Consider the following 57671-nt stretch of genomic DNA (forward strand, 5'->3'; position numbering starts at 1 on the left):
ACATGAACTTCATTTCTGAATTTCACATCTTTTTTCATTCATGAGCGTTTAAAGTCTTGCGACTAGTTCCAAAAGAACTTGGCAATCACTTTCAAACGCCCACGCTTATCGGCTGTAAATTTTTAATGATCAGAAATCTTTTCAGATTTCTTAGCCCGCTGCAATCAGCGAAGCCTTCAATTATGACACACTTTTAAGTGCATCAGTACACTCGAGAGCATATTCTTGCTTTTTTTAGCACTGCGAGCACAAGGTGCTCTTTCAAGAGAGTGCGTTAGATGCGGTAGCGATCACCGGAGCTCTTCAATCGAGTGAGCACTGCCTCAGCCATATCCATCAGGGGCAAAACCTCATCAGCAGCACCCGCTTGGATCGCTTCGCGAGGCATCCCGAACACTACACAAGAAGCTTCATCTTGCACAAAATTATAGCTGCCAGCATCTTTCATGGTCTTCATGGCCTTTGCGCCATCACCCCCCATGCCAGTGAGCATCAAACCAATCGCGTTCCGACCAGCAGCCTTAGCTACCGAGAGAAAAAGTACTTCGACCGAGGGTTTATGCCTGTTAACAGGCTCTCCTTCTTCAACAACGCACACGTAATTAGCCCCGCTGCGATCAACCCGAAACTGCTTGCCTCCGGGAGCGATATAGGCGTGTCCGGGCAATATTCGCTGACCGTTTATGGCCTCTTGCACCACAATTTGGCAAAGACTATTTAAACGGGCCGCGAAGCTAGCGGTAAATCCAGGCGGCATGTGCTGTGTAATGACTATGCCGGGGGCGTTAGATGGCAACCGCATGAGAACCTCTTTGATCGCCTCCGTACCTCCAGTGGAAGCACCTATGCACACAAGCTTTTCAGTTGAGACATGACCAACTAGACCAACAGACACGCTTGGTATAGGTGCTGAGTTATGAACGGACTGGCCACCTCCAATCGGTCTTTCGGGATGTCGGCGAATCTTCGCTTTGGAGGCAATACGAACCTTTTCGACAATACTCGCAGAAAGCTCACGAATACCGTCAACCAGCCCAATACGAGGTTTAGCCACAAAATCGATGGCCCCAAGTTCAAGCGCCCGCATAGTCACCTCGGCACCTCGCTCAGTAAGCGTTGAAATCATGACAACAGGCATCGGACGTAGACGCATCAGCCTCGACAAAAATTCGAGCCCGTCCATTTTTGGCATCTCCACATCCAAAGTGATCACGTCAGGATCCAGCTCACGAATCATTTCACGAGCAATCAAAGGATCATTGGCCGCACCAACGCACTCAATATCAGCCTGCTTGTTCAAAATCTCGGTCAACAAGCTGCGCACCAAAGCGGAGTCATCGACAACCAAAACACGAATTTTCTTCATTACCGATTAAAAAAGGTCTACGGATCCGCCAGCGTTAGATTTAGCCACAGTGGCGGCATTACCTTTGCGCTCCTCGACGACGAGTGTCTCAGGATGAGAGTGTGCTAACCGCTTCACCAAGGCCTTACCACTGGTTGGAAAAAAACAAACTTTCCTTGGGTGGATGTCCAAAACGTCTTGTGAAACCACAGGAATCCGCTCCGTCGACAGATAGTCAATCACAAACTTGGTATTCCGCTCGCCAACGTTCATAGTGGTGAACCCGGCCATCACTTGAGCGCCCCCAAAGATTTTGGCTTGCATTGTTTCTCGGCGGGCACCCAGCTTCAACATTTCGTTGATTAAAAGCTCCATTGCGAAGGAGCCATAGCGCCCAGAGCCATCGCCGCCTTCGCCATCTGGCAACATAAAGTGGTTCATGCCCCCTACTCTTGCCTTCCCGTCCCACAAACAAGCTGCAATACAAGAACCCAACACTGTCATGATGACAATTTCTTCATTCGATACAAAGTACTCTCCGGGGAGCACTTTCACAGCGTCGTACTGGAAATGATGATCGGCGTAGAAAAAAGAAGCCTCCCCCGGCTTCCGGGGTTGCGCCTTTAGATGATCGACGCGCGAGACCCGACCACTGGCCAAAAGCTTGGAACCACCAAGCCCGCCGCCCAAGGGCTTAGGTTGCTGGGAACCGGTAGAGAAGGTGATCATAGACATGGATAGGCTTTTTCAATCTAGGCTGCTACACCCGCTCGTAAACGGTCTTACCCTTGAGGGCAAACAAGTCCCTGGAGTCACTGAAGTTCTCCGCATGTCCGACAAATAGCAACGCACCGGGCTTCATCACTTTGTGAATCCGCTCTAGAACTTGTCTCTGCGTTGCCGCATCAAAATAGATCATTACATTGCGACAGAACACTACGTCGAAAGGATCGCGAAAAGGCCAATCGTTACGGATCAGATTCACAATAAGAAAATCGATCTTTGACCGCAACTCTTGCTTTACTTTTGCCATGCCGGCGTTCCCGGCCTTTCCTCGCATGAAAAATCGATGTAACCTGGCTTGGTCGAGTCCCTTCAAAGAATCCGACTTGTATATTCCTTGCGAAGCGGTATGCAGTACTTTGGAGTCAATATCACTCGCAATCAACGAAAAGTTTCCATTGGAACCCAACGCCTCTGTCGCAGTCATCACGATGGAATATGGTTCCTCCCCTGTTGAGGCTGCACTACACCACATTCTGCAGCCCCCCGCGGACTGGATCGACCGGAGGTATTCCGCCAAGACCTGAAAATGATGACCTTCACGAAAAAAAGATGTCAAATTGGTCGTCAAAGCATTAACGAATTCCTGCCACTCTGGGCCGTCGGTCGCTTCAAGCCAACGCAAATACTCTCGAAAACTATTGTGTTCAGTCTCTCGCAAGCGCCGCGAAAGCCTGCTGTAGACCATGGCGTGCTTTCCATCGTGCAAACTTATACCCGCACGCTGATAAATCAGCTTCTGGACATGATCAAAATCAGCACTCGTCCACAAGAACTCTCGACCTTGCATTTCATCTTGAGCATTCGGGGACATCTCTACCTTCCACGGATTGCCTGTGTTCGCAAAACCTAGCGCGCTATCGATCGCACTTAGTCATCCATTGATACCAACCCCATCTCAGGCGCTGACATCAATTTCTCGATATCCAACAAGATCAGCATCCGCTCTCCGATCGAGCCCAGCCCCAGAACTGCAGCACTATCAATAACGCTCTCAATGTCAGGTGCCGCTTTCAAGCTCTCCGGAGGCAACTCCATGACGTCGCTAACAGAGTCCACCACGATGCCAACAATTCTGTTCCTTAAGTTAAGGACGATCACCACGGTGAAGGAGTTGTACTCGGACTTTGAACAATTAAATTTCAAGCGCATGTCCACAATCGGGACAATAGTGCCACGCAAATTAACAACGCCTTTGATAAAGGACGGTGCATTCGCCACTCTGGTTGGAGGCTCATACCCGCGTATTTCCTGCACCTTCAGGATATCTATTCCATATTCCTCTTGATCGAGCCGAAAGGTTAGGTACTCTCGGGCTCCTTCGACTGTAAGGTCGCTGAGCTTTTCCATCATTCCCATATCAGTCTCCTTTATGCGCGTGTCAGTGACGGGACCGTCGCACCAAGGCACCGGTATCCAAAATCAACGCAACCTTGCCATCACCGAGAATCGTGGCCCCCGATACGTTCGGAACTTTTCGGTAGTTGGACTCTAAGTTCTTAACTACCACTTGTTGCTGCCCCAGGAGCTCATCAACGAGCAACGCTACTCGGCTGCCATCAGCCTCCACCACCACCATGATGTCACTCGATTTTTCAAAATCAAAGCGAGGAATCTGGAAGACTTTCTCCAACTCGATGACGGGCATGTACTCATCACGAACTTTAACAAGTTGAGAGCCTTGGCCGACCGTGCTGACCGCCTCTGCCTTCACTTGGAACGATTCGATAACTGACGACAGAGGAAGGATGTAAACCTCCTCCCCGACCCCTACAGACATGCCGTCCATAATTGCAAGAGTGAGAGGCAAGCGCACGGAAACTTTCATTCCGTACCCTTCTGCAGAATCAATGTCAACGGTGCCGTTCAATGCTGCGATGTTTTTCTTGACAACATCCATACCTACGCCGCGGCCAGAAACGTCGGTTACGACCGCTGCCGTAGAAAACCCGGGAGCGAAGATCAATTGCCACACTTCGGCGTCTGACATCTGGTCAGACACATCCAAGCCGCGCTCGCGTGCTTTGTTAAGTATTTTGCTGCGCGACAAGCCTCGACCATCGTCACGCACCTCGATCACAATTGATCCGCCTTGGTGCGATGCGGATAGCGTGATCGTTCCAGATTCTGACTTGCCTGCAGCGATACGTTCAGCGGGCATTTCAATTCCATGATCACAGCTGTTACGCACCAAGTGGGTCAGAGGATCTGTAATTTTTTCAACCAAGCCCTTGTCCAGCTCGGTGGCCTCGCCTTGCGTCACAAACTCGACTTTTTTTCCCAGCTTACTTGCAAGATCACGGAGCATTCGCGGGAAACGACTGAAAACGATGGACATCGGGATCATTCGAATCGACATCACTGACTCTTGCAGATCTCGCGTGTTGCGATCCAAGTCCGCAAGACCGGTCAGTAATTGCTGATAAACAGCAGGGTCCAGCGCCCTGCTGTTCTGCGCCAACATCGCTTGGGTAATCACTAACTCCCCTACCAAGTTGATCAACTGATCCACTTTGCTGATGGCAACGCGGATCGTTGCAGCCTCTGGCTGTGAGGCAACGGCCGGACCCACCTTGGGGGGAACCTTGGATGCAGGAACAATTTCTTGAGAGATGGTCGCCACCGAGGGTTGCTCAATAGCTTGATTAGGAGCACCAGGAGAACCATCAAAGAAGCCGAAGCCTTTTTCCGCGGCCGGCGCTTTCGGCTCTTCTGCTACCGCCCCGGGGGAACCGGCTGCACCGTCAAAAAAGCCGAAACCTTCGTCCACTGCAGGTTCGTCGGCTTTTTGTTCGATCTGGACTTTATCTCGCGCCACATGGAATGCAAACAAGTCCAACAAATCTTCATCGCTAGAGGCCGTCGTTGCCTTGAACACTCGATGAGAACCGTTAACAGACTCAGCAGGATGGATGGAACCTAGACCCGGGATATCTCGAAACAATTCTTGGATCGCATCAGCCTGATCAGGCCGATCCAAGGGGCCGATAGTAATCACTAACTCTCGGTCGCCGCTTATCTTGGCAACTGGTTTAGGAGTCGCACCTTGAGCCGGAGCTGGAGCAGCCTTGGCTGGAGCTGCTGCTGAAGCCGCAGGCTTCTGTGAGGCTAAATCGCCGCCAGCAGCCAAGATGCTGATGCGCCTAACAAGATCAGCCGTAGGTAGTGCCTCACCCTCATCTCCCGCTTGATGACGTGCCAACAGACTGCGGGACGCATCGGCAGACTCCAAAAGCACGTCAACCATTATTGCGGTCGGCTGCAACTCATGCCGACGCAGACGGTCCAGCAAGGACTCCATTTGATGGGTCAATTCAGCGACATCAGCAAAGCCAAAGGTGGCGGCTCCGCCCTTCACAGAGTGAGCGCATCGAAAGATACCGTTGAGCTCTTCATCATCCGCGGTTTCCAGATTCAAATTGAGCAGCATTTGCTCCATCTGGTCAAGATTCTCACCAGCTTCTTCAAAGAAAATTTGATAGAACTGACTGAGATCGAAGTCTCCGCCAGAACCGCTGTCTTGATGCGTCTCAGCCATACCTAACTCCTGTTATTGAGAACCAACGACGTCCCCGCCAACTTATCGAATAACTTTTTTAATGACATCCAGCAATTTCGCAGGGTCGAACGGCTTCACCAGCCAGCCGGTGGCGCCTGCGGCACGCCCTGCCTGCTTCATCAAATCACTGGACTCTGTGGTCAACATCAATATGGGCGTCGACTGAAAGTTCGGATGCTCGCGGAGCTTGCGTGTCAGGCCCAATCCGTCCAATCGCGGCATATTCTGGTCCGTCAGAACCAAGTCAAAAGTCTGAGTTTGTGCTTTTTCGTAGGCGTCTTGACCATCCACTGCTTCCACCACTTGGTAGCCCGCACCTGTCAAAGTGAAAGACACCATCTTTCGCATGGAAGGGGAATCGTCAACAGCAAGAATTAAAGGCATGAGAAGCTCCGAAAAAAACGCAGTAATTTATTTATCTTAAAAAAGCTCAATGGATCCAGCGTCCATCTCATCTTGAGTCACCGGATTGGGACGCTCTGGCACTTCATCAACAAAGGGCACCGCTTCACCATCCTCACTCCCCATCGATTCTGAAGCCAAACGGTAGGCGCAGCCTTGCAGTATCTTGGATGTGTGAACAATCAGCTGAGACGCCATGTCCTGGAACTGCAATTCAGTAACCGCTGCATGCAACGCCTTACGAACCTGATCCAGCTCCTCGGATTGCACTAAGGCAGGCGAAGCTAAGTGGGCGCTCGCAGATGTAAAGCGCTCCATGAGATTTTCCATGGTGTGCGCAAGCAAGCCATCCAAACGGGTTAGGTCATGCACGACCACCAATAAGGAGTCTTGCACTTCGGCCACCAACATTACAGGCAGCTGTACAGCCGGAGCAGCAGGTGGCGTCAACGATGGTTCCATTGTCATTCTTCCTCTGAGGCCTGTCTTGTTCGCTATCCTACGCCCGATTTGAAAGCTGAGCGCTTACTCCTCATTGCACAAGCTGCAAGATTAACAAATTTTAGGAAAAAATCAATTACTTCGGCAGAATAAAAGCCTTTGTTTGCTCATCGAGCGACTCATAATCGATTGCATGATAGCCCCGAACCAAGAGTCTGAACCAATAGGTAACCCTGTAAAAGTACTCCACTTAGAGGATTCAGAAATCGACCACCGCTTGCTAGTTCGCGCAGTTCGCGAATCAGGCCTTCAGGCTCAGTTTCTCAGGCTCGATGAGCAGGCCGCCTTCATGGAAGCCATGCACACGCAAAGCTTCGACATCATTCTGATGGACTTCCGGCTACCGGGCTTTACAGCCTTAGAAGCGTGGTCACAGATTCAATCACTGCCAAGTCATCCGCCGTGCGTCATCGTCTCAGGGGCAATTGGTGAACAAGCAGCTGTCAGTGCCATTCAAACCGGAATTTCGGACTATTTGCACAAAGATCGAATCGCTGAAATCGGCCGAGTGATTCAGCGGGCGATGCACCTTCATAAGACAGAAGAAGAGCGAATCAAAGCCCAGCAGGCTCTTTCGCTGTCAGAACAGCGAATTAGAGAGCTCGCTAGGCACTTACAGACTTCCCTAGAGGCTGAGAGAGCAGCCATATCGAGAGAGATTCACGACGATATCGGTGGCTCACTCACCGCGCTCAAACTTGACCTAGCCTGGATCAAGAGGCACTCAGATCATCAGCCCACGCTCACGCGACTGGTTGCCGCAGAGGAAATGCTGAGTCTTGCTCTTGCAGCCACGCAGAGGATCATGCAAAACACCCGCCCTGCCATCCTGGATCAAGGGCTTAGCGCGTGCGTCGAATGGCTAACCGCAGGACATAGCAGGCGCACCGGCAAGACAGTGAACCTCATCAACGACCTTACCTCAGAGGCTCTGCCGGATGCATTCAGGCTGGCTGCGTACCGCATAGTGCAGGAAGCGTTGACCAATGCAGGTAAATACGCCCCCCAATCGGACGTCAGCGTCGAGGTGTCAGATGCCGGAGGCACTTTAACGATCGAGATCCGCGACAGCGGACCCGGATTTGAATTGAGCAGACTCCAATCCAGCCGAGGCTTCGGACTCAAAGGCCTTAGCGAGCGCGCAGAATCGATCGGTGGATGGCTTGATATCAGCAGCACTCCTAAGCGCGGGACATCGATTACCCTCACCGCACCGCTCTCTTGGGCAGCCGACAATCGACAGGGAGATTGAGGAAATGATTCACGTTGTACTTTGCGATGACCACGCAATGATCCGCCGGGGCATCAAAGACACGCTTAGCGACTCTGGGCAAATCATTGTCACCGGCGAGGCCGGCAGTCAGGCAGAGCTGAAAAATGTGCTTCGCTCAGTTCGCTGCGACATCCTGGTCCTCGACCTGAACCTCCCGGGAAGGGGTGGGCTGGAAATTATTCCTCCCTTGAAAGAATCCCAGCCGCACATCAAAACACTAGTCGTCTCGATGTACCCCGAGGATCAATATGCGCTCCGATGTCTCAAAGCAGGCGCATCCGGGTACTTCAATAAATCGGGAGAACCAGCTGATCTGGTGAAGGCGATCCAACAAATTCATGCCGGGAAACGATATTTGACGGCTGCCGTATCGGAGCTGTTGGTAGAAAGCTTGAACACACCGGAGCATGAAACCTTGCATGCGAAGCTATCGGAGCGAGAAATGCAAACGCTGATCAAAATTGCATCCGGGAAGAAGCTCTCTGATATCGCCGAGGATCTGATGCTGAGCCCCAAGACCGTCAGCGTCTACAGGGCACGCCTCTTGGAAAAACTCGCGTTATCGAACAACGCGGAACTCACTGTTTACGCCATCCGCAACGCTCTGGTGTAAACGTCAACCCATTCCGAACAGACTTACAACCCGAATCATCAGCGCCATAAAGGGCTGATCGAGCATCGGTAAAGTAATCGCGATCGCCAGAATGCCGACGACTAGCGTAATCGGAAAACCGATTGCAAAAATATTCATCTGTGGCGACACGCGAGAAATGATCCCTAGCGCCATATTGGTGAACAACAAGATTCCGACCATTGGCAAGGCAATCCAGAGCGCACTCGCAAACACTTCGGCGCCTAGTTTCTGCAGCTGCATAGAGGCCAACTCTTGCAAGAAATTCGGCGAAACCGGAAAAGCCACAAAGCTTTGGGTAACGGCCATCAGCACCATCAAATGTCCGTTCATGACGACAAAAAGCAACGACGCCATCTGACCGAAAAACCGAGCGACTGCACTCGATTGGGTATTCATGGACGGGTCAAAAAAAGCCGCGAAGTTGAGCCCCATTTGAAATCCAACTACTTCACCAGCGAGCTCGACAGACGCAAAAACCAACCGAACAGCAAAACCGATTGACAAACCGATCACCACTTGCTGCATCACCACTGCCAACGCTCGGGGGTCTGAGACGGAGATAACGGGAGCCTCAGGCAGGGTCGCTTGCGCTGCCAATGCCACTAAAAAGGACAGCGCAACCTTTGCCCGCATAGGAAAGGCGCGAGACGAAAGCACCGGAGCGGAAGTAAAAACCGCCAAAATTCGCAAAAAGGGCCAGAAGATTGGCGAGAGCCATTGGGCGATCTGTGCCTCGTCAAAAGAAATCACCGCTCGCCCAAGGCTAGACCACAGACGTTGGTATCGCTTCCAACATCCGTCGTATGTACTCCACCAGCATGGTCAACATCCATGGCCCCGCGACAGCGAATACAGCGATCACCGCCAAAAGTTTGGGAACAAATGCCAAAGTAGCTTCATGGATCTGCGTCACGGCTTGAAACAAACTCACCAGCAAACCCACCAAGAGCGCCGTTCCCAGTACTGGCGCTGACACCATCAACAACATGAGTAGCGCTTCTTGACCCAGGGTCAACACGGTTTGGGCATTCATTAAAACAATCCTCAGGTCACGAAGCTGGCTGCTAAAGAGCCGATGAGCAAATTCCACCCATCAGCCAAGACGAAGAGCATCAATTTGAATGGCAAGGCGACCAAAACAGGTGACAACATCATCATCCCGAGTGACATCAAGATACTGGCGACCACAATGTCGATGACCAAAAAAGGAATAAAAATCATGAAGCCGATCTGAAAGGCGGACTTCAACTCGCTGATCACGAAGGCAGGCACCAACACCCGGATAGGCGCCGTTTCTGCGGTGACATCTGCCGGCAACTTGGCAAGTTTCGCAAACAATGAGAAATCAGACTGCCGCGTTTGCTTGACCATGAAGCTCCGAATCGGAACCTCTCCCTTTTGCAGAGCTTGCTCAAACGACAACGTTCCTTGAGAGTACGGCTGATAGGCTTCGGCGTAGATCCGGTCAAAAGTCGGTCCCATGACAAAAAACGTCAAGAACAAAGAAAGGCCCACAATGACTTGATTCGGTGGCGCAGACTGGGTACCCAAGGCTTGGCGCAGCAGGGAGAGAACAATAACGATGCGGGTAAAACCCGTCATCATCAAAACGATCGCGGGAATGAAAGACAGTGCCGTGAAAAACAGCAGGGTCTGGATAGGAACCGAAAAATTGGTCCCACCTGCACCTGTACCGACGAGAAGAGGCAACTGCCCTGCCGCTTGCGCAAACGCCGCGCCATGAGAAAAAAAAGCGGCCAGCGCCGCAATAACAAGCAGAAGACGACGGGGAATTCCAGAGACTCTCATATCACCTCACCGGCCGATTCTGCAGCTGGAGCGGCGCTTGTATGCAAACACTGGATGCTATTTGTGGTCACTCCGAGGGTCAGCCAAACACGATCATTCGAGGGGCCGACTTCGACAGTAACGACACGCTGATGAGGACCCACGGCAACTGCAGAAATCACCTTATTCTGGGCACTCACAAGATGCAAAGGCTGCGGAATTCGGGATTTGAGCCAGCGGATCAAAAAGGGCAGGCAAGCCAAACCCAGCAAAAACAATATGACGGGTAAAAATTGCAATGACATCGGCACTCGCCGGTTTAATTTCGACTGACACGTTTAAGCCGCTCAGATGGAGTGACAACATCCGTCAATCGTATACCGAACTTATCGTTCACCACGACCACTTCGCCCTGCGCGATCAAGTAGCCATTGACCAACACATCCATGGGCTCGCCCGCAAGCGCATCCAGCTCGACCACTGACCCTTGCCCAAGCTGCAGGATGTGCTTGATGGGCACCTTGGTGCGCCCCAGCTCTACCGAGAGCTGAACCGGAATATCCAGCACCATGTTGATGTCATTCACCTGCCCGTCTGTAGACGCCGAGAACGGCTTAGGGGTCTCGCCGAAAAGAGGCCCGCCAGACGGAGCTCCAGCGCTGGCATCTGTGGACTTCTGCTCCAGTAACGCTTCCGCCCAGTCCGCCATGCCGTCGTCAGCAGCGGGTTGACTCTCTTCGGGTTTGTCTTCAGATGGCATTTCGTTCTCCCAACCAATTTTGATCATTGCCGCGAAGCGCCTTTTCTATGCGCAGCGCGTATTTTGAATTGTGCGTACCGTACTGGCACTCGAAGATCGGTACCCCGTCGACAGTAGCTTGAATACGAGAAGCCCGATCCAACTCGATGAAATCCCCTTTTTTCATTCCCAGAAGTTGCTCCACCGTTGCATCCGCGCGTGCAAGCTCTGCCACCAGCGTGACCTCCGCGGCCTGGATCTCGCGCGTCAGCACATTCACCCACCGCCGGTCAACCTCGATCGAGTCCCCTTGGGTCGACGAATACAACACATCCCGAATCGGCTCCAGGGTGGAATAGGGAAAGCAAAAATGAATCGCGCCGGTGATATCTCCAATTTCCAATTGGAACGAGGTCGCAATCACGATCTCACTCGGCGTCGCAATATTCGCGAACTGCGGCTGCATTTCCGAGCGCTGGTAATCCAGCTCCAAAGGATAAATGCCCTTCCATGCTTTCTTGTATTCGGTCGTAATGACATCGACCAAGCGGTTGATGACGCGCTGCTCGGTGGCAGAAAAATCACGCCCCTCAATCCGGGTCTGGAATTTCCCGATCCCGCCGTAGAGCGTGTCGATCACACCAAACACCAGCGCCGGCTCACAAACAATCAGACCGCTACCACGCAAGGGTCGGATGGCAACGATATTGAAGTTTGTCGGCACCGCCAACTCACGGAGGAAGGCACTATAGCGCTGCACAGCCACCGGACCCACCGAGATCTCAGGGCTGCGCCGGATAAAGTTAAAAAGCCCCACCCGCAAATTACGGGCAAACCGCTCATTCACGATCTCCATCGTGGGCATACGCCCGCGAACAATGCGCTCTTGGCTGGAGATGTTGTACGAGCGCACCTCACCATGCTCGGCGGCTTCCTCGACGGTTTTCTGGCTCTCACCAGTAACCCCCTCAAGTAAGGCATCGACCTCTTCTTGGGAAAGAAAGGATTCGCTCATAGCCGGCTGAAACTCCGTTTACTGGACGATAAAGCTCGAAAACAACACACCCGTTACCGGGTACTGCACCTGCACCGCTCTCTTCCTCTTTTTCTTCGAGGTGGATTCCTCTTCCTCATCCATGCTGCCCCCAAATGGAACCGATGCAGCTTTCAATATGTCTTCCACCAACTTTTCCTTGCCCTCTGACTTCAGCAACTCATCTGCGGTCCGTTGAGAAATCAGCATCAATACGCTACTGCGAATAGTCGGCAGATAGGCTTTCACCGTGTCCGATGCTTTCGCATCGATCACTTCCAAGGTAATCCCAATTTGAGCAACCCGCTCACCGCCGGGATCTGACAGATTCACCACCATCGGATCCATGGGCAGATAAACGGGGGGCGTCTTCGGGTCTACATGCGCAACAGCTGCTTTTGGCGGTGGAGGTGCAGCTTCTTCTCCGCCCTCTTCGGCCGCCGCCTTTTGCTTACTCATGAAGAAAAAAGCGCCGCCACCTCCAAGTACTAGGACCAAGACCGCAGCAACAATGATGATCAGCATCTTTTTGCTTTTAGCGGGAGGGGGAGCTGCATCGGCTGCTTCTGGTTTTGCTGACACGTAGGTACCTCTATGGCTTATTGTTGGTTGGATTATTCAACGCTGACCTTCAGTCAAAAGATGAATAAGGGGGGTTATTTGGTGTTTCTCTGCATTGTCACCAAATCACTCAAACAAACAAATCAATGTTCCGCCCTGAATTGAGGGGCTTTATGCCGCTGGATACCGCAACATCTTCTGCACCCTCTACGCGAGCGCGACGCCATGGAGAACTCTGACCTTGACCCGCCTTATCGCGTGAATCTCCCGCATTGGATGTACCTACCGACACCCCCGCCAAGCTCATTCCCTGACGGTTCAAGGCATCTTGTAACTGCGTGCTGGCGCTAGACAGCGCATCACGTGTTTGTGCCTCATCCGTACGGAAGGCCACATGCGCTTCATTACCCTGCAAAGAAATACTCACCTCGACAGCAGATTGCCCGAACCCGTCAAGCGTGAGTTCCGCCTTTTGCATGTCCTGCCCGACCCAATACTTTACGTCTTCAGAAAACTGCTCGCCCATGGCCTCGGTAGCGGATCCGGCAAACACGCCATCCACGCCCATGGCGCCACCGGCGCTCTGCTGCAAACCGCTCAGTGGCGCGAGGGCATCAGAACCGGCACCCCGCGTCGACGTACCGGGCTCCTGCACACGGTCCCGCAAAGTAGCGCCGGCTACAGGGATCGCCTCAACACCTTTGAACATCGAAACGATTGCCTCCTGCGACATGCGCTGAATGCGCTCTGGCATCACATCTTTGGGCGGCATCAGCAAGCCCGGGCTGGCCGCCGTAGTGCGATCTCCAGCATTACCCAGCGCTGATTCACTGGCCGCGTCCGCAGCTGCAAGCAGCGCATCACGGCCAGACTTTGTCGGAGCTACAGGCGCTTTCTTGGCTCCCGCATCCAGCACACCGACCAGGGATGCGCCCCCCTCCGAGCTCTGCAGCTTGGCCGGCTTCGGCACTACACCCTCCGCAGGGGTAGCGATGGCCACTGCAGGCGGAGTTACGCCCAGTAATGCCAAGAACGCTGCATCACCAAGTAGCCCTTTCGCCTTGTCATCCACGGCAACACCGGCCACATCACTTTGAAGCGGCACAGCATCGCCCACCAGTGGCAACCCGCCATCCAGCGTTCCCCCGGGAACGAGATTGCCAGCAGGCGCTTCGTCTATACCTTCCAGAATCGCACAGAAACTGGGCCCCGCAGGCGTACTGGCGGTGCTCTCAGCCGACGCCTTTTTATTCACTTGGGGCGCAGATTCCTTCGCAGGGGCGGGCTGTGCTTTGGGGGCAAGTTCAATCGTCATAGCATTTCACCCTGGAGGTTAAAAGCGCGGGTTCGCGCAAAAAGCTGCGCTGCCATTTCATCCATATCAGCTTGCTCCCGGCGCCGGGCCAAGCGTTCCGCCTCAGCACGCCGCTTGGATAACACCGTTTTCAGCCCAGACAATCGAGATTCCGCGGCCTGCAATTGCTTTTGCGCCAGCTCTGCCTGACGGCGGAGGTTGGCGATCACGCCGTCTTGCATCACCATGGCCTGCTGCAGGCGCCCACTGAATTGGTAGTGATGCTTCAATAACTCCACGGACAAACCCACCGTGCCATTGCGGACCCAACGCCCGTCGGTATCACCGGCATACGACCGCAGTTGCTCCAGTTGGTCTAACGCTGAGCGCACATTTTGCTGACTCTGGGCCAACTGCTGCACCACCGCGTCACGCTTGCGCTCCGCCAAGGAAATCGCCAGCAGCAAGCCAGTTGAGTCACTCATGGCAAGGCCTCTACAGAAGTGCTCATCGCCAGCTCTGCCAGCGTTTGCTCCATGGGTGCCGCCTCAAACATATCCTGCTGTAAAAACTGATGCATGCCGGGTTGCAATGCAATGGCTTCGTCCAACATCGGGTCAGAGCCCGGCGCATAGGCGCCTATTTGCACTAAATCACGGCCCTTCTGGTACCGGGAATAGAGGCTGCGGAACCGGCGAGCTTGCTCAAAATGCCCCCGGTCCACCACGTTGTGCATCACCCGGGATGCCGATTGCTCCACATCAATGGCCGGGTAGTGGCCCGACTCTGCCAGGGCACGTGACAGCACAATATGGCCATCGAGAATGGCGCGCGCAGCATCCGCAATCGGATCCTGCTGGTCATCCCCCTCTGACAGCACGGTGTAAAACGCAGTGATCGACCCCACACCATTCAATCCATTGCCGCTGCGCTCAACCAGTTGGGGCAGCTTGGCAAAGCATGAAGGCGGATACCCCTTGGTCGCGGGTGGCTCCCCAATGGCCAGGGCAATTTCGCGCTGTGCCATGGCGTAACGCGTGAGCGAATCCATCAGCAGCAACACATGCCGGCCTTGATCGCGGAAATACTCTGCAATCGCCGTGGCATAGGTAGCCCCCTGCATACGCAGCAAGGGCGGCGCATCTGCCGGAGCAGCAACCACGACCGATCGGGCACGCCCATCCACGCCCAAAATGTCTTCGATGAATTCTTTGACTTCACGGCCCCGCTCGCCAATCAGGCCCACCACGATTACATCGGCTTGGGTGTAGCGGGCCATCATCCCCAGCAGCACACTCTTGCCCACACCGGAGCCCGCAAACAGCCCCAGTCGCTGACCCCGCCCCACCGTCAATAGCGCATTGATACTGCGCACTCCGGTGTCGAGCGCCTCGCGCACTGGCGCACGGTCCATCGCATTGATGGGCTTGCGGTCCAAAACACGCGCCGCAACATCCGCCAATGGGCCCATACGGTCCATGGGGTAGCCTTGAGAGTCAACCACACGGCCCAACAGTCCGTCACCCAAGGGCAGGCGCAACATACCGGCGGAGGCCGCATCCACAGTGGCTGGCTTTTCACCCAAACGGGGTACCTGCACAAAGGCAGGCGCTGCGGCCACTCCGGCGCCGCTAGAGAGGCCATGCACATCACCCGCCGGCATCAAATACGCCCGGTGCCCGGAAAAACCGACCACTTCCGCCAACACCGGTTCACGCGCACGCATCGTCACCACACATTGCGACCCAACGGGCACGCGGATTCCGCTGGCTTCCAGCACTAAGCCGGTCAATTTCGTCAGCGTACCGCGCACTTCCAGCGACGACTCCTCGCGCACCGCATCCCGCGCTTGGGCAAGGAAGGTGGTCCACTTTTCAGTGGAAGCGGATGACTGGCTCTCAGGTGGGGACATGTTCAGGCTCCCATGGCGCATCCAACCCCAAGGTGGCTACGGTTTTGCGCCAGCGTTGTTCTACAGTGCCATCGACCACCGTGCCTGCGGACTCCACCATGCAGCCTCCGCGGCTGATGGAACTGTCGGGCAGCAGGGTCAAAGACAGATTCGAAAACTCCTGGCGAAGCACCTCTGACAGCACCTCCATATCGAGGGGATTCAGCCGTACCAATGCTGCCTTGCTATCAATCGCCAGAACACTCAAAGCCTCGCGCACGACGGGTTGCAAGGCATTCGGGTTGGTGGACATTTCGTGGCGCAACACTTGGCGCGCCAGTTCACAGGCCAACTCCAACACGCCTTTTGCCATCACCTGTTCGGCTTCTGCAAGCTGGGCGTTCGCGGACATAAATATCTGGGCAAAGCTGTCAGCGGTTGAGCGACTTTCGTTGGCAATGTACTCGTTGAGTTGCCGCTGGCCTTCCAGCGTGGCCTGCGCGTGCCCCTGGGCAAAACCTTCAGCGTAGCCTTGGGCGTGGCCCTCTGAAAAAGAGGTCTGGCGGACGCTGGCCTCTTTGGCCTGCTCTTCCAGCAAAGCCTGAGCTGCCAGCTTGGCCGCGAATTTGGATTTCGAGGTGTCTACATCGACAAAGTCCCAGTCTGTGACAGAACCGATTTCTTCGCCGGGGATAAAACGGGCTTGATTACGACTCATCAGACCATGGCGTCGTCGCCACCTCCGCCACCAATAACGATCTGACCTTCGTCCGCCAAGCGGCGCACGATTTTGAGAATTTCTTTCTGCTGCGCTTCCACTTCGGAGAGGCGCATCGGCCCGCGGGACTCCAAGTCTTCCTTGAGGGTTGCCGCAGCGCGCGACGACATATTCGCCAGAATCTTGTCTTTAAGCTCGGGCTGTGCACCCTTGAGCGCCACGACCAGCACATCCGCAGACACTTCTTTGAGCACCATCTGAATCGCTTTGTCGTCGAGTTTGTTGACATCGTCGAACACAAACATCTTGTCCATGATCTTCTGGGCCAGATCTGAGTCATGGCTGCGGATCGACTCGATCACGGTACCCTCGATCGCGGTCCCCATCAAGTTGATCATCTCAGCCGCTGTCTTCACACCACCCAATGAAGACTTGCGAACCTTGTCCCCCCCTGCCAGCACCTTGAACAACACTTCATTCAGGTCCTTCAGGGCGGTGGGCTGGATACCCTCCATCGTGGCCACACGCAGCATCACCTCGTTGCGTTGCCGCTCAGTCAGGTTCTTTAGCACGTCAGCGGCCTGGTCGTAGTCCAGGTGCACCAAAATGGCCGCCACGATTTGCGGGTGTTCGTTGCGCAACAACTCCGCCACAGAAAGCGGATCCATCCATTTCAAGCTTTCGATGCCGGAGACGTCGCCCCCCTGCAAAATACGGTCGATCAAGAGCGCCGCCTTGTCGTCACCCAGCGCCAGCTTCAGCACCGAGCGCACATAGTCGCCCGAGTTAGACACCAGCAAGCTCTGAGAGGCAGCCACGCCGGTAAATTTATCGACGACCTCATCCACCTTTTCGCGGGTGAGCTGGGTGGTTTTGGCAATCGCCTCCCCCAGTCGCTGCACCTCTTTGGGTGACAGGTGTTTAAACACCTCCGATGCCTCGGCTTCGCCGAGAGACATCATGAGGATCGCTGCATCTTGGAGTCCGTCTTCGTTTGCCATGGTGGTATTTTGCGCCGGAGATTAAGCCGGCACCTCTCCATTCATCCATGCCTTGACGATGTTTGCCACCGCAGCCGGGTTATCACGGGTCAACTTGCGGGCATCTTCCAAGCGAAGTTCACTTGGTGAGGCCTGCGCTGCATCGCTGCTGGTGCCGTCCGGGCCGGTCAGCTGTGGGCGTTCCGGCTGGTCATTCTCGATCGCATCCAACTGCGCAAAATCTTCCTCCGCCGTGTTTTCGGCCGCAGGAATCGGCTGTGTCAAGGCCTTCATGGCTGGACGAATAACACCCAAGAAGACGAGGGCCGCCATACCCAAAGTACCCAGAGGCCAAGCCAGACTGCGGGCCAGGTCTTGCAACTCAGGCTGGCGCCAGAGCGGAACTTCGTTGACATCGACTTTTTCAGGGGCAAAAGGAGCGTTCATCAAATTAACAGAATCACCACGCCCCTGATTGAAGCCCACGGTTTCTCGAACCAAGGCGGTCATCTTCTCCAGCTGCGCGTCGGTAAGCGGCACACTGGTTGTAACGCCTTTCGCGTCGGTGGAGCTTTGGTTGTTCAGTACCACCGCGGCATTGATGCGCTTGATTACCCCTGTTGCGCCCTTGGTAACCCGGATGGTTTTGTCCACCTCGTAATTGATGATGGACTCCTTCTTGGAGGAACTGTTGGCACCCGCCGCACCTGCACCCGCTTGACCATTGGCTGCCAGCACTTGCTGTTGTCCGTTGATCGGGGCTGCTGCCTGGGCGGGTGGCTGGTTGGTTGTAGCGCCCGGTATGCCCGCTGGCGGCGTTGGCTGTGCACCGTTAATACTCTCCACCAACTGCTGGCTCCGCACCGCACTGCTGTCCGCGGTTTGATTGGGCTTGTGGGACTCTGTGGTGCTTTCGGTTTGCGAAAAATCCAGCTCCGCGGTGACTTGCGCCTTCACATTGTCCTTACCCACCAAGGGCTCCAGCATGTCCAAAATGCGTCGGCTATAAATCTGCTCGATCTGCTGCACATATTGCAACTGCTCAGCATCCACACCGGCCGCACCATCTGGGTTGGCAGATAACAGTTTGCCGGTGTCGTCCAGCACACTGACCGCTGCGGGGTTCATTTCAGGCACGCTAGATGCCACAAGATGCACGATGCCGGCAAGCTGGCCTTTGTCCAGACCACGGCCGGGGTGCAAACTCAGCAATACCGAGGCGGAAGGCTTTTGCTGCTCCCGGAAAAAGCCGTTCTGGTTAGGCAGGGCCAGATGCACCCGGGCACTGGAGACAGAGGCCAGCGCCTGGATGGAACGGGTCAACTCCCCCTCCAAGCCACGTTGGAACGTCAAGCGCTCCTGAAACTGAGTCATGCCGAAGCGGTTGGCTTCCATCATCTCGAAGCCACTGACAGCGCCTTTGGGCAATCCTTGGGAAGCCAGCTTCAAGCGAACGTCGTGCACCCGATCGGCGGGAACCATGATGGCGCCGCCGCCCTCGGCGTATTTGTAGGGAACGTTCATGGTGGTGAGCTGCGCAATGACTGCACCACCGTCTTTGTCCGCCAAATTCGAGTAAAGCACCCGCCACTCTGCTTGGCGCCCCATGACCATACCGATTACGGCAATAGCAACGAATAGCGCAATACCCAAGGCCAAGCGAATGCGTTGCCCCTGGTCTAGCGCCGAGAGGCGCTGTCCCAGGGTGGGGTTCACAGGAATGGTGGCAACTGCGGGCATGTCGTGGTTTCCAGGGCTGAGGGCGGGCTTCTCCGCATGAATGGGCCTGATTATTCGACCCACCTTCCAAAACATTAGGGTAATAAGCCACTGCTTTACCGGCTAATTCAAAAAAATACGCCATGAGGTGCGGGCATAGGATTCGCGGCAACCCAACTTACAGGGAGACCACCATGGATCTCAAGCTCACCCCGGTATCAATGCCCACCACCATTCGCCCCTCCACCGGGATCAAACCCGGCGGAGCCGGCAGCGCCTCCGGCGTGGGTGGCGGCTTCTCTGGCGAACTTAAAAGCGCACTCGGCGCAGTCAGCGCTGCCCAGAACGAATCCGGCCGCCTGCAACGGGAAGTGCAGCTGGAAAACCCCAAAGTCAGCCTGGAAGAAACCATGGTGGCTATACAAAAAGCCCAAATCGGCTTTCAGGCAACCCTTCATGTCCGCAACCGCATGGTGCAGGCCTACACCGACATCATGAACATGCAAGTTTAATGAATTTGCTATATTTTTAATAGCAATAGGCGCAATATTTACGGGCGCTAAAGGCACTTTTAAAGGCTTAAATAAATTCTTGACATTTAAACCCAGGAAGCGTTCTGAACTTTGAAAAAGCGCTGTTTTCCCGGTTTGTGCCTTAACGGACTCAAGATTATTTCAGCCCTGCCGTAATACCGTGGAGAGGCCGTATTGTTGAAGTAGGTGACACGGGTTACCTGCCTAGCGGCCAGAAATTGCCAGCAGACACCTAATCCGAGAGGCTCCCCATGACCACGATCACCATCTCCGGCGGCGACAGCAACCTGACCCTGCCCGGAAACATCGACACGATTGTGGGCGGCACGGGCGCAGACACTATCACCATCAGCTCTGCCTTGACAGACGTCAGCAACACGCTGATTGATCTGGGTTCAGGTACCGACACCCTCACCCTCGGCAATTTCAATAACACCGGCACCATCGCCAACATCGAGGTGGTGCAGGGCAACTCCGGCGCAGACACCCTCACACTGGTGCCCAGCAGTACCGGCATCACCATGGATCTGGGCGCAGGGGCAGACAAAATCACCCTTTCCACCGGTACCAACAGCGTCACGCTTACCAACGTGGAAACAGTGGTGGGAGTTGCGGGCGATGACACCGTTTCGATGGGAGGATCATTTGGTGCTGCCAGTGTGAGCTTGGGGGCAGGTGCGGATGCCCTAACGCTCACCACGGCCGTCACCTCTGGCGCATTTGATTTGGGCGCCGATGCAGACAGCATCACCTTCGCCAACGGGGTGAACTCCGTCACAGTGGCCGGCGCAGAAACCGTCACTGGAAACGCAGGCGCTGACACCATCACGCTGACCACCGCCATCGCTTCTGCAGGCTCTATCGACCTCATGGGCGGTGCCGACACCCTGACCCTCGCCGCCGGTGGTAACGTGGCCACTATCTCCAATGTTGAGAGCATCACAACGTCGGGCGCTGGTGCCGATGTGATCACCTTGGGTACGGCCCAAGCGGCCGGGCACATCAATTTGGGCGATGGGGCTGACCAGATCACCCTCGCCACGGGCGGCAACACGCTGACACTCTCCAACATCGAGAGCGTCACCGGCGGCTCTGGTAACGACGTCCTGACACTCGGTGCAGCGCAGACAGGGGTATTTGACCTCTCCAGCGGCACCGATGTGCTGAACCTCTCAGCCGGTACCAACGTCATCACCGCCTCCAATGTCGAGTCCATCTCCGGAAGCACAGGCACTGACACTGTTACTTTGCTCACTGCAGTGGCAGTGGGAACCATCAATTTAGGCGGAGGCGCAGGTGTCGACACACTGACATTGGCCAACGGTACCAACAGCCTTTCCGCAACTGGAATCGAAACCCTGACCGGTGGCACCGGTGACGACAGCATCAGCATGGGGGGCACAGTAACCAATGGGGTGTACGCGCTCGGCTCGGGTACCGATGTCATTACCCTGGCTAATGGCACCAACAACTTGACCGCAACCGATGTCGAGACCATCACCGGTGGGACTGGTGCAGACACCGTTGTCTTTGGATCTGCCATCACCGGCGCAGTGGCCAACTTGGGCGCTGGGGCTGACAGCTTGACCCTGGCTGGCGGAGGCAACATTGTCACGGCCAGTGGGATTGAAACCGTAGTCGGGGGTGCGGATGACGATCAACTGACCCTGACAGCCGCCCTATCCGGCGGCTCTATCGACTTGGCCGGCGGCACAGACAGACTGACTCTTGCCTCGGGCGGCAACACGATCACCGTATCCAACGTCGAATCCATCACTGGCGACATCAATTCCGACAACATTACCCTCGGCGCCCCTCAGGCTGCCGGAACGGTGGACCTCGCAGGCGGTGCGGACAGCCTCACACTGGCCAACGGAACTAACAATCTGACGCTCGCCAACGTCGAATCTGTCACCGGCAATGCAGGGGCCGACACCATCGCGCTCACTACCGCTGCGACCAACGGCAACACCTTCAGTTTGGGGGCCGGCGTTGACAGCCTCACACTGTCCAATGGTGGCAACACACTGACCGCCACTGGTGTGGAAAGTGTGACCGGTGGTACCGGAGCGGACGCAGTAACTTTTGGTGCGGCTATCGCCGGATCGACGGTGGATCTTGGCTCTGGCGCTGACAGTTTAGTTTTGGCCAATGGCGCCAACACAATCACCGCAACAGGTATTGAAAGCATCAGCGGTAACGCCGGCAATGACACTATCACCCTCGTAGGTACCGTTACGGGCGCTAGCTTTGATCTGAAAGCCGGCATTGACACACTGACCCTGGACGCGGGTACAGGTGCCAATTCGCTCACGGCAAGTGGCGTCGAAACCCTCACTGGCGGTGGTGGCAATGACACCGTGACGCTAACCGGCGGCGTTACCGGCGGTGCTTACTCCCTCGGGGCGGGCACAGACCAACTTTCGCTCGGTGGCGCTTCCACCATCACCTTGGACGGAAGCATCGAGTCTCTGATCGGTAGCGCTGGCGCGGACACCATCACCTTTGATGCAGCGGTCGCAGTGGGTACGACCATTGATCTTGGCGCGGGCGCAGACCGGCTCAACTTGGCCGACGGCGGCAACAGCATCTCGCTAAACGCCTCGGTCGAGACACTGATAGGCGGCGATGGTGCAGATCTGATCACCCTGTCGCAGGGCGTGATCAACATGCAGATTGACAGCGCAGGTGGTAGCGACGTGCTGACTTTGGCCAATGGCGCCAATATCCTGCAGGTATCGAACCTGGAGAGCATTACCGGTAACTCCGGCGCAGACCAAATTACTCTGCGCACCGGAGTTGCCAACGGCGTCTTCAACTTGGCCGGAGGCACGACCGACCGTATCGTCCTGTCCGACGCCAACAACAGCCTCACCACCACCGCGGTAGAAACCGTCACCGGGGGCACTGGGGACGACGCACTGACCTTGGGAGACACAAGCACCGGCGGTGTGTTCAACCTCGGTTCAGGCTCGGACATTCTGACCCTCACCACGGGCGCCAACACACTCACGGCTTCAAATATCGAAAGCATCGTGGGCGTTGGTGGCGACGACACTGTCACCCTGGGTGCGGCCAGCGTAAATTCGATCATCAACCTGGGCGCGGGCACTGACCAGCTCAACCTCGCAGACGGCATCAACGCGATTACCGCCAGCAACATAGAAACCATCATCGGCAACTCCGGTACCGATACCGTAACACTGGGTGCAGCACAGGCAGCCGGCGATATTGACCTCGGCGCAGGTACCGCAGACAAGCTGATTCTGGCCAATGGAGTCAACACCTTGACCGTGAGTGGCGCAGAGAGCTTGCTGGGCAATGCCGGCGTTGACACCATCACCATTGGCGCCGGTATCTCGAATGCCATCATCGACCTCGGAGCATCCGACGATGCACTGACACTCTCGGTTGAAAACCACAACATCACCGTCGCCAACGTTGAAACCATCAATGGCGGCGTAGGTGACGATGTAGTCACCTTCAGTACGTTGGCCGCAAGCACCGGCGTCTACGACCTGGGCGTCGGAAACGATCAGGTCGTTCTGGGCAACGGCACAGGCGCCAACAGCATCATCGTCAGCAACGTCGAAAGTTTCACCGGTAGCTCCGCCGCCGACACGGTGACCTTTGCTGCCGCAGTCGCAAGCGGCACCGTAAACCTAGGTGCTGGCACAGACAGCCTGACGCTCGCAGCGGGCGGTAACACCCTCACCGTGGCTGGCACCGAAAGCATCACCGGTGATGCCGGTGCAGACAACATCACGCTCAGTGCCGCCCTTAATGGTGGAGCGATCAACTTGCAAGGTGGCAACGACCAGCTCACGCTGGCCAACGGCACCAACGTGATTACAGCCACCGCCATCGAATCCATCGTCGGCGGATCCGGTGCTGACACCATCACCCTCGGGGCCGGCACGACCCAAGGCACGATCGATCTGGGCAGCGGAACTGACACACTCGCCCTGTCGACAGACGGTGGTAGCTATACGGTTACCGGAGTCGAAACCACGACCGGCGCCGCAGGCGACGACCTTGTCACTTTGGGTGCCGCCAGCAGCGGCACTTTGGTCAGCTTGGGTGCTGGCACTGACACGCTGACGCTAGCCAATGGCGCTAACACCGTAACCGCGGTGGGCGTTGAAAGCGTCACTGGTGGCGCTGGTACCGACACGTTAGTGCTGACGAACACCGTGAATAACGTCACAGCGGCAGGCGTGGAGTCCATCATCGGTGGCAATACCACTGACACCCTCTCGCTCACCGACGTCACGAATGCGCTCACGGTGTCGTCTATCGAAAGCATCAATGGCGGCACGCTGGACGACAGCATCACACTCGGCGCCGCAGTCACAGGCGCCGTGCTGGACCTGAAGGCAGGAATCGATGTGGTGCGCCTTGCCAGTGGCACCAACACCCTGACTGCCAGCGGCGTTGAAAGCGTGGTCGGAGGGGGCGGCACCGACACTTTGACCCTCGCAGGCAACGGTTCTGCACTCACAGTGTCTGCGGTAGAAACCATTGTCGGCAGTACCGGCAATGACGTCGTCACCCTCAGCACTACCGTCAGCGGAGGCAGCTTTGACCTTGGCTCCGGCACGGATACCCTCAACCTCGCCAACGGCGGCAACACACTCACGGTGAGCGGCACCATAGAAACAGTCGTAGGCGGCTCTGGCAACGACCTGATCACGGTAGGCGGCGCGGTCACCGGCTTGACGTATGACCTCGGCGCCGGCACGGGCGACCGGCTCACACTCTCCAGCGCGGGAAACAACACCATCACCGCCGTCGGCATTGAGACCATCGCTGGTGGCTCCGCCAACGATACGGTGACATTCACTGGTGCGGCGTCTGGCATCAGCATTGACTTGGGTAGCGGCACAGACACCATCAACCTCGCCGACGCAGCCAACACCCTGTCCTTGAATGCGACGGTAGAAACCGTGGTCGGCGGAACGTTGAGCGACGTCATTACCCTCACCACCGCCGTCACCGGCGGCGTGTACCAACTGGGCTCCGGCAGCGATAGTCTTACGCTGACAAGCACCGCAGCCAACTCACTGACCGCCAGCGATATCGAAACCATTACTGGCGCCAACGGCGATGACACCATCACCCTCGCCACCACCATTACCGCTGGCATCATCAACCTCAATGCCGGCAACGACAAGCTCACGCTCGCCAACGGTACGAACAGCCTGACCGCGACCGGCATTGAGTCCATCACCGGTGCGGGGGGAGATGACACGGTTACCTTGGGTACCGCCGTGAGCGGCGGCACGATCAGCTTGGGCGCCGGCACAGACACACTGACGTTAGCCGGTGGTGTCGGCTCCACGCTCACCCTGGACGACACGATTGAGACGGTCGTTGGCAGCGCCGGCAATGACACCATCACACTGAACACCACCGTCGTAAGCGGTAGCTACGACCTCGGTGCAGGCGCCGGAGACCGACTGAACCTCGCCGGTGGCGGCAACAACACCCTGACCCTCGGGAACAGCATTGAAAGCCTGACGGCCGGTGCAGGTGACGACACAATCGTGCTCAACGCCGGGGTTGCCAACATGCGCCTCGATCTTGGCGATGGCAGCGATAGCCTGACGCTAGCCAACGCATCTAACAGCGTGACTCTGTCCAATGTCGAGGCCGTCACAGGCAATGCTGGCGTAGACCAAGTGACCTTCCTGACAGCACTCAGCAATGGGCAAGTGAATTTAGGTGCAGGCACGGCAGACAAAGTAACGTTGGCCAACGGTGCCAACACCCTGAACACGACCGGCGTGGAAACGATTCTCGGGGGCACTGGTGCTGATACGGTGACCTTGGCAGATGCTGCCACCGCCGGCCAAATCGATCTCGGCGCCGGCAGCGATGTGCTCAACCTGGGCAATTTCGCCAACACACTCACCGTCAAAAACGTCGAAACACTGGTGGGCAACGCCAATGCCGACACCGTGGCGCTCGGCAATAGCGTGACCGGCGTACAAATCGACCTTGGCGCTGGTGCCGACGTACTGACGCTATTCGATGCGCCGAATAGCCTGACCATTACCAACGTGGAAACCGTGGTCGGTGACTCCGGTTCCGACGTCGTCACCCTGAGCACCAATGTAGCGTCGTTCAACGCCAACTTAGGAGCGGGCAATGACACATTGATCCTGGCCACCGGGGCCAACACAATCAGCGCCACCAATGTGGAGACCATTACCGGTAACGCGGGGGACGATACCGTGACCTTCGGGGCAGGCGTCACCGGTGGTGTAGTGAACCTCGCGGGCGGCACTGGCGACTCGCTGACGCTGTTCAATGAAGACAACGTTTTGACTCTCACGGGCGTCGAGACCCTCACCGGCGACTCCGGCTCAGACACCATCACCCTCACAGACACTGCCGCAACCGTCATCAACCTCGGGGCTGGTACAGATACCCTCCATCTGGCCAACGGCGCCAACGCGCTCACCATCAGCAATGTCGAAACACTGAATGGCGGCAGCGGCGCTGACACGGTCACCTTTGGCTCGGCACTCACTGGCACGGTCGTGAACTTGGGCTCCGGCGCTGACAGCATCACCCTCGCAAACGGCACCAACACTGTCACCACCCAAAACGTAGAGTCGGTGACCGGTGGCGCCGGAGACGACACCCTGACCCTGGCTGTAGCCAGCAGTGGCGTCACCATCGACCTCCTGGCCGGCAACGATGCCCTGGTGCTCGCCAACGGCGCCAACACGCTGAGTGTGAGTAACGTCGAGTCCATCACCGGCGGCTCAGGGGCTGACAACCTCACACTCGGGCTCGGCAGCTCGGCGGGTACCATCGATTTGGGCAGCGGTGCAGATGTGCTGACCCTGTCCAACACCGATGGGGCGTTCACTGTCTCTGGCGTTGAGACCCTGACCGGCGGCACCGGCGCAGACTCCATCACCCAGGCGGCGGCTGTCAGTGGTGCTGTGGTGAATCTGGGCAGTGGCGCCGACAGTCTGACGTTGGCCAATGGCACCAACTCGGTCACGGCCAGTGGTGTGGAGTCCATTACCGGCGATGCAGGCGCAGACACCGTCACGCTGAGTGCGGCCACCACCGCGGCGAGCATCGATCTCGCAAATGGAGCAGACCGTTTGATCTTGGCCAATGGCACCAATGCCATTACTACCGCCAATATTGAGTCCATTTCCGGCGGCAGTGGCAGTGACACACTGACCCTGACCGATATTGCCAACACCGTGTCGCTCTCCAGCATTGAGAGCGTGCAGGGCGGCACGCTGGCAGATTCGCTTAGCCTGGGCAGCGCGGTCACCAACGCGATCTACAACCTCGGTAGCGGCACAGACAGCCTCTCGCTGTCCGGCGCAGGGCCAAACTCTATTACGGCCACAGATATTGAAACTATCACCGGCGACAGCGCTGCGGACACTGTGGTCCTGGGAGCCGCCATCAACGGCGCCACCATTGATCTGGGTGCAGGCGCAGATAGCTTGACACTGGCGGATGGTGGCACCACCTTGAGTGTGAGCAATGTCGAGACTATTCTCGCCAGTGGAAGCGGTGACGACAACATCACGCTCGCCACCAGCGTGTCCGGCGGCTCTGTGGATCTGGGTAGCGGCACCGACACCCTGACCCTGGCAGCTGCCGGCAACGCACTGACCTTAGCAGCCACTGTGGAAAGTGTGGTCGGCGGTGCGGGCGACGATCTCGTGACGCTGGGCGGTGCCGTGAACGGCTTCAGCTACGACCTCGGCGCGGGCGCAGGCGACAAGTTGGTGCTGTCCGGTGCCGGTAACAACACGGTCACCGTCAACAACACCGAAACCATTTCCGGCACCGGCGCAGTCAACGATACCGTGACCTTCACCGCGGCCGTCAACGGCATCAGTGTGGACCTCGGTGCGGGTACGGATCAGGTGGTACTGGCCAATGCCAACAACACACTGGCTCTCAATGCGACGGTAGAAACGGTAACCGGCGGTACCCTCGCTGACAACATCACACTCACCAGCAGCGCCGTAGGTACGGTCTACAACTTGGGTGCAGGCACTGACCGCCTGACGTTGGCCAACGGCACCAACACCGTCACCGCGAGTGACGTCGAAAGCGTCGTTGGCGGCTCCGGTGCCGACGACCTCACCCTGACCACCGCAAGTTCCAATCTGGTTATTGATTTAGGAGGCGGCACCGCCGACAAGCTCACACTGAGCAACGGCGCCAACACGGTCACTGCAAGCAATGTCGAAACTATCACGGGCAACGCGGGCGTTGACATCGTCACCTTGGCCTCGGTCATCAGCAATGGCAATATTGATCTGGCAGCGGGTTCCGACCAACTGATATTGGCGAACGGCAGCAACAACCTCACCGCGACCGGCATTGAAACCATTACGGGCGGCACCGGGGCAGACACCATTACGCTCGGCACAGCGCAGAGCAGTGGCGTCTTCAACCTGGGTGCCGGAGTCGACCGCCTGACCCTATCGGGAGCCGCAGACAACATTTTGAGTTTGGACGCCAGCATTGAACAAGTCATCGGCGCAGGCGCTGATGACGCCATCACCCTGACACAAGCGGTCTCCGGCACGGTATACGACCTCGCAGCGGGCAGCGACAGCCTGACCCTGGCGAGCGGCACGAACTTGCTCACAGCATCCAACATCGAATCCATCACCGGCAATGCGGGCGACGACAACGTGACCTTGGGTGCAGCCATTGTGGGAGCGAACCTCAACCTGGGTGCTGGCAACGACACCGTTCAGCTCTCCAGTGCGGGTACCAACACCGTAACTTTGGCCAATGTGGAATCTGTTTCCGGCGGCGGCAGCAACGACAACGTCACCTTGACGACCACCCTTTCTGGTGGCACCGTGAATTTGGCAGGCTCCAACGACAGTGACCGTCTGCAATTGGCCGATGGCGGTAACGTGGCCACCATCAACAACGTGGAGTCTTTGACAGGTGGCGCCGGTAACGATGTCATCACAATGACCAGTGCCAGCCCGTTCAACGCGGTAGTTGAGCTGGGTGCCGGAACTGGCGACAAAATCACACTCGCCGCTGGTGGCAACACCATGACACTGAGCAACGTCGAGTCTTTGGAAGGTAACGCCGGTGCAGATGTCATCACCTTTGGCAGCGCCATCGCAGGGGCCGAGCTGGACATGGGTGCCGGAGTCGACAAACTCTTCCTAGCCGCGGGTGGCAACACATTAACCGCATCCAACTTGGAAAGCATCACCGGCGGCGCGGGCGATGACACGATCTCTCTGTTGACCACCGTCACCGGTGGCAACTTTGACCTGGCTGATGGAACTGACACCCTGAACTTGGCAGACGGCACCAACAGCCTGACCGCCAGCAACTCGGTAGAAACCATTGTGGGTGGTGCAGGCGCCGACACCGTCACCTTTGCGGGTGGGGTGAGTACCGGCGCGTTCAACCTGGGCGCTGGAAACGATACCCTGGTGTTGGCGAATGCCGCCAACACCTTCACCCTGAGCAACACCGTCGAAAGCCTGCTTGGCAATTCAGGCGTAGACACTCTCACACTTGACGGCGCCGTCACGGGCAACACCTACGACCTGGGCACCGGCGCAGACCGCCTGAATCTGTCAGGTCTGGGCGACAACATCCTGACGCTGAACAACTCCATCGAATCGCTGGTGGGTAGCTCCGCTGCTGACACCATCGTGCTGACGGCTGCGATCAGCAACCACAACTACGACCTGGGTGCCGGCAACGACCAACTCACACTGGCGGACGGCGTCAACTCCCTGACACTGACCGGCATCGAGTCGGTCATCGGTGGCACCGGCGCCGACACACTCACCTTAGGAGCAGCGCAGATCAACGGCACCATCGACCTCGGTGCCGGCTCTGACAAGATCACCCTGTTCAACGGCAACAACACCTTGTCGTTGGGTAATGTGGAAACCATCATCGGCAATGCCGGTGATGACAACATCACCTTGATCAGCGCCATCTCCGGCGGCTCCATCAGTCTCGGCGCAGGATCCGACGTGCTGACCCTGGCGAACTTCAACAATAGCCTGTCTGTCGATGCAGCCATTGAGAGCCTGGTGGGCGGCGACGCGAATGACACCGTCACCTTGACCCAGATCGTGGCGGGCAACAGCTACGACCTAGGCTCGGGCACGGACACGCTGGTACTGCTGGCAAGCGGAAGCGGCGCCAATACAGTCACACTTTCCAATATCGAATCGGTACGCGGCGGCGCAGGGGCAGACACTGTGACATTGGGCACCACCGTCACGGGCGCCTCGATTGATCTGGGCAGTGGCACCGATGTTCTGACGCTAGCCAACGGCACCAATACCCTGACCGTGTCCGGTGCAGAGACTATCACCGGCGACTCTGGAGACGACAACGTTACCCTAGGGGCAGCCATCTCGGGCGGAAAAATCGAGCTAGGGTCTGGGACCGACACCTTGACTCTGGCGAATGCGGCCAACACCCTCACGATCGGGGCTGACATCGAAACGCTGATCGGCAACGCCGGCGCCGATGCGGTCACCCTGTCGACCGCCGTGACCGGTCGCACTTATGACCTGGGAGCCGGTAGCGACAGACTGACGCTGGCGAACGGCACCAACACCATTACCGCCGCCAACATCGAAACCGTAACGGGCGGCACCGGCGACGACAGCGTGACCCTGACGGCAGCCACCAGTGGCGGCGCATTCAACCTCGGTAGCGGGACTGACGTACTTACCCTGGCTGACTTCAACAACAACCTGAACTTGAATGGTTCTATCGAAACGGTGGTCGGCGGTAATGCCAACGACACCGTGGTGATGTCTGCCACTGTCACTGGCGCGGTGTACAACCTGGGTGCCGGGGCTGACACCCTGACCCTCCTGGCAACAGGTTCCGGTGCCAACACAGTGGTCCTCAGTGGCGTGGAATCGGTGCTGGGCGGCTCTGGGGCGGACAGTGTGACTTTGACGGTACAAACCACCACTGGCAACTTCAATCTTGGCAGTGGTGCGGACACCCTGATTTTGGGTAACTTCAATAACAGCCTCACTGCTACCGGCATAGAAACCATCACCGGCGACAACGGCAACGACACCGTCACCCTGGGGGCCGGTTTGTCGGGCACGACCAGCATCGCCTTGGGCGGTGGCACTGACATTCTGAATCTTGCCAATGCGGCCAACACCCTCACCCTCGGCAGCGACATTGAAACTGTAATTGGCAACTCCGGCATCGATACGATCACACTGAATGCCGCGGTCAATGGCAATGTATACAGTTTGGGCGCCGGCACCGACAGACTTACCCTCGTGGGTGCGGGCAACACCGTGACCTTGAGTGGCGTTGAATCCTTGATCGGCAGTTCGGGCGACGACCTGGTGACCCTGACATCGGCACAATCCGCAGGCATTTACGACCTGGGCAGCGGTACCGATGTGCTGACCTTGGCCACAGGCATCAATACACTGACAGTACGCAACACCGAGAGCGTCATCGGGACTTCCGGCGTGAACACCATCACACTGGGTACCACGATCACCGGTGGCGTATTCGACCTGGGTGCGGGCCTCGACAAGCTTACGCTGGCCAATGGCATCAACAGCGCAACCCTGTCGAATATTGAAACCATCGTCGGAGGGTCCGGCGCCGATACGCTGACACTGGCCTCTGCCGCCAGTGGTTTCAACATTAACCTCGGTGCCGGTGTAGACACCTTGCAGTTAGGCGACTTTGCCAACACCTTGTCGCTCGGAAACAGCATCGAGACCATCCTCGGTGGCGACCAAGTCGACACCATCACACTGACTGCGGCCGCCTCCAACGGCACCATTAACTTGGGTGATGGCAGTGACAAACTCACTTTGTTCAACGGAACCAACATCCTGACCGTCACCAATGTGGAAACCCTGGTAGCCAACGCAGGGGCAGACACCATTACCTTGGGTAATACCGTCAACGGTCAAAGCTTTAACCTGGCGGCAGGTATTGACAAACTCACCTTGTCAGGGACCGGTGACAACACCCTGACAGCTCTCAATATTGAAACGATTGTGGGCTTGGCCGGCGACGACACCGTGACCTTGGGCAGCGCAGTCAGTGGTGCCAATATATCGCTGGGTGCCGGCACCGATACGCTGGTGCTTGCCACATCCGGCATCAACACCCTGACGCTGAACACCGACATCGAAAACCTAGTGGCCGGTGCTGCAAGTGATGTCATCACCTTGAGTGCAGCAGTTGCTGCGCGCAGCTTTGACCTCGGCGCTGGTGTCGACAGGCTAACACTCACCGGCAACGGAAACACCGTCACGTTGTCCAATGTGGAGACCATCACCGGCAGCAGTGGTGCAGATGTTGTCACCATCGCTACCAACACAGCAGCCACCGTGGTGAACCTGGGCTCCGGGGCCGACAGCCTGGTGCTTGCGGCAACGTCGGGCGTGAATACCCTGACCGTTTCCAATACAGAAACCATCACCGCGAACGCGAGTGACGACACCCTCACCCTGGCGACCAGCATTACCAATGGTGTGATCGACTTGGGCGCGGGCATTAACAGGCTGACGCTTGCGGCATCCGCCAACAGCCTGACCCTGTCCAACACCGAGAGCGTCATTGGCGGCACGGCTGACGACCGGATCACGTTTAGCACCCAAATCACACAGGGCAGCTTCAACCTCGGCGGCGGTACCAGCGACAGACTAACCCTGGCAAATTTCGACAACACCCTGACGGCATTGGGCGTTGAAACGATCCTAGGTAACGCGGGAGCCGATGACATTACCCTGGCAAATGCGGCGGCTGGCGGTAGTTTTGATCTGGGTGCCGGTGATGATGTACTGCGCCTGTTCAACGGGCTCAACAACATTACCCTGACGAACTCGGTCGAGACGGTAATCGGTAACTCGGGATCAGACTCCATCACCCTGAGCAGCGGCGCTACCGGAAACACTTACAACCTGGGCGCTGGTGTTGACAAGATCACGTTGGGCAACTTTGCCAACCAGGCAACTTTGTCGGGGGTGGAGACGATTACTGGAAACTCTGGGGCCGACACCATCACGCTGACGACACAGGCAGTCAATAGCTTGATCAACCTGGGGTCGGGCACCGACATCCTGAACCTGGCAAACTTTGCCAACACGGCCAGTGTGGCGGGTGTCGAGACCTTGATCGGCAATGCGGGAGCAGACACCATCACGCTGACAGCAGCTCAATCTGTAGGTGTTTACGACCTTGGGGCAGGTATCGACAAACTCACACTGGCGGGCACTGGCGTCAACACCTTGACGCTTAGCAACGTAGAAAGCGTTCTGGGCGCAGGCGGGGTGGACACCCTCACCTTTACCGCCGGTCTGAGCGGCACCCAGATCAACCTCGGTACATCGAACGACAAGTTGATCCTGAGCAATGATGACAACGACTTCACCGTCGCCAACGTAGAAACAATCATCGGGGGTACTGGCAACGACACCATGACCTTCACTGCGGCGATCACCGGCGCAACCAGCTTCACCGGGGGCGATGGCGTCGACGAATTGCGCCTTTTCAATGGTGCCAATGCGTTCAGCTTGGCAGATGGCACCATCGAAACCGTGACCGGTAACGCAGCAGCAGATGTCATTACCCTGACGGCAGCCGTCAACGGCACTACGTACAACCTGGGCGCTGGTATCGATGTGCTGAACCTTGGCAACTTCAGCAACACCCTGAATGCCTCGGGCGTCGAAACCATCACCGGCAATGCCGGTGCGGACACGGTCACCCTGACATCGACCCTGTCAAGCGGGCGCATCAACCTGGCCGGCGGAACCGACACCCTGAATCTCTCCGGAGGTGTCAACAGCTTCTCCGTCGCAGGCGTGGAAATTTTGAACGGCAACAGCGGTAGCGACCGCATCACCTACACCGCGGCGATCGTCAACGCCACGGTGGACTTGGGCGGAGCCAACGACACGCTGACCCTTGCAACTTCAGGCAGCAATCAATTGACCCTGGTGAACGTTGAAACCCTGATCGCTGGCGGTGCCAGTGACGACATCACCTTGGGCGATATCGCTTCAGGGGTCACCTACAACCTCGGCGCGGGCTCCGATGTGCTTCGCCTCTCCGGCAATGGTGCCAACAATGTCACCGCCATTGGTATCGAAAGCATCATTGGCGGCGTAGCAGACGACACCATTACCCTTGCGCTGGCCACGGTGGGGGCACGTCTGGACGGCGGCAATGGCGATGACAGCCTGATTGGCAGCAACGGCGCAGATATCCTGATCGGTGGCAACGGCGCAGACCGCTTCATCTTCCGCGACACCCTGCAATCCAGCCTGACCGTGTCGGACACCATCCAAGATTTTGTGGTGGGACAAGACAAGCTGGTCTTCGAGGGGCTTGGCAACGGCACCTTCAGCATCGTGAGTAGCTTCAGTAATACGGGCGATGCACAGGCTACTTATGCCTATAACGGCGGCACGAGCACCGGTACACTGTTGATCGACTCTGATGGCAACGGTGCAGCCGACATGAAACTCACCTTGCTTGGAAGTTCCGCGGCGGCGCTCAGCGCTTCCGATTTCCAATGGACTTGAACACGCTCAATGGCCGGACGGCAATCGAAACAGGACACCGATGCACTGTTTGCCCAAGCCCTGTCACTGCAAAGTGCGGGGCATGGTGATGCCGCCCGTGAGTCGTACCGCGCCATTCTTGCGCAAGAGCCTGCACACGCCAATGCGCTGAACAACCTGGGCATCCTTCACAACAGTGCGGGAGATCACCAGACCGCATTGGCGCTTTTTGATCGATTGGTGCAGGCGCAGCCCCAAGATGCGCGAGCCCACGCCAATCGGGGCGTTGCGCTCAAAGCACTGGCCCGTTGGGACGCCGCCGAGCAGGCCTATCTGGCGGCTCTGGCAGCAGACCCCACGTTTCATTCGGCGCACAACAACCTTGGCAACTTGTATTACGGCTCGGGGCGCTATGACAAAGCCACAACGCACTTTGAAGCAGCGAGTATTCAACAGCGCGGGAGCTCGGATTACCGCTTCATGCTCGCCAAATCCTTGCTGGAACAGCGCCAAATGCCACGCGCCCGGGCCGAACTGGAGCAAGTGTTGCGCGCAGAGCCCGCCCACGCCGACGCATGGGGCACTCTCGCACGCTGGCACGGTGAACAGCACTGCATGCCCGAGGCGCTGGCCTGTTTTGAGCGCGGCATCGCGGTGCGGCCGGACTACGCGGGTCTGATCTACAACCGCGGGCTGGCAAGGCTGCTGGCCGGCGACCTGCCCGGCGGCTTTGCCGACTACGAGCGCCGCTTTGACGTTCCCGACTTTCCCTCCAAGCGGCTTCAGACCTCCAAGCCGCTCTGGCAAGGCCAGCCCTTACCCGACCAGACCTTGCTCATCCACGCCGAGCAGGGCTTGGGCGATACCTTGCAGTTTTTACGCTATATCGACCTCTTGCCCATGCCTATCAAGCGGGTGCTGCTATTAATTCAGGAGTCTTTGACCTCGCTCCCGGTGCTCCCCGCCCATGTCGAGCTGGTGCATGAGGGGGCTCCGCCCCCCCACTTTGATGTGGTCTGCCCACTCTTGAGCCTGCCGCACCTGCTGGGCCCGCATCCACAGGGCTCCGGTTTGCCCGGTACCGATGTGCTCAACATTCCCCAAACCATTCCCTACCTCGCACTGGACCATGTGCGCAGCGCGGGCTGGGAGTCGCACTTTGCACGGCCGGGCTTGCGTGTCGGGCTGGTGTGGGCCGGCAACCCGAGCCATAAAAACGATGCCAACCGCTCGGTGGACTTTGGAGCCCTCGCGCCACTCTGGGGCTTGGAGGGGGTGCATTTCTATTCGTTCCAGGTCGGTGCGCGCAGTACCGACCTCGACTCACTCACGCCCGAGCAACGCGCCAAGGTCACCGACATGGCGCCTTTGCTGCAGAACTTCGGCGATACGGCCGCTGCTCTGGTGCATGTGGATTTGCTGGTGTGTGTGGATACCAGCATCTGCCATGTGGCGGGGGCTTTGGGTATTCCTGTGTGGCTGCTGATTCCGTGGATGCCGGATTGGCGCTGGTTACTTCACCGCGAAGACTCCCCTTGGTACCCCAGCCTGCGCATCTTGCGCCAGCCGGCCTACCGGGATTGGGATTCTGTGATGCACACGCTGGACAAGGATTTGAAGGAGTTGGCCCATCCGCAGTCGGCCGGCGGCAAGCGCCGCCAGCAAGCCGCCCATGCGCTGGTGGAGCAAGGGCGTGTGCTGCTGGAGCGCAATGAGCCGGCGCTGGCCCGCCCTGCTTTCTGGCAGGCCTTGCGCGAGTGCCCGACCCACGCCCGGGCCGCCAGTGCCCTGGCTATTGCAGCCTTCCGTGCAGGCGACACCCATGCAGCCCTCATGCTCGGCTCCCGCGCTTGCCGGCAAAGCCCCAGCGATCCCGAAAATTGGTCGAACTGCGGCGCCTACCTCAAGGCAGTGGGCGACCTGCCCGCCACGCTGGCCTGTTTTGAGCGCGGCATCGCGGTGCGGCCGGACTACGCGGGTCTGATCTACAACCGCGGGCTGGCAAGGCTGCTGGCCGGCGACCTGCCCGGCGGCTTTGCCGACTACGAGCGCCGCTTTGACGTTCCCGACTTTCCCTCCAAGCGGCTTCAGACCTCCAAGCCGCTCTGGCAAGGCCAGCCCTTACCCGACCAGACCTTGCTCATCCACGCCGAGCAGGGCTTGGGCGATACCTTGCAGTTTTTACGCTATATCGACCTCTTGCCCATGCCTATCAAGCGGGTGCTGCTATTAATTCAGGAGTCTTTGACCTCGCTCCCGGTGCTCCCCGCCCATGTCGAGCTGGTGCATGAGGGGGCTCCGCCCCCCCACTTTGATGTGGTCTGCCCACTCTTGAGCCTGCCGCACCTGCTGGGCCCGCATCCACAGGGCTCCGGTTTGCCCGGTACCGATGTGCTCAACATTCCCCAAACCATTCCCTACCTCGCACTGGACCATGTGCGCAGCGCGGGCTGGGAGTCGCACTTTGCACGGCCGGGCTTGCGTGTCGGGCTGGTGTGGGCCGGCAACCCGAGCCATAAAAACGATGCCAACCGCTCGGTGGACTTTGGAGCCCTCGCGCCACTCTGGGGCTTGGAGGGGGTGCATTTCTATTCGTTCCAGGTCGGTGCGCGCAGTACCGACCTCGACTCACTCACGCCCGAGCAACGCGCCAAGGTCACCGACATGGCGCCTTTGCTGCAGAACTTCGGCGATACGGCCGCTGCTCTGGTGCATGTGGATTTGCTGGTGTGTGTGGATACCAGCATCTGCCATGTGGCGGGGGCTTTGGGTATTCCTGTGTGGCTGCTGATTCCGTGGATGCCGGATTGGCGCTGGTTACTTCACCGCGAAGACTCCCCTTGGTACCCCAGCCTGCGCATCTTGCGCCAGCCGGCCTACCGGGATTGGGATTCTGTGATGCACACGCTGGACAAGGATTTGAAGGAGTTGGCCCATCCGCAGTCGGCCGGCGGCAAGCGCCGCCAGCAAGCCGCCCATGCGCTGGTGGAGCAAGGGCGTGTGCTGCTGGAGCGCAATGAGCCGGCGCTGGCCCGCCCTGCTTTCTGGCAGGCCTTGCGCGAGTGCCCGACCCACGCCCGGGCCGCCAGTGCCCTGGCTATTGCAGCCTTCCGTGCAGGCGACACCCATGCAGCCCTCATGCTCGGCTCCCGCGCTTGCCGGCAAAGCCCCAGCGATCCCGAAAATTGGTCGAACACCGGCGCTTTTTTCAAAGCGGCGGGCGATTTGCAGCGCGCCCTGCAATGCCAAATCACTGCCGTCCAGAAAGCACCCGGTAGTCCGCAAGCCCAAGCCAACCTGGGCAACACCTTGGGCGCCTTGCATCGCTGGTCGGAGGCCCTTGAGGCCACCCGCAAGGCAGTGGCTCTGGTGCCCGGCTCCAGCGAGTACATCTACAACCTGGGCATTGCACTCAAAGAAAACGGGCGCTTCGGCGAGGCTTTAAGCGCCTTTCGCAAGGCACAGCAAATAGCCGGCGGGCATGTGCGTGCCGCATTGCACGAATCCTTGGTGGAACTGCTAACCGGCGACCTTGCGGCAGGCTGGCGCCACTACGAAAGCCGCTGGGCCCAGCCCGACGCGAAAGAGGTGCGCCATTTCGCGCAGCCCTTGTGGACAGGGCAAGACATTACTGGCCAGACCATTCTGGTCCACGCCGAACAAGGGTTTGGCGACACCTTCCAGTTCTTGCGCTACCTGCCGCTGCTTGCCGCCCGGGGCGCAAAAGTCTTGCTGGTGGTGCAAAGCGATGTGGAAAGCCTAGCAGAGCGCGTACAGGGCTTGGCACAGCTGGTGCCCAATGGCAGCGAGTTGCCGCCTTTTGACTGGCAATGCCCGTTGCTGAGCCTGCCCATGGCCTTTGGCACCGTGGTTGAAACAATACCCGCCCCTATTCCTTACCTCAGCCCCGCCCCTGAGCGCACCACGGCCTGGCGCCAAAAGTTGGGCCCGGCCCGCGCCTACCGCGTCGCGCTGGTGTGGGCCGGCAGGCCGACCCACGGCAATGACGCCAACCGCTCATTAGCACTGCACCACTTGGCAGCCCTCTTGCAGCTGGAGGGCCTGGAAGTGTTATCTGTCCAAAAAGGCGAGGCCGTAGAGCAAATCAAGGCCCTGACACCCGGCTGCCGCTTGCGCAACCTGAGCCCCGAGATTCAGAGTTTTGAAGACACGGCGGCCATCCTGAGCGAAGTGGACGAGCTGGTCACCGTGGACACCTCGGTAGCCCACCTCGCGGGGGGGCTAGGTTGCCAAGTGCGGGTGCTTTTACCCCTTATTCCGGATTGGCGGTGGCTGCTCTCTAGGGCAGACTCACCGTGGTATCCCACTGCGCGCCTGTACCGCCAAACTGCCCGGGGAGCCTGGGCAGAGCCGGTCGCGGCGCTGGTGGCCGATGTTGCCAAAGCTGCACGGTCCCACAGGCCTGAAACCCCATGAACTACGTCAAACGCCCGTCGCCCTTTGTGATCCTGTCCACCAGCCAGGGCACGCTGATCACCAACAAAAACGACTACCGCATGATTGACGCCACGCGTGGTTACGGCGTCGGCTGGCAGCTGTTCAACCAAGGCTGCTTCGACCCGGACGAAGTGGGCGCGGCCATCAAGCTGCTCAATATCCGCCACAAGTTTTTTGGCGATGGAGTCGTGGGCCTGGACTGCGGCGCCAATCTGGGCGTACACACCGTCGAATGGGCCAAGGCTTTGTATGGCAGAGGCAGCGTGATCGCCATCGAAGCGCAAGAACGCATTTACTACGCGTTGGCCGGCAATATTGCCATCAACAACTGCTTCAACGCCCGGGCGATTCACGGCGCCATCGGCTCCGAAGTCGGTGAGCTTGAGATTCCTGTGCCCGACTACCTGCAGCCGGCCAGTTTTGGCAGCCTGGAGTTGCGCCAGACAGCCAAAAGCGAATTTATCGGCCAGACCATCCACGCCGAGCGCAACCAGAAGGTGCGGATGTTGACCATCGACTCGCTAAACCTACCGCGGCTGGACTTCATCAAAATCGATGTGGAAGGCATGGAGCTGGAGGCTCTCGCCGGCGGGCGCGCCACCATCGAGCGGCACAAACCGGTCATGCTGATCGAGTCGATCAAAACAGACAAAGCAGCGCTGTTGAAATTCCTCGAGGAGCACGGCTACCAAACCTTCCCGATGGGCATCAATGTGTTGGCGGTGCACAGCACCGACCCCACCCGCGAACAAATATCGGTACAAAGCTGAGCCTACGCCATGGCCTACCTGTCATTCACCCGCAATTTTGAAGACGTCATGATCAACCGCGCACTCGGCGCAGTCGACAAAGGCTTTTATGTGGACGTGGGTGGCTACATGCCCATCTCGGACAGCAACACCTGCGCCCTGTACCAACGCGGCTGGCGCGGCATTGTGGTCGAGCCGCAGGCGCGCCTTCACCCGCAATGGGCCAAACACCGGCCCGAAGACATCCTGGTCGGAGCGGCAGTGGGCGAAGCCGATGGCGAAGTGACCTTCAACGAATTCCCGTGGAACGACCAAGCGGCCACCATCACCCCCGAGATTGTGGCCATGCACCAGCGCGAAGGGCGCGAGGTCAAAAGCTACACCGTGCCCTTGGTCACGCTCAACCGCTTGCTCGAAAAACACCGCCCGCAAGGCGATGTTCACCTGCTGAGCATTGATGTGGAAGGCGCTGAAAAGTCGGCATTAAACGGCTTGGACCGCACCCGCTTCCGGCCTTGGCTGATCGTGCTGGAAAGCGTGCTGCCCAACCGGCCCCAGGCCAACTACGGTGAATGGGAGCACCTGCTGCTCTCTACCGGCTACGAGTTTGTGTATTTTGATGCGGTCAACCGCTTTTACCTGGCCCAAGAGCACCTGGACCTGCGTCAACATTTCAGCTACCCGCCCTGCGTGTGGGACAACTTTGTGGACCACCGCCTGCACCACGCACAACAGGTGGCCGCGCAAGCCCAGGCCGAACTCGCGCAGCTCAAAGCCCGCCTGAAAGAACTTGCCGGTTAAGCGCAACCTGCACCCGGTCAAGCACAGCAGGCCAACTGCGGTCAGCGCCCTGACGGAATAGTTGCATGCCGGGGTACCACGGACTGTCGTCACGCCCCAGCAGCCAACGCCAGTCCGGGCTGTAGGGTAACAACAGCCACACTGGCTTGCCCAAAGCCGCCGCTACATGGGCGACCGAGGTGTCTACCGCCACGACCAGGTCCATGTGCATGATCAAAGCCGCGGTATCGGCGAAGCTGTGCAGTGCATCGGCCCAAAGCCGCACCCCCAAGGCCTCCGGGTTGAGGGCCAGATCCGCAGGGCGAAACTCTTTTTGGAGCGCATGGAACTCAGCGTCCACGCTCAGCAGAGGCGCCAATTCTCGGAGTGGCATGGTGCGGTTATGGTCGTTTTTGTGCTCAGGCCTCCCCGACCAGACCAGCCCCACCCTGAGCCGCTGCGGCGCACCCAGACGCTGCGCCCAAGCGGCAACCCGCCCGGCGTCTGCGGCCAAATAGGGCATGCGGGCCGGCACTGAATCGGGCGCTGTTTGCATAGCGCGTGGAAGGCTGAGCAAGGGGCAATGCAAATCAAAGTGGGGCAAGGCGTCGCCCTGGCGTAGCCAAAGGTCCACCCCGTCCAGCGAATGCAAAAGAGGTAATAAAGGCGCCTGCACCTCCATGTACACCCTGGCACCCATAGCCTTCAGCAGAGGGGCGTAGCGGCAAAACTGAACGGTGTCGCCCAGCCCCTGCTCCGCGTGCAGCAGAATGGCGGCGCCTTTCAGGCTCTGGCTCCCGCTCCACAATGGCGCGACAAACGGGCGCACCGCCGTGCGCAGCTGCTCGGTGTGCCAACGCCATTCATAGTGGGCAAAACCCTGGGCAAAATCACCGCGCAGCAAATGGCAAATCGCGAGGTTCAGGTGGGCACCACTGCAATCGCTGTCCAGCAACAACGCGCGTTTATTCATAGCCCCAGAGGCGTCAAGATCCATCTTCTCCTTGAGGAGAGTAGAGCAGTTGACCAGCGCATCCAGAAAGTCAGGCTCCAGCCCGATCGCCTGCTGGTAACTGTCCAGGGCATCTTGCATGCGCCCCATGCGCTTGAGCAAGACGCCGCGGTTGGACCATGCCTGCGCATAGGAGGGCCGCAGCGCAATAGCGCGATCATAGGCGGCCAGTGCCTCGGGGAATACATCCAACTCGCGCAGGGCGTTGCCGCGGTCCAAGCAAGCGACCGCCATATCAGGTTGGCACTGCAGGGCCCGGTCGAATGCCGCCACCGCGTCTTGCCAACGCGCCAGATCGTGATAGGCCAGCCCCAAGCCGTGCCAGCTTTGCGCATAGCCGGGCTGCAGGTCCAAAGCCTTGCGGTAAGAGTCCACTGCTAGCAGGCTTTCGCCGGTGTCCCGCAGCGCGTTTCCGCGGTTGCCCCAGGCTTGGGCGAAATCAGGCTGCAGGGCAATCGCCCGGTCATAACAGGCCAAGGCCTCTTGGGGCCGGCCCAAGGCGCGTAGCACCAAGCCCGTGTTGGACAGCACCGCTGCATGGTCCGGTTGCAAGCGCAGTGCACTCTCCAGCAAAACCAGCGCCAAGGCGTGTTGCCCCATGCGGTGTTGGGTGAGCCCGCGCAAGTGGAGTGCCTCCACATGGCCCGGGGAGCGCACCATCAGGCGCTCCAACGCACCGTCTGCTGCGGCATAGTCCGTTTTCGCAAAGTGCTGTACGGCTGTTTGCAGCAGCGTGTCTACCGTGGCGGCATGGGCCGGCTGCAGTGCAGACATGGGAGTCGGGTCAGGGGGTGTCGCGGTTGGGGCTCAGCAGTTCGTCGATGTAAGACACCACCGAGTCCGCCGGCACGCCTGCCTTGTTGAACAAGCGCAAGCGCTGGAAGATATGGTCGTAGCGGGCCTGCGCCAAGTCGCGCTGTGCCTGGAACACCTTGCGCACGGCCTCCAACACATCGGCATTGGTGCGTAAACCGGAAGCTTGGCCTTTGAGTGTGCCCTCTAGCGCCACGCGGCTGGCATCGAGCACATCTTCGTAGGCCAGCAATTTGGAGCTGCCGGTTTGAATGATCTGGTAGAGGCGGCTTACTTCAACCTCGAGGTTTCGCTTCTCGTTAAGCCACTCGGCTTCTGCTTTGTTCTTTTCGGCCAGCGCCTGCGTCACCGCGGCCTTGACGGCGCCGCCGCTGTAGATCGGGATATTGAGTTGCAAACCAATCGCGCTTTGGTTAACCGACTGGTTCAAGCTGCTGATCGATTCATTGCGGCTGTTCGACACGCTGGCAACCAAATCCAGGCGCGGCATATGACCGGCATTGCTACGGGCCACTAGGGCATCCGCAGCCTCCACCAGGTAGCGCTTGGCTTGTACATCCGGGTTGGCGCTCTCCGCCTTGTCCTGCCATTCTTGAAGGCCCGCAGGTACCAGCGGCGGTGGTGAAAATTCGTCTTCGAGCCGCACCACCAATGGCTGGGGTACGCCTGTCATGGCCTCAAGAGTGTCCCGGGCGCTCATCATCTGGTTCTTGGAGTCTGCCCACTGCACCAGCGTCAAGCTCAGATTCGCGCGGGCCTCGGCCACTTCGGTACGGGTACCCTCGCCCTGTTCAAACCGACGGCGCATCAGGTTGCGCTGGGCCACCGTGGCGTGCACTTGGGCATGCAGCGAGAGAAATGCATCCTCTGCCAACATCCGCTGCAAATAGGCCACCGCCAAACGGTCCACCAGCTCTGCCTTACGGGCCACAAAAGTGGCTTCGGCATTGCCGACTTGGGCATTGGCTTGGCGAACCCGTGCCGTGCCTTCGAGGTTGAGCAAGGGCGCACGCAAGTTGATGCTTTGCACCGGGGCCCGGTAATCTAGGTTGTTGGTTTTGGCACTGCTACCGGCTACGTCGTACTGCTGGGTGCCTTGCACCACGGTGTCAGTAATGGAGGCATTTACCGTGGGCAGCACCCCGCTGCGTGCCAATGGCAGGGCCTGTTGGCCCGATGCCAAAGTCGCTTTGGCGGACTGAAAACGGGCATCGTTCTCCAGCGCGGCACGGTAGGCTTTTTCGAACTCGCCGGCGTGCACTGCAGGCCAGACGGTGCAGAGGGCCAAACCGATGAGCGCAACACGACGCAAGGTATGGTGCGTAAAGGGCGAACGTGTCATGGCTCTATGAGTGCCCGGTGCATCCGGTCCGTCAGTGGCTTGAGCAGATAGCTCATGAAGGTGCGCTCCCCTGTCTTGATGAAAACATCCGCCGGCATGCCGGCCTTGACTTCCTGACGCTGCAGTTTTTGCATTCCATCGGGTGTGACTTCAATGACCAGCTTGAAGTAACTGGCATTCTGCCTTGAATCGGTGGCGGCATCGGCCGCGACCTGCACGATGCGACCTTCGATCCTTGGCGTGGTGGCTTGATTCAGTGCACTGAACAAGATTCCCACCTCCATGCCCGGCTTGACCTTGTCAATCAGGTGGGTGGCCAGAGGGGTTTCGATGCGCAAGACATCATCTTGTGGAAATATCTCCATCAAAGGCATGCCATTGCTGACCACGCCCCCTACGGTGTGGACGCTCAGGCTCATAACCGTTCCGCTCACAGGGGCCCGCACCTCGACGTTGCGGACCTCGAACTCCAGCCCGCGCAGCCGCCCCTCCAGCGTTGCCGCTTCGCGCTGAACATCTGACAACTGGGACTCAATATCCTTGCGCTGCTCTTGCAGCCGTGCAGCGACGCGGGCACGACCCTCGGCAATTGCCTGCCGGGTTTTGCCTGCGCTATTGAGGTCTTCCGCCACGCCGCCTTGAATGCTTGCATACAAGCGCTCTTGCTCAGACACCCGGTTGCGCGGGAAGAAACCATCGTCCGCCAAAGACTTCTGGTTACGCAGCTCTTCGCGCAACATGCGGCTTTGCGACTCCTTGGAGTACTTGGCGGCTTCTTGTCCTTGTACTTGGAACTCCAAACCACGCAAGGCGGCATCCATGCTTTGGAGTTCGTTCGTCCGCAATTGCCTGCGGGACTCCAACAAACGGCTTTGCAAAGCCATGACCTCCATCACCCGTGTGTCTTCTCCCAACTCCAACAAAGCGGGGGGAAAGTCGATCGTCGATCGCCCCTGTTGCTCGGCCTCCAGGCGTGCTTGGGTGGCCAGGGCCACGAGCCACTGCCCTTGCGCGATGCTGAGTTGTGCGCGGGCGCTGGTGTCGTCCAGCCGGACCAATACCTGCCCCGCCTGCACCTGAGCACCATCCCGCGCCAATATTTCGGCCACTTTGCCACCTGTCAGGGGTTGCACCAACTTGCGGCTGCCGCTGACCACTACGGTGCCCGATGAGGTCACCGCAGCATCAAGGGGTGCCATGGTGGCCCAGGCCATGAACCCGCCAAAGCCGAATAAAAGCAATAGCCAGCCCCAGCGGATGGGGCGGGCGTCATTCAGGTCCACCGACACCGTAGAGCCGAAGGGGGCGTTTTGGAGCGTGCTACTCATCTCAATCACCGAACTTCAGATTGAATGGCGGCATGCCACTCGCCCCCTCGGGGGCTGCGGGAGCAGGCGGAGCCGCAGGCGCTGGAGTTGCAACTGCAGGAGCAGGTCTCGCTGGAGCTGCTTCAGCGGGTGCCGCAGTCACTGCAGGCGGCTGGCGGTTCACCAGCACCGGAGGGGTCATCCCGCGCGGCGGGCCTGCGGAGTTGGCGGCCGCCGGAGGTGCCGGCGGCGGCTCGAGGGGCCTGCCATTGAGCGCAGCCAAGACTTCCTCACGCGGCCCATAAGCCGCCAGAGTGCCTTCGCGTAAAACCAATAGTTTGTTGGCTGCGCCCAGCGCCGACGGCCGGTGAGTGATGATGACCGAGGTCCGCCCGCGTGAGGACAGGTCTTTGATGGCGTCTGTCAGTGCCTTTTCGCCGGCGTCATCGAGGTTGGAGTTGGGCTCATCCAGCACCACCAGCACCGGGTTGCCGTAGAGCGCTCTCGCAAGGGCAATACGCTGACGCTGCCCGCCGGACAATGCCGCACCTGCTGCGCCCACCGGCGTGTCATAGCCCTGGGGCAGACGCAGAATCTGCTCATGAAAACCCACCCGCTGTGCAGCCACGACCACCTGCTGGGGGTCGATGTCGCCAAACCGGGCAATGTTCTCGGCCACGGTGCCATCAAACAGCTCAATATCCTGAGGAAGGTACCCAATGAATGGGCCCAGCTCCTGCTTGTTCCAACGGAACAAGTCTGCACCGTCTAACCGCACCGTACCGGACAGTGCCGGCCAGATCCCTACGAGCAAGCGGGCCAGGGTCGATTTGCCTGCACCACTGGCACCGATGACGGCAACGGCATCACCCGCCTGGATCTGGAAACTGATTTGTTTCAGGATGGCCGCACGCCCACCCGGGGCAGCAGTCACCACATTCTCAAAAGCGACCTGCCCGCTGGGCGCGGGCAACGACATGGACGGAGGCCGTGATGGAAAGGCCTGCAGCATTTCCCGCAATCGCTGATAGGCACTGCGCGCTGCGGCTAGCGAGGCCCAATTGCCCACAAGCCCCTCGGCGGGTGCCAGCGCCCGGCTGGTCAGCAGCGAGACCGCAATCATCATGCCGCCGGTCATCCGCCCGTCCAGCACCAACAGGGCCGCCAGCCCCAGTGACAGAGACTGCATGGCCATGCGCACAAAACGGGTCAGGCTCTCCATAACCGCTGCGCGGTCACTCGCGCGGGCTTGCAAGCCGATTTCTTGGGTGTGGAGCCCTTGCCAGCGGCGCTGAATCGGGCCCAGCATGCCCATGGCTTCAATGACCTCCACGTTTTGCAGGTGGCTGCTGAGTTCGCGTTGGGACTGCATGTTGTACTTTTGCGCCTCGTCCAGGGCGGCTTTGGCCAGCTTTTGGTTCAGCCAGGTAATGGCAACCAGCACCAGCGCCCCGGCCAGCGTGAACGCCGCAGCCTCCGTAGAGAAAGACGCAATGATCAAGAGATACAGCGGGGCCCAAGGCGCATCAAATACGGCAATCAAACCCGGGCCGGTCAGCGTTTGACGCAGGGTGGTGAGGTCATGCAGGGGTTGGGTGCTGCTGTTGCCGGGCTGGCGGAGCATGCGCTCATAGGTCGCGCCCAAAACCCGCAGGCCCATCAAATGGTCCAGCCGGGCACTCACCCGCACCAGCACCCAGGCGCGGATAGTCTCCAGCGCTGCCATGAACAAAAAGGCGCCCACTACCAACAAGGTGAGGACGAGCAAGGTGGTTTCGTTGCGGCTGCCCAGCACCCGGTCGTACACCTGCATCATGTAGAGCGAAGGCGCCAACATCATCAGGTTCAAGAACCCGCTGAACACCGCCACCGTCACAAACGCCGTGCGGAGCTGGCGCAGCGCGTGCCTCAGCTCGTCAGGGGGTGCAGAAGGGGTGGAAGCCATGAAGGGGTGAGTACAGATAGAGCCGGTTCGGCCACCATCTTACGTACGCACCCTTGAGCCAAGGCGCGAAACAGCGCCTGAAAAACCGCGGTTTTCTAGTGCAAAAACTGGCGCTGACCTTCGAAACGCTGCTCGAAATGCGCAAGCCATGGCTCGGCGAGGTAGCGGATCTGGGCATCGTTGTGAAGAATACGCTGCATGATGCGCGTTTTCTCTGCCTTGGCAGCGGCATCGAGCTCTTCGCTGCGGGCCCGTTGGCGGAGTTGCTCGATAAGCACTGCGCAAGCACCTTCGAAGCGCATCACACCATCCCAGTCTTCAGCCTTGGCGGCTTCCAACATTTTGGCGCTGCTGTCTTCGATGGCTTTGTAGAAGTCGATCAGCATTTGAGTCATGGCGAATTCCCCGCGCATCAGACGGGCTGCAAATATGCAGGGCCTTGGCCATTGATTTGCTTCCAGCCATTCGCCACAGGCTCCATAACGCGCTGCACCTCTTCGATCACAGTGGCATCGCTGCGAATGTTGGCTATCGTGAGCCGGTTCACACAGTAGCTGTACAGATCATGCAGGTTTTGGGCAAGCTCGCCGCCATCCTGCAGGTTCAACGGGGCCAGCAAACCTTCTTCAAGGATGCGGATGGCGTGGTTGATATGTTTGCATTTATTCGGAATATCGCCGTTCTGGATGGCGACACGAGCACTGCCCAGCGTTTGCTGCAGTGCATCAAACAGCAGCACCACCAGCTTGTGGGGATCTGCATTGTCAACGCTGGTCTCGATGCCAACGCGCTTGTAGGCAGAGGCGGAGCGGGAGCTGACGGAGGTAAACATGCTGCAATTCCTTGAGGAGATGCTTTAGTTATCGGCACTTGCCTCGACAAATCAAGTTTTTATCCTCAGGAAATACAGGGGGTTTCAAAACGCTATTTTTTCTATAGCTACTAGCACAATAGATACGGGGGCTAAGCCCCATTTTCACCCTCTAATTCTTAGCTGGTCGATTTATTCCAGGTGGTCACTTGCTGCGCCACATAGGCATTCAGGGCAGTCAGGCTCGCCATTTTGGTGTCCAGCGCGGTGTATTGCTTTTTCAGTCGCTCTTCGACCAGGGTGGCCCGGTTATTGATCTTGGTTTGCTCGGTGGAGTTGTTATCCAGCGCTTTTTTCACGGCATTGGTCTTGTTAGTGACCGCCCCAGACGCTGAGAGCAGTCCGTTCGCAAAGTCCTTGATCCGCACCCCGAAGCCATTTGTGCTGTCCGTTCCACCAAAGTTGGTGAACAGCTTCTGGATGTTTTCCACGTCAAAAAATGCAGCGGTCAACTTGGTGGAGTCCAAACTGAGCGCTCCGCCAAGCTGAGCGGTGATACCGACATCGGCCAAGCGGGAAAACGTGGAGCCGGTGTTGTTGACCGAGCTGATCAAACCTCGGAATGCCCGTTGCAAGCCATTGGTAACCGAGTCCCCCTGAAGCGGCCCTGCTGTTTTGCTGGAGGGGTCGTAGGCCGTCGCATCCGACAGGGTTGCGTTCAGGGTGTTGTAAGCGGTGATGAATTCCTCGATGTTTTTCTTGATCGAGCCGGTATCTTTGGCAACGACCACCTCCACCGGTGCAGTGGTGACTTGATTGAGATTCAGTGTCAATCCACCCAAAACTTCGGTCAACGTATTCTTGGGCGACGTTACTGCCACGCCATTAACCGTTGCCTCCGCGTTTTGCGCGGCCTGGTTTTGCGTCATGTTGGCAGTTGCCAAGCGCGACAAGTTGCTACCGACACCTGCGCCCTCTGTCACCGTCACGTTGAATGCGCCGGCCGTGCCTGTGTCAGTGGCACGCAGAATCAAATTCACTTTACCGGAACCATCGGTCAACACACTGGCGGAAACGCCTAAGCCGGATGTGCTGTTGATCTTGTTGGCAATCTGGGCCAAGGTCCCCTCGCCCGAATTGATGGTGATATCCACCGCCGCCTTAGTGCCAACCTGGATGCTCAGGGTGCCTGCTCCGATTTGCTCTGTCGCGGTGGGCAAAGGAGTTGCAGTGGGGCCGGTCGGTAAGGAGACCGATTGTGCTTTAGCCAGTTTTTGGACTTCGACGCTGTACGTGGCAGCCGCTGCACCGGTCGATGCAGTAACGCCGAGTGCGGCCGAATTAGACGAGGTCGCGGTCGTACCCTTCCAGTTCAACACGCTGCCAAGCTTGGTGGCCGCACTGACTACGGATGAAATCTGCGATTGAATGGTCCCCACCGCAGAGAGCTGGGTCTGCAAGTTGGTCGCCTTCGACTGCAAGGCTTTCAAGGGCTGCTTTTCCAAAGCGGAAAGCTGGGAAATGATGCTACTGACATCCAGGCCACTGCCCAAACCCGTTGATGAAATCGCCATACCTGACCTCCAGACTGATGCCAACCACGATTATGGTGAGGCAAATCACTCTCTAAAGGCTTAAGTAATCGGCAATCACCCGCCAAACTCAAGTGCGACGCCCACAAAAAAAGCGACAACCGGATGAACGGTTGCCGCTTTGGCCTGCCGACAACGGCCCGAAGGCCGCGTGGAAGAGACTTAACGCAAGAGAGCCAACACGCCCTGAGGCAACTGGTTGGCCTGCGCCACCATGGCAGTGCCGGCCTGCTGCAAGATCTGCGCGCGGGACAGATTGGCGGTTTCTGCAGCAAAGTCCGCATCTTGAATACGCGAGCGGGAGGCGCTTGCGTTTTCCGAGGTGACCGCCAAGTTGGACAACGTGGATTCGAAGCGCGATTGGATCGCACCGAAGGATGCGCGCTGTCCGTTCACGGTGGCGAGTGCCGCATCTGTGATTTTCAGGGCTAATGTGGCACCCTCAACGGTAGTCAGATCAATTTTGTTCACGGCGCTCAATGCAGAGGCGTCGTCTGTTGTGAACAGGGCAGAGGCCGACGTTCCAATAGAGAAGCTCTTCTCGGAATTCAACTCCACAGAACCGACAGTCACCGCCGTACCGCCAGCCGCTGCCATCGATGCAGCAGTGCCGAAGCTAGGTTGGGTAGCCACCGAGTTGTCTTGGGCTGCCAAGGTTGCGACCGCAGTGACAGAGTTGTTCGTAATGTCAATGTTGTCACCCGCAGAACTGCGCAAAATAATACCGTCCTTGCCCGCATTCAACTCTGCAGTGATACCGGTAGTGCCAGACACATCGTTGAAGGCATTGACCGCACCTGCCAAACCGTTGGCATCGCTTGCTGCGACCGTGAAGGAAATACTGACGGCCGTATCGGTATTCGCGCCCTTTACCTCCAAGGCCACGGTACCCGTAGTGGTGGTAAAAGATAGTTCCGAGATGTTTCGCGCTGTGGCGGTCACCCCAGTCAAATCGGACTGGCCATTGATTGCAGCCGCAGCTGTTGCCGCTGTATCTGTCGCGGTAAGCGTGACAGTGGCACTTTTCTGACCATTTATATCAACCGCACCAGCGAGGGATGTCGCAGTGGCATCAGCGGCAACGCTGGTAGATTGACGAATCTGAGCACCGTAAGTATTGGTACGGAAGTTGCCGGTAGTAGTGGTGATGGTTTGATTGGCATTCGCCCCCACCTGGAAAACCGAGGTGCTGGCCGTACCATCCAACAGATTCTTGCCGTTGAACTGCGTAGTTGTAGCAATGCGATCCAATTCGGCAATCAGCTGGTTGGCTTCAGCGTTGATGGCCTTGCGGTCGCTGGCGCTGTTAGTCGCGTTGGCAGACTGGACAGACAACTCGCGCACACGCTGCAAGATGTTGCTGGAGGAAGACAAGGCACCTTCAGCAGTTTGCGCCAAGGAGATACCGTCATTGGCATTACGGGACGCTTGGTTCAAGCCACGAATTTGCGAACTGAAACGCTCAGAGATGGCCAAACCTGCAGCGTCATCTTTGGCGCTGTTGATGCGCAAGCCTGAAGACAAACGCTGCATGGAGGTCGACAAGGACATTTGCGAACCGGTGAGGTTACGCTGGGCTGTCAACGAGTTGACATTGGTATTGATGGTGGAAGCCATTTTGGTAACTCCTTAAAAAGACTCACTTAATCCGGCGGAATGCCGATCTCAACGCCAGCATTGCTGCTGACACCATGACCGGCGCACCCCAGGAGATGCCTTCCGGACGACGAGCCCGCTATGAACCCGTTGGTTTTGTTTTCGGGCGTTCTCCAAAAAACTTTAGGTGAATCCGTAGCGCGACTGCCTTATCACGCCGCTTTTGAGAAGAAAAAACGATTAGCCAGCACTTCGCAAGCTTGTTTTCAGATTTAAGGGTTAACCCCTATAAAGATTCTAGAATCCGAACGGATATGGCCGCTTTTCCGCCCGCTTATTGCGTTTTTGCCAAAAACGCGAATCTCCAGAATTCACCCCATCGTTACTGATTGTCTGCAGGTACGCAGGCTTTGCAATCGGCGGCGACGCCGGTTCATTCTTTTTAGGAGTTTCGCAATGGCCTCAACTATCAACACCAATATCCAGTCGCTGACTGCACAGCGCAACCTGTCGATGACGCAAGCTTCTTTGACGACATCGATGCAACGCTTGTCCTCAGGCTTGCGCATCAACAGCGCCAAAGATGATGCTGCCGGTCTCGCTATTACCGACCGCATGACCTCGCAGATTCGCGGCCTGAACCAGGCCGCTCGCAATGCCAACGACGGCATTTCCTTGGCACAGGTAGCAGAAGGTGCGCTAAGCAGTACATCAAACAATCTACAACGCATCCGCGAGTTGGCAGTTCAGTCGGCTAACGGCACCAACAGCGCCAGCGATCGCCTCGCTTTACAGCAAGAAGTGATGCAACTTACCACTGAAATTTCCCGCGTGGGCAGCCAGACCGAGTTCAATGGTTTGAAATTATTGGATGGCAGCTACACGACACAACAGTTTCAGGTGGGCGCCAACGCCAACCAAACTATTGGCGTGAGCGTCACCAGCGCCCGCGCTGTGGACATGGGAAACAACTCGGTGACCTCCGCAGCGGTTGCCCCCAGTATTGCCACGGCCGCTGCTGGACCTAGTTTGGCCGGGACAGCCAATGGATTTTTGGCGCAAACGTTGACGCTGGCGGGCAACGGTACGGTAAACACCATTCCCACCACGGGCGATTTGCCAGACGGAACTAGTGCTAAAGCGGTCGCAACTGCAATCAACGCTTTCACCGCCTTGAGCGGAGTGACAGCAGTTGCGACAACCAAAGCCACCATTTCTGGGGTGTCCCTAGGATCTGTGCAATTCCAATTGCAAGGAAGTAACCTGCCGCCTGACGCAACCCCTATCACCGTCTCTGCCACTATCAACAACACGAGTGACCTTGCTCCACTCGCGCAAGCCATCAACGCCCAAAGCGGCTCTACCGGCATCACTGCGGTAGCGGACAAGGTCGGCAATTTAGTGCTAACCCAGGCTGAAGGCGATGACATCAAAATTCTGAATATGGGCGTCACCGGTGGCCTGACCGGAGCCACGGTAGTGGGCGAGGACACGCTGACCCCAGTGACCTTCCAGCCCGCTGTCGGTGGCACCCCCGCGCCACCGACGAGTGATCAAGCAGTTGCCGTGGGCGGCAAGGTCGCGCTGAATTCATCAACCGGATTCACAATTACCAGCACCGACGCCACAGGCACGCTGATCACCGGCGGAAGCCAAGGCAGTGCGCTCTCGTCCGTCGCAAAAATCGATATCAGCACCCAAGAGGGCGCCAATGCGGCACTGCTGGTGGTAGACGGCGCTTTGGCATCTATCAGTGCCAACCGCGCACAGTTGGGTGCGGTGCAGAACCGGTTCCTGACAACGATCGAGAACTTGCAAACCAACAGCGAAAACCTGTCCGCCTCACGTTCGCGTATTCAAGATGCGGACTTTGCGATGGAAACCGCCAACCTCTCGCGCACCCAGATCCTGCAACAGGCCGGCACCGCGATGGTGGCCCAGGCGAACCAATTGCCACAGGGCGTGCTGCAGTTGTTGAAGGGCTAAGACGGGGGCCCTCCCCGGCTTAGGCCGCTTCATTGAATTCCGCCGTGCAAACGCGCGCTCCTGCGAGCGGGCCTGCACCCGTTCCATTTGCATTCCGAACTTAAGTTGGTGACTCGCGTGCCGATATGGATGCAGTGTCACCTTGTTTTGGCGCGACTCTCTGGCTGCGATCTGGTCCATGTAGGCATTTTTCCTACACGGTGTTCCGGCAGAGCTGACACGCGGATTAGACGAATTCCGATTTAAGTTCTTCGCCCCCCCGCACAGAATTCGCTCCATGGTGATTCAAACGAATCGCCCCCACTCAGGAGCTGAATCATGCGTAACGAACAAATCCTCGCCGAGATCCGCGAAGCCAACATGACCTACCTCATGCTGGCGCAAACTCTCATCCGTCAAGACAAAGCCGAAGCCCTGTTCCGCTTGGGCATGTCGGAAGAAGCTGCAGACATGATCGGCGCCCTCTCCCCCGCCCAGATCATGCGCATTGCCTCCGGCAACATGCTGCTGTGCCGCTTCCGTGTCGATGACGACATCGTCTGGAACCTGCTGACCAATCACTCGGTCAACAAGGTCGACAACGACGCAACCACCAAGCTGCACGCCAGCATCCTGATGGCCGGCCGCTTCGCTGAAGCCGTCTGACCCCACCCAAGCCCGACCCGATTTAGTCCAGGAGCAGCATCATGGCAACCCAGAAAAGTGTTTTGAACGATTCCAAGCAAGTGGAACGCGCAGTGTCTTTGATTCAGCTGGGCGCGCGCCTGCAAGTGCTGGAGAGCGAAACCGAGTTGTCATACGAGCGCCTGCTGCGCCTTTATAAAGAGGTGGCAGGCCGCTCACCGAGCAAAGGCCAATTGCCTTTCTCGACCGAATGGTTCCTGACCTGGCAGCCCAACATTCATGCGTCCCTGTTCCAGAACACTTATGAGTACCTGACCAAGGTGAGTGCCATGGAAGACATCGACGCCATCATGGCGGCCTACCGCCTCTATACCGAGCAAATCTCTGCCTGCGGTGTAGAGCCCTTGTTGTCTATCACCCGCGCATGGCGCTTGGTGAAGTTCATTGACAACAATATGTTGTCCATGACCAAGTGCTCCAAGTGCGGTGGGCACTTTGTTTCTGAAGCCTATGAAAACTCGCGTCATTTTGAGTGCGGCCTCTGCAGCCCCCCTGCCCGCGCCGGAAAAGGTGCTTCCACCGGTGGCATACTGCTCCACTAAGCTACTAATTTAATAGCGCATAGTGCATATATCTATTGGGCGCCAAGCCTATTTGAAGACATAGTCAAACCATCGGCTACGGCGGGCGATATGATCGTACTGGGCCCGAAAAGCCCCGCTGTTCAACCCTTGAGGCCCACGACCTCCCTGTCACAATGAAACTATGTTTGTAATCATCGGTTGGGTTGTTACGCTTGGTCTGCTGTTTGGGCTTTTTATCGCTCACGGCGGAAATGTGGGTCCCATCCTCAAGGCATTGCCTTGGGAAATGGGGATGATCGGGGGCGCGACGGTAGGCGCGTTTCTGGTGAACAACCAGATGAAGGTCATCAAGGCCACCATGAAGGGGCTGGGCGCTTGCTTTAAAGGGAGCAAGTACTCCAAAGCCCGCTACATGGAACTATTGGCCTTGTTGTTCGATATCTTGCAAAAAGCCCGCAAAGAAGGGCTGATGGCCATTGAAAAAGACGTCGAAGAGCCCGAACAATCCGAAATTTTCAAGAAGTATCCGACTGTGGGCTCCGACCACCACGTGGTGGAATTCATCACAGACTACCTGCGCATGATGGTTTCAGGCAACTTGAATGCCCACGAAATCGAGTCCATCATGGATAGTGAGATCGAAACCCACCACCACGAAGAACATGCTGCGGTATCTGCCATTCAACGCGTGGCGGGTGGATTGCCTGCATTTGGCATCGTGGCTGCGGTGCTAGGGGTGATTAAAACCATGGGCAGCGTGGGCCAACCGCCTGCGGTGTTGGGCGGGATGATCGGCTCGGCGCTGGTAGGAACGTTTTTGGGTATTTTGCTGGCTTACGCCTTCGCTGAGCCACTCGCAGGTCTCCTGGAGCAAAAGAACGAAGAGGCAGGCAAAGAACTCCAGTGCATCAAAACAGTGTTGTTGGCAAGCATGCAAGGCTACAACCCTTCCACCGCTATCGAATTCGGCCGCAAAGTGCTGTACTCCACCGAGCGTCCGACCTTCGGCGAACTGGAAGCGCATGTCAAAAAGAAATAAGAGCGGGAGCTTCTGAGCATGGCAGGAGACGCCAAGAAACTCCAACCCATCATCATCAAGCGGGTGAAGAAGGGCGGCCACGCCGCGCACGGTGGTGCTTGGAAGATCGCGTATGCCGACTTTGTGACGGCCATGATGGCCTTTTTCTTGTTAATGTGGCTGCTTGGAAGCACCACAGAGGGCGACAAAAAAGGTATTTCTGACTACTTCCAGTCGCCATTGAAGGTCGCGTTACAAGGCGGTGCCGGCGCTGGAGCCAGCAACAGCATAATCACCGGCGGTGGCAACGACTTGACCCAGTCTGCAGGACAGTCCAAGCGCGGCGAGGGCACAGACTCCAAAGCCAAAAAGAGCGCTGGCGACCAGCGCAAAATCGAGCGGGCGAAAAAAGACGCCCAAACTTTGGCCGCCGTCGCTGCGAAAATTGCCAGCAGCATTTCCAGCAACCCGCGGATGGCTGAATTCAGCTCGCAAATCAAGCTCGAAATCACACCAGACGGACTCCTGATCCAAATTGTAGATGACCAGCGCCGACCCATGTTCGACATTGGCAGCTCGGCAGTGAAGCCCTATATGCGGGAGATCCTGAAGGAAATCGGGGTAACCCTGACTGATATCGATAACAAAATCAGCCTGGACGGCCATACCGATCAAGCCCCTTACGGAAACGCAGCACGCGGATACAGTAACTGGGAGCTTTCCGCGGACCGGGCCAATGCAAGTCGCCGCGAACTGATTGCGGCCGGGATGCCCGAAGACAAGTTAGCGAGAGTGGTCGGGATGGCCTCGAGTTTGTTGGCGGACCCGCAAAACCCCTTGAGCGCCACAAACCGGCGCATTAGTATCTTGGTTATGACCAAAGAGGCCGAGGAGCGGCTGTTGAGCGGAGCGGTGATCCCACTGGAAAATGAGTCGGAAACACCGGAACCCGTGATGGAAAGCAAAAAAGCCAGTCCGTGAAATCTCTAAAATTCAGTCATACTCGTTAAAATCAAAAATCGTACGGTCAAAGGTTATTTATGTCTAAAGAATTGCGCTTTCTCATCGTCGACGATTTCTCCACCATGCGACGGATCGTGCGTAACCTCTTAAAGGAAAGCGGCTATGCCGACGCCGATGAGGCAGAAGACGGTGTCGCGGCTCTACAAAAACTGCGTAACGCGACCTTTGATTTTGTGGTCAGCGATATCAACATGCCCAACATGAACGGGTTCCAGTTGCTCGCTGAAATCAAGAAAGACGAGAAACTCAAACATATTCCGGTTCTGATGGTTACGGCTGAAGCTCGTAAGGAAGACATCGTGCTCGCTGCCCAGCAAGGTGCATCCGGGTACATCGTCAAGCCTTTTACGAAGGCGACCCTGGAGGACAAGGTCAACCACATTCTCACCAAGATGGGATTGAAATAATCATGTCGACTGAACCCACTCCCTCCACACCCGCACTCAGCACCACAGAAGTCCACCAGCAACTAGGCGCTTTGACGCGTCAACTGCATGACTCGTTGAACGGGCTGGGGCTGGCTGACAAAGTGAAGGACTGGGCAGGCGAATTGCCTGACGCCAAAAGTCGTTTGTCTTACATAGCCAGATTGACGGGCCAGGCTGCTGAAAAAGTGCTCAACCAGGTAGACCAAGCCAAGGAGCAACACGACTTTATTGCAGCGGAAACACGCCGCATCGGTGAGCTCATCGTCAAAGATCCGGTAGCTGCGGTTGCCAAGGGCCACGTGATGAACTTCATCAACGATGTAGACCAAGCCAGCAAAAAGGTCGACGGACACCTCACTGAGATCATGATGGCGCAAGACTTTCACGACCTCACAGGGCAGGTGATTGCCAAAGTCGTCAACTTGGCAGCGACTATTGAAGAGCAGTTGGTGTTGTTGCTGCTGCAAACTGCACCGCCCGAAGCCGCTGCCAAAGCAGCGCCACCCTCAGAATATGTGCCTGCACTTGCCGGGCCTGTGGTTGACGGTCAGTCCAACCAGGAAGTCGTGACCGATCAGTCGCAAGTGGACGATTTGCTGGCAAGTCTCGGCTTCTAAACCAGCCGGATGAAGGGGCAGAAAGCCCCTCTTTTCACCCTTTAGTTTCAGAGGGTGCTTGTGACAATGGTGAGAACGAAAGAGTCTCACCACCATGGAACAAGGCAGTCAAGATCGCAATTTACCGGCTTCCGAAAGGAAGCTGAAAAAAGCCCGTGACGACGGCCAGGTCAGTCGCTCGCAGGACCTGACCCACTTGGGCGTGCTGGGCGCGGGCGCATTAGCCGTTCTCTCCCTCTCCCCCATTTTGTTTGAACAGCTAAAACTCAGCATGATCCAGCAGCTGAGTTTTGACGCAGACACGGTTCGGCGCACGGGAACCATGGCGCAACGCTTGGGTGATGCCAGCATCATTGGCACGGCCGGCTGTGTGGCGTTCGCAGCGATTGTCATGACCGCTGCCATTTTGTCTGCGGTGGCTTCCGGCGGCTGGGTTCAGAGTCTGAAACCCTTGATGCCTGATTTTTCAAGGCTCAATCCGCTCTCCGGCTTTGGGAACATGTTTTCCAAGAAGAAATTTTTTGACATGGCCAAGATGATGCTGATGACGGCCATTCTGTTTGCCATCGCCGTGGGATTCCTTCGCTCGGGCATGCAGGAAATGGCGGCGATGTTGATGCAACCGTCACCTGCCGCCATTGCTCACCTCATGAAGTGGATGGTCAGCGGCCTCGG

Annotated in this window: 43 protein-coding genes (1 of these 43 running past the window's edge); 15 read left to right on the forward strand and 28 right to left on the reverse strand. The window is 57.7% G+C overall.

The window, feature by feature from the left end:
* Nucleotides 1–274 precede the first annotated feature (274 nt).
* Genes U5L73_RS00005 through U5L73_RS00035 form a run of 7 tightly spaced genes read right to left on the reverse strand, consistent with a single transcriptional unit; the run spans nucleotide 275 to nucleotide 6551 of the window.
* Nucleotides 275–1366, reverse strand: coding sequence for a chemotaxis response regulator protein-glutamate methylesterase (locus U5L73_RS00005; protein ID WP_322560451.1), 1092 nt, complete (start codon nucleotides 1364–1366; stop codon nucleotides 275–277).
* 6 nt (nucleotides 1367–1372) lie between these two features.
* Nucleotides 1373–2080, reverse strand: a complete 708-nt coding sequence (cheD, locus tag U5L73_RS00010) for a chemoreceptor glutamine deamidase CheD (RefSeq protein ID WP_322560452.1) — start codon at nucleotides 2078–2080, stop codon at nucleotides 1373–1375.
* A 25-nt stretch (nucleotides 2081–2105) separates the two neighbouring features.
* Entirely contained in the window at nucleotides 2106–2942 is an 837-nt protein-coding gene (locus U5L73_RS00015) for a CheR family methyltransferase (protein WP_322560453.1), read from the reverse strand.
* Nucleotides 2943–2998: 56 nt separating this feature from the next.
* Complete coding sequence (locus U5L73_RS00020; RefSeq protein ID WP_322560454.1) at nucleotides 2999–3487, reverse strand: chemotaxis protein CheW; 489 nt, start codon at nucleotides 3485–3487, stop codon at nucleotides 2999–3001.
* A gap of 22 nt (nucleotides 3488–3509) precedes the next feature.
* On the reverse strand, nucleotides 3510–5666 hold the full coding sequence (locus U5L73_RS00025; RefSeq protein ID WP_322560455.1) for a chemotaxis protein CheA: 2157 nt from the start codon (nucleotides 5664–5666) through the stop codon (nucleotides 3510–3512).
* 42 nt (nucleotides 5667–5708) lie between these two features.
* The gene (locus U5L73_RS00030) at nucleotides 5709–6071 is read right to left on the reverse strand and encodes a response regulator (protein WP_313874149.1); all 363 of its coding nucleotides are present in this window, start codon (nucleotides 6069–6071) and stop codon (nucleotides 5709–5711) included.
* Nucleotides 6072–6107: 36 nt separating this feature from the next.
* Nucleotides 6108–6551 carry a hypothetical protein gene (locus U5L73_RS00035; protein ID WP_322560456.1) on the reverse strand — a complete coding sequence of 148 codons (444 nt, stop codon included), beginning with the start codon at nucleotides 6549–6551 and terminating at the stop codon, nucleotides 6108–6110.
* Nucleotides 6552–6723: 172 nt separating this feature from the next.
* Between U5L73_RS00035 and U5L73_RS00040 the strand changes: the two genes are divergently transcribed.
* Nucleotides 6724–7842 (forward strand): ATP-binding protein, encoded by a 1119-nt coding sequence (locus U5L73_RS00040; RefSeq protein WP_322560457.1) that lies wholly within the window; start codon nucleotides 6724–6726, stop codon nucleotides 7840–7842.
* Nucleotides 7843–7846: 4 nt separating this feature from the next.
* Nucleotides 7847–8476, forward strand: a complete 630-nt coding sequence (locus tag U5L73_RS00045) for a response regulator transcription factor (RefSeq protein ID WP_322560458.1) — start codon at nucleotides 7847–7849, stop codon at nucleotides 8474–8476.
* 3 nt (nucleotides 8477–8479) lie between these two features.
* Here the strand turns inward: U5L73_RS00045 and fliR are convergent, their stop codons facing one another.
* The 13 genes from fliR to fliF all read right to left on the reverse strand — a co-directional run bounded on the left by fliR (nucleotide 8480) and on the right by fliF (nucleotide 19241).
* The gene (gene fliR / locus U5L73_RS00050; protein ID WP_322560459.1) at nucleotides 8480–9247 is read right to left on the reverse strand and encodes a flagellar biosynthetic protein FliR; all 768 of its coding nucleotides are present in this window, start codon (nucleotides 9245–9247) and stop codon (nucleotides 8480–8482) included.
* Nucleotides 9248–9260: 13 nt separating this feature from the next.
* On the reverse strand, nucleotides 9261–9530 hold the full coding sequence (gene fliQ / locus U5L73_RS00055; RefSeq protein ID WP_313874154.1) for a flagellar biosynthesis protein FliQ: 270 nt from the start codon (nucleotides 9528–9530) through the stop codon (nucleotides 9261–9263).
* An 11-nt stretch (nucleotides 9531–9541) separates the two neighbouring features.
* Nucleotides 9542–10306, reverse strand: coding sequence for a flagellar type III secretion system pore protein FliP (gene fliP, locus U5L73_RS00060; protein ID WP_322560460.1), 765 nt, complete (start codon nucleotides 10304–10306; stop codon nucleotides 9542–9544).
* Entirely contained in the window at nucleotides 10303–10590 is a 288-nt protein-coding gene (locus tag U5L73_RS17260) for a FliO/MopB family protein (protein WP_416221245.1), read from the reverse strand. Before U5L73_RS17260 ends, fliP begins: the two co-directional genes overlap by 4 nt.
* A 14-nt stretch (nucleotides 10591–10604) precedes the next feature.
* Nucleotides 10605–11045, reverse strand: a complete 441-nt coding sequence (fliN, locus tag U5L73_RS00065) for a flagellar motor switch protein FliN (RefSeq protein ID WP_313874157.1) — start codon at nucleotides 11043–11045, stop codon at nucleotides 10605–10607.
* The gene (fliM, locus tag U5L73_RS00070; protein WP_322560461.1) at nucleotides 11035–12039 is read right to left on the reverse strand and encodes a flagellar motor switch protein FliM; all 1005 of its coding nucleotides are present in this window, start codon (nucleotides 12037–12039) and stop codon (nucleotides 11035–11037) included. The genes fliN and fliM overlap by 11 nt, the downstream gene beginning before the upstream one ends.
* 18 nt (nucleotides 12040–12057) lie before the next feature.
* On the reverse strand, nucleotides 12058–12639 hold the full coding sequence (locus U5L73_RS00075) for a flagellar basal body-associated FliL family protein (RefSeq protein ID WP_322560462.1): 582 nt from the start codon (nucleotides 12637–12639) through the stop codon (nucleotides 12058–12060).
* Between the two features lie 109 nt (nucleotides 12640–12748).
* Nucleotides 12749–13933: a flagellar hook-length control protein FliK gene (locus U5L73_RS00080; protein ID WP_322560463.1), complete on the reverse strand. Its 1185-nt coding sequence runs from the start codon at nucleotides 13931–13933 to the stop codon at nucleotides 12749–12751.
* Nucleotides 13930–14397 carry a flagellar export protein FliJ gene (gene fliJ, locus U5L73_RS00085; RefSeq protein ID WP_322560464.1) on the reverse strand — a complete coding sequence of 156 codons (468 nt, stop codon included), beginning with the start codon at nucleotides 14395–14397 and terminating at the stop codon, nucleotides 13930–13932. The genes U5L73_RS00080 and fliJ overlap by 4 nt, the downstream gene beginning before the upstream one ends.
* Complete coding sequence (gene fliI / locus U5L73_RS00090; RefSeq protein ID WP_322560465.1) at nucleotides 14394–15824, reverse strand: flagellar protein export ATPase FliI; 1431 nt, start codon at nucleotides 15822–15824, stop codon at nucleotides 14394–14396. Before fliI ends, fliJ begins: the two co-directional genes overlap by 4 nt.
* Nucleotides 15811–16521, reverse strand: coding sequence for a flagellar assembly protein FliH (locus tag U5L73_RS00095; protein ID WP_322560466.1), 711 nt, complete (start codon nucleotides 16519–16521; stop codon nucleotides 15811–15813). The genes fliI and U5L73_RS00095 overlap by 14 nt, the downstream gene beginning before the upstream one ends.
* A complete protein-coding gene (gene fliG / locus U5L73_RS00100; protein ID WP_313874164.1) occupies nucleotides 16521–17522 on the reverse strand; it encodes a flagellar motor switch protein FliG in 1002 nt (333 codons plus the stop codon). Before fliG ends, U5L73_RS00095 begins: the two co-directional genes overlap by 1 nt.
* Before the next feature lie 21 nt (nucleotides 17523–17543).
* Nucleotides 17544–19241, reverse strand: coding sequence for a flagellar basal-body MS-ring/collar protein FliF (gene fliF, locus U5L73_RS00105; RefSeq protein WP_322560467.1), 1698 nt, complete (start codon nucleotides 19239–19241; stop codon nucleotides 17544–17546).
* A gap of 173 nt (nucleotides 19242–19414) precedes the next feature.
* On the opposite strand from fliF, the gene fliE reads away from it, so the two are divergent.
* The 5 genes from fliE (at nucleotide 19415) to U5L73_RS00130 (ending at nucleotide 40319) form a co-directional block, all read left to right on the forward strand.
* Nucleotides 19415–19732 carry a flagellar hook-basal body complex protein FliE gene (gene fliE / locus U5L73_RS00110; protein ID WP_322560468.1) on the forward strand — a complete coding sequence of 106 codons (318 nt, stop codon included), beginning with the start codon at nucleotides 19415–19417 and terminating at the stop codon, nucleotides 19730–19732.
* A gap of 272 nt (nucleotides 19733–20004) precedes the next feature.
* Nucleotides 20005–34332, forward strand: coding sequence for a hypothetical protein (locus tag U5L73_RS00115; protein ID WP_322560469.1), 14328 nt, complete (start codon nucleotides 20005–20007; stop codon nucleotides 34330–34332).
* A gap of 9 nt (nucleotides 34333–34341) precedes the next feature.
* Entirely contained in the window at nucleotides 34342–38748 is a 4407-nt protein-coding gene (locus tag U5L73_RS00120; RefSeq protein ID WP_322560470.1) for a tetratricopeptide repeat protein, read from the forward strand.
* On the forward strand, nucleotides 38745–39539 hold the full coding sequence (locus U5L73_RS00125) for an FkbM family methyltransferase (protein WP_322560471.1): 795 nt from the start codon (nucleotides 38745–38747) through the stop codon (nucleotides 39537–39539). The genes U5L73_RS00120 and U5L73_RS00125 overlap by 4 nt, the downstream gene beginning before the upstream one ends.
* Nucleotides 39540–39548: 9 nt before the next feature.
* Nucleotides 39549–40319, forward strand: a complete 771-nt coding sequence (locus tag U5L73_RS00130; RefSeq protein WP_322560472.1) for an FkbM family methyltransferase — start codon at nucleotides 39549–39551, stop codon at nucleotides 40317–40319.
* Here U5L73_RS00130 and U5L73_RS00135 read toward each other — a convergent pair.
* The 8 genes from U5L73_RS00135 to U5L73_RS00170 form a co-directional block, all read right to left on the reverse strand.
* Nucleotides 40288–42084 (reverse strand): tetratricopeptide repeat-containing glycosyltransferase family protein, encoded by a 1797-nt coding sequence (locus U5L73_RS00135; protein WP_322560473.1) that lies wholly within the window; start codon nucleotides 42082–42084, stop codon nucleotides 40288–40290. The two genes, U5L73_RS00130 and U5L73_RS00135, sit on opposite strands and share 32 nt — an antisense overlap.
* 10 nt (nucleotides 42085–42094) lie before the next feature.
* Nucleotides 42095–43465 carry a TolC family outer membrane protein gene (locus tag U5L73_RS00140; RefSeq protein WP_322560474.1) on the reverse strand — a complete coding sequence of 457 codons (1371 nt, stop codon included), beginning with the start codon at nucleotides 43463–43465 and terminating at the stop codon, nucleotides 42095–42097.
* On the reverse strand, nucleotides 43462–44793 hold the full coding sequence (locus U5L73_RS00145) for an HlyD family type I secretion periplasmic adaptor subunit (protein WP_322560475.1): 1332 nt from the start codon (nucleotides 44791–44793) through the stop codon (nucleotides 43462–43464). The genes U5L73_RS00140 and U5L73_RS00145 overlap by 4 nt, the downstream gene beginning before the upstream one ends.
* A gap of 1 nt (nucleotide 44794) precedes the next feature.
* On the reverse strand, nucleotides 44795–46717 hold the full coding sequence (locus tag U5L73_RS00150) for a type I secretion system permease/ATPase (RefSeq protein WP_322560476.1): 1923 nt from the start codon (nucleotides 46715–46717) through the stop codon (nucleotides 44795–44797).
* Nucleotides 46718–46812: 95 nt separating this feature from the next.
* The gene (locus tag U5L73_RS00155) at nucleotides 46813–47112 is read right to left on the reverse strand and encodes a flagellar protein FliT (RefSeq protein WP_313874175.1); all 300 of its coding nucleotides are present in this window, start codon (nucleotides 47110–47112) and stop codon (nucleotides 46813–46815) included.
* Between the two features lie 17 nt (nucleotides 47113–47129).
* Entirely contained in the window at nucleotides 47130–47549 is a 420-nt protein-coding gene (fliS, locus tag U5L73_RS00160; RefSeq protein WP_322560477.1) for a flagellar export chaperone FliS, read from the reverse strand.
* Nucleotides 47550–47707: 158 nt separating this feature from the next.
* Complete coding sequence (fliD, locus tag U5L73_RS00165) at nucleotides 47708–49102, reverse strand: flagellar filament capping protein FliD (RefSeq protein ID WP_322560478.1); 1395 nt, start codon at nucleotides 49100–49102, stop codon at nucleotides 47708–47710.
* A 180-nt stretch (nucleotides 49103–49282) separates the two neighbouring features.
* Nucleotides 49283–50737: a flagellin gene (locus U5L73_RS00170; RefSeq protein ID WP_322560479.1), complete on the reverse strand. Its 1455-nt coding sequence runs from the start codon at nucleotides 50735–50737 to the stop codon at nucleotides 49283–49285.
* Nucleotides 50738–51172: 435 nt separating this feature from the next.
* Between U5L73_RS00170 and U5L73_RS00175 the strand changes: the two genes are divergently transcribed.
* From U5L73_RS00175 to U5L73_RS00210, 8 genes are all read left to right on the forward strand, one after another.
* A complete protein-coding gene (locus tag U5L73_RS00175) occupies nucleotides 51173–52702 on the forward strand; it encodes a flagellin (protein ID WP_322560480.1) in 1530 nt (509 codons plus the stop codon).
* Between the two features lie 318 nt (nucleotides 52703–53020).
* Complete coding sequence (gene flhD / locus U5L73_RS00180) at nucleotides 53021–53347, forward strand: flagellar transcriptional regulator FlhD (RefSeq protein WP_313874180.1); 327 nt, start codon at nucleotides 53021–53023, stop codon at nucleotides 53345–53347.
* Between the two features lie 41 nt (nucleotides 53348–53388).
* Nucleotides 53389–53928, forward strand: coding sequence for a flagellar transcriptional regulator FlhC (flhC, locus tag U5L73_RS00185; RefSeq protein ID WP_313874181.1), 540 nt, complete (start codon nucleotides 53389–53391; stop codon nucleotides 53926–53928).
* A 163-nt stretch (nucleotides 53929–54091) separates the two neighbouring features.
* Nucleotides 54092–54949 carry a flagellar motor stator protein MotA gene (gene motA / locus U5L73_RS00190; RefSeq protein WP_322560481.1) on the forward strand — a complete coding sequence of 286 codons (858 nt, stop codon included), beginning with the start codon at nucleotides 54092–54094 and terminating at the stop codon, nucleotides 54947–54949.
* An 18-nt stretch (nucleotides 54950–54967) separates the two neighbouring features.
* Nucleotides 54968–55909 (forward strand): flagellar motor protein MotB, encoded by a 942-nt coding sequence (gene motB / locus U5L73_RS00195; RefSeq protein ID WP_322560482.1) that lies wholly within the window; start codon nucleotides 54968–54970, stop codon nucleotides 55907–55909.
* Nucleotides 55910–55968: 59 nt separating this feature from the next.
* On the forward strand, nucleotides 55969–56358 hold the full coding sequence (gene cheY / locus U5L73_RS00200) for a chemotaxis response regulator CheY (RefSeq protein ID WP_313874184.1): 390 nt from the start codon (nucleotides 55969–55971) through the stop codon (nucleotides 56356–56358).
* 2 nt (nucleotides 56359–56360) lie between these two features.
* Nucleotides 56361–56996: a protein phosphatase CheZ gene (locus tag U5L73_RS00205; protein ID WP_322560483.1), complete on the forward strand. Its 636-nt coding sequence runs from the start codon at nucleotides 56361–56363 to the stop codon at nucleotides 56994–56996.
* A 94-nt stretch (nucleotides 56997–57090) separates the two neighbouring features.
* Nucleotides 57091–57671 carry the 5' portion of an EscU/YscU/HrcU family type III secretion system export apparatus switch protein gene (locus tag U5L73_RS00210; RefSeq protein ID WP_322560484.1) on the forward strand. The gene runs 574 nt beyond the window's last position, so the window shows 581 of its 1155 coding nt (coding positions 1–581); its start codon is at nucleotides 57091–57093; the stop codon falls past the right edge of the window.

The sequence above is a fragment of the Rhodoferax sp. genome (genome assembly GCF_034520025.1).
GTDB lineage: Bacteria > Pseudomonadota > Gammaproteobacteria > Burkholderiales > Burkholderiaceae_C > Allorhodoferax.

Bases quoted from the DNA above. Each gene is read 5' to 3' on its own strand.
- U5L73_RS00005 (WP_322560451.1), bottom strand. From the start codon at position 1,366: ATGAAGAAAATTCGTGTTTTGGTTGTCGATGACTCCGCTTTGGTGCGC.
- cheD (WP_322560452.1), bottom strand. From the start codon at position 2,080: ATGTCTATGATCACCTTCTCTACCGGTTCCCAGCAACCTAAGCCCTTG.
- U5L73_RS00015 (WP_322560453.1), bottom strand. From the start codon at position 2,942: ATGTCCCCGAATGCTCAAGATGAAATGCAAGGTCGAGAGTTCTTGTGG.
- U5L73_RS00020 (WP_322560454.1), bottom strand. From the start codon at position 3,487: ATGGGAATGATGGAAAAGCTCAGCGACCTTACAGTCGAAGGAGCCCGA.
- U5L73_RS00025 (WP_322560455.1), bottom strand. From the start codon at position 5,666: ATGGCTGAGACGCATCAAGACAGCGGTTCTGGCGGAGACTTCGATCTC.
- U5L73_RS00030 (WP_313874149.1), bottom strand. From the start codon at position 6,071: ATGCCTTTAATTCTTGCTGTTGACGATTCCCCTTCCATGCGAAAGATG.
- U5L73_RS00035 (WP_322560456.1), bottom strand. From the start codon at position 6,551: ATGGAACCATCGTTGACGCCACCTGCTGCTCCGGCTGTACAGCTGCCT.
- U5L73_RS00040 (WP_322560457.1), top strand. From the start codon at position 6,724: ATGATAGCCCCGAACCAAGAGTCTGAACCAATAGGTAACCCTGTAAAA.
- U5L73_RS00045 (WP_322560458.1), top strand. From the start codon at position 7,847: ATGATTCACGTTGTACTTTGCGATGACCACGCAATGATCCGCCGGGGC.
- fliQ (WP_313874154.1), bottom strand. From the start codon at position 9,530: ATGAATGCCCAAACCGTGTTGACCCTGGGTCAAGAAGCGCTACTCATG.
- fliP (WP_322560460.1), bottom strand. From the start codon at position 10,306: ATGAGAGTCTCTGGAATTCCCCGTCGTCTTCTGCTTGTTATTGCGGCG.
- U5L73_RS17260 (WP_416221245.1), bottom strand. From the start codon at position 10,590: ATGTCATTGCAATTTTTACCCGTCATATTGTTTTTGCTGGGTTTGGCT.
- fliN (WP_313874157.1), bottom strand. From the start codon at position 11,045: ATGCCATCTGAAGACAAACCCGAAGAGAGTCAACCCGCTGCTGACGAC.
- fliM (WP_322560461.1), bottom strand. From the start codon at position 12,039: ATGAGCGAATCCTTTCTTTCCCAAGAAGAGGTCGATGCCTTACTTGAG.
- U5L73_RS00080 (WP_322560463.1), bottom strand. From the start codon at position 13,933: ATGACGATTGAACTTGCCCCCAAAGCACAGCCCGCCCCTGCGAAGGAA.
- fliJ (WP_322560464.1), bottom strand. From the start codon at position 14,397: ATGAGTGACTCAACTGGCTTGCTGCTGGCGATTTCCTTGGCGGAGCGC.
- fliI (WP_322560465.1), bottom strand. From the start codon at position 15,824: ATGTCCCCACCTGAGAGCCAGTCATCCGCTTCCACTGAAAAGTGGACC.
- U5L73_RS00095 (WP_322560466.1), bottom strand. From the start codon at position 16,521: ATGAGTCGTAATCAAGCCCGTTTTATCCCCGGCGAAGAAATCGGTTCT.
- fliG (WP_313874164.1), bottom strand. From the start codon at position 17,522: ATGGCAAACGAAGACGGACTCCAAGATGCAGCGATCCTCATGATGTCT.
- fliF (WP_322560467.1), bottom strand. From the start codon at position 19,241: ATGCCCGCAGTTGCCACCATTCCTGTGAACCCCACCCTGGGACAGCGC.
- fliE (WP_322560468.1), top strand. From the start codon at position 19,415: ATGGATCTCAAGCTCACCCCGGTATCAATGCCCACCACCATTCGCCCC.
- U5L73_RS00115 (WP_322560469.1), top strand. From the start codon at position 20,005: ATGACCACGATCACCATCTCCGGCGGCGACAGCAACCTGACCCTGCCC.
- U5L73_RS00120 (WP_322560470.1), top strand. From the start codon at position 34,342: ATGGCCGGACGGCAATCGAAACAGGACACCGATGCACTGTTTGCCCAA.
- U5L73_RS00125 (WP_322560471.1), top strand. From the start codon at position 38,745: ATGAACTACGTCAAACGCCCGTCGCCCTTTGTGATCCTGTCCACCAGC.
- U5L73_RS00130 (WP_322560472.1), top strand. From the start codon at position 39,549: ATGGCCTACCTGTCATTCACCCGCAATTTTGAAGACGTCATGATCAAC.
- U5L73_RS00135 (WP_322560473.1), bottom strand. From the start codon at position 42,084: ATGTCTGCACTGCAGCCGGCCCATGCCGCCACGGTAGACACGCTGCTG.
- U5L73_RS00140 (WP_322560474.1), bottom strand. From the start codon at position 43,465: ATGACACGTTCGCCCTTTACGCACCATACCTTGCGTCGTGTTGCGCTC.
- U5L73_RS00145 (WP_322560475.1), bottom strand. From the start codon at position 44,793: ATGAGTAGCACGCTCCAAAACGCCCCCTTCGGCTCTACGGTGTCGGTG.
- U5L73_RS00150 (WP_322560476.1), bottom strand. From the start codon at position 46,717: ATGGCTTCCACCCCTTCTGCACCCCCTGACGAGCTGAGGCACGCGCTG.
- U5L73_RS00155 (WP_313874175.1), bottom strand. From the start codon at position 47,112: ATGACTCAAATGCTGATCGACTTCTACAAAGCCATCGAAGACAGCAGC.
- fliS (WP_322560477.1), bottom strand. From the start codon at position 47,549: ATGTTTACCTCCGTCAGCTCCCGCTCCGCCTCTGCCTACAAGCGCGTT.
- fliD (WP_322560478.1), bottom strand. From the start codon at position 49,102: ATGGCGATTTCATCAACGGGTTTGGGCAGTGGCCTGGATGTCAGTAGC.
- U5L73_RS00170 (WP_322560479.1), bottom strand. From the start codon at position 50,737: ATGGCTTCCACCATCAATACCAATGTCAACTCGTTGACAGCCCAGCGT.
- U5L73_RS00175 (WP_322560480.1), top strand. From the start codon at position 51,173: ATGGCCTCAACTATCAACACCAATATCCAGTCGCTGACTGCACAGCGC.
- flhD (WP_313874180.1), top strand. From the start codon at position 53,021: ATGCGTAACGAACAAATCCTCGCCGAGATCCGCGAAGCCAACATGACC.
- flhC (WP_313874181.1), top strand. From the start codon at position 53,389: ATGGCAACCCAGAAAAGTGTTTTGAACGATTCCAAGCAAGTGGAACGC.
- motA (WP_322560481.1), top strand. From the start codon at position 54,092: ATGTTTGTAATCATCGGTTGGGTTGTTACGCTTGGTCTGCTGTTTGGG.
- motB (WP_322560482.1), top strand. From the start codon at position 54,968: ATGGCAGGAGACGCCAAGAAACTCCAACCCATCATCATCAAGCGGGTG.
- cheY (WP_313874184.1), top strand. From the start codon at position 55,969: ATGTCTAAAGAATTGCGCTTTCTCATCGTCGACGATTTCTCCACCATG.
- U5L73_RS00205 (WP_322560483.1), top strand. From the start codon at position 56,361: ATGTCGACTGAACCCACTCCCTCCACACCCGCACTCAGCACCACAGAA.